Annotated in this window: 44 protein-coding genes and 8 tRNA genes (2 of these 52 only partly in view); 32 read left to right on the plus strand and 20 right to left on the minus strand. The window is 40.8% G+C overall.

Annotation, left to right across the window (positions count from 1 at the left end; all coding sequences use genetic code 11):
• The 20 genes from PISS_RS05895 to PISS_RS05990 form a co-directional block, all read left to right on the plus strand.
• Nucleotides 1-476 carry the 3' portion of an ABC transporter ATP-binding protein gene (locus PISS_RS05895; RefSeq protein WP_008114127.1) on the plus strand. The gene continues 238 nt to the left of window position 1, outside the view, so 476 of the gene's 714 nt are visible here — the last part of the coding sequence; its start codon lies off the left edge, out of view; its stop codon occupies nucleotides 474-476.
• On the plus strand, nucleotides 466-2,967 hold the full coding sequence (locus PISS_RS05900) for an ABC transporter permease (RefSeq protein ID WP_058154427.1): 2,502 nt from the start codon (nucleotides 466-468) through the stop codon (nucleotides 2,965-2,967). Before PISS_RS05895 ends, PISS_RS05900 begins: the two co-directional genes overlap by 11 nt.
• A gap of 132 nt (nucleotides 2,968-3,099) precedes the next feature.
• A complete protein-coding gene (gene ruvC, locus PISS_RS05905; RefSeq protein WP_008114131.1) occupies nucleotides 3,100-3,624 on the plus strand; it encodes a crossover junction endodeoxyribonuclease RuvC in 525 nt (174 codons plus the stop codon).
• 2 nt (nucleotides 3,625-3,626) lie between these two features.
• On the plus strand, nucleotides 3,627-4,244 hold the full coding sequence (ruvA, locus tag PISS_RS05910; protein ID WP_008114133.1) for a Holliday junction branch migration protein RuvA: 618 nt from the start codon (nucleotides 3,627-3,629) through the stop codon (nucleotides 4,242-4,244).
• A 7-nt stretch (nucleotides 4,245-4,251) separates the two neighbouring features.
• Nucleotides 4,252-5,259, plus strand: a complete 1,008-nt coding sequence (gene ruvB / locus PISS_RS05915; protein WP_058154428.1) for a Holliday junction branch migration DNA helicase RuvB — start codon at nucleotides 4,252-4,254, stop codon at nucleotides 5,257-5,259.
• 874 nt (nucleotides 5,260-6,133) lie between these two features.
• Entirely contained in the window at nucleotides 6,134-6,838 is a 705-nt protein-coding gene (gene tolQ, locus PISS_RS05920) for a protein TolQ (RefSeq protein WP_016899821.1), read from the plus strand.
• Complete coding sequence (tolR, locus tag PISS_RS05925) at nucleotides 6,825-7,256, plus strand: protein TolR (RefSeq protein WP_016899822.1); 432 nt, start codon at nucleotides 6,825-6,827, stop codon at nucleotides 7,254-7,256. Before tolQ ends, tolR begins: the two co-directional genes overlap by 14 nt.
• Nucleotides 7,257-7,260: 4 nt before the next feature.
• The gene (gene tolA, locus PISS_RS05930; protein ID WP_024601153.1) at nucleotides 7,261-8,166 is read left to right on the plus strand and encodes a cell envelope integrity protein TolA; all 906 of its coding nucleotides are present in this window, start codon (nucleotides 7,261-7,263) and stop codon (nucleotides 8,164-8,166) included.
• Between the two features lie 8 nt (nucleotides 8,167-8,174).
• Nucleotides 8,175-9,533: a Tol-Pal system beta propeller repeat protein TolB gene (gene tolB, locus PISS_RS05935; RefSeq protein ID WP_013464640.1), complete on the plus strand. Its 1,359-nt coding sequence runs from the start codon at nucleotides 8,175-8,177 to the stop codon at nucleotides 9,531-9,533.
• A gap of 35 nt (nucleotides 9,534-9,568) precedes the next feature.
• The gene (gene pal / locus PISS_RS05940) at nucleotides 9,569-10,108 is read left to right on the plus strand and encodes a peptidoglycan-associated lipoprotein Pal (protein ID WP_013464641.1); all 540 of its coding nucleotides are present in this window, start codon (nucleotides 9,569-9,571) and stop codon (nucleotides 10,106-10,108) included.
• A 13-nt stretch (nucleotides 10,109-10,121) separates the two neighbouring features.
• A complete protein-coding gene (gene ybgF, locus PISS_RS05945) occupies nucleotides 10,122-10,874 on the plus strand; it encodes a tol-pal system protein YbgF (RefSeq protein WP_016899823.1) in 753 nt (250 codons plus the stop codon).
• A 171-nt stretch (nucleotides 10,875-11,045) separates the two neighbouring features.
• Nucleotides 11,046-11,121 (plus strand) — tRNA-Lys (locus PISS_RS05950).
• 74 nt (nucleotides 11,122-11,195) lie between these two features.
• Nucleotides 11,196-11,271: transfer RNA gene (locus PISS_RS05955), tRNA-Lys, on the plus strand.
• A 65-nt stretch (nucleotides 11,272-11,336) separates the two neighbouring features.
• Nucleotides 11,337-11,412: transfer RNA gene (locus PISS_RS05960), tRNA-Lys, on the plus strand.
• 69 nt (nucleotides 11,413-11,481) lie between these two features.
• A tRNA-Lys gene (locus tag PISS_RS05965) sits at nucleotides 11,482-11,557 on the plus strand.
• A 71-nt stretch (nucleotides 11,558-11,628) separates the two neighbouring features.
• Nucleotides 11,629-11,704: transfer RNA gene (locus tag PISS_RS05970), tRNA-Lys, on the plus strand.
• Nucleotides 11,705-11,775: 71 nt separating this feature from the next.
• A tRNA-Lys gene (locus PISS_RS05975) sits at nucleotides 11,776-11,851 on the plus strand.
• 65 nt (nucleotides 11,852-11,916) lie between these two features.
• A tRNA-Lys gene (locus PISS_RS05980) sits at nucleotides 11,917-11,992 on the plus strand.
• A 150-nt stretch (nucleotides 11,993-12,142) separates the two neighbouring features.
• Nucleotides 12,143-13,183 (plus strand): quinolinate synthase NadA, encoded by a 1,041-nt coding sequence (nadA, locus tag PISS_RS05985; protein WP_013464643.1) that lies wholly within the window; start codon nucleotides 12,143-12,145, stop codon nucleotides 13,181-13,183.
• A gap of 170 nt (nucleotides 13,184-13,353) precedes the next feature.
• A tRNA-Ser gene (locus tag PISS_RS05990) sits at nucleotides 13,354-13,443 on the plus strand.
• Between the two features lie 277 nt (nucleotides 13,444-13,720).
• Here the strand turns inward: PISS_RS05990 and PISS_RS05995 are convergent.
• From PISS_RS05995 to PISS_RS06015, 5 genes are all read right to left on the minus strand, one after another.
• Nucleotides 13,721-15,862 carry a M3 family metallopeptidase gene (locus PISS_RS05995; RefSeq protein ID WP_058154429.1) on the minus strand — a complete coding sequence of 714 codons (2,142 nt, stop codon included), beginning with the start codon at nucleotides 15,860-15,862 and terminating at the stop codon, nucleotides 13,721-13,723.
• Between the two features lie 244 nt (nucleotides 15,863-16,106).
• Entirely contained in the window at nucleotides 16,107-16,988 is an 882-nt protein-coding gene (locus tag PISS_RS06000) for a c-type cytochrome (RefSeq protein WP_058154430.1), read from the minus strand.
• A 299-nt stretch (nucleotides 16,989-17,287) separates the two neighbouring features.
• Nucleotides 17,288-18,400 (minus strand): methyl-accepting chemotaxis protein, encoded by a 1,113-nt coding sequence (locus PISS_RS06005; RefSeq protein WP_013464646.1) that lies wholly within the window; start codon nucleotides 18,398-18,400, stop codon nucleotides 17,288-17,290.
• Between the two features lie 229 nt (nucleotides 18,401-18,629).
• Nucleotides 18,630-19,019 (minus strand): DUF2750 domain-containing protein, encoded by a 390-nt coding sequence (locus PISS_RS06010; RefSeq protein ID WP_058154431.1) that lies wholly within the window; start codon nucleotides 19,017-19,019, stop codon nucleotides 18,630-18,632.
• A gap of 64 nt (nucleotides 19,020-19,083) precedes the next feature.
• Entirely contained in the window at nucleotides 19,084-19,662 is a 579-nt protein-coding gene (locus PISS_RS06015; RefSeq protein WP_013464648.1) for a TetR/AcrR family transcriptional regulator, read from the minus strand.
• Nucleotides 19,663-19,835: 173 nt separating this feature from the next.
• Here PISS_RS06015 and PISS_RS06020 point away from each other — a divergent pair, with 173 nt between their 5' ends.
• Complete coding sequence (locus tag PISS_RS06020; protein WP_058154432.1) at nucleotides 19,836-20,879, plus strand: alkene reductase; 1,044 nt, start codon at nucleotides 19,836-19,838, stop codon at nucleotides 20,877-20,879.
• A 59-nt stretch (nucleotides 20,880-20,938) separates the two neighbouring features.
• Here the strand turns inward: PISS_RS06020 and PISS_RS06025 are convergent, their stop codons facing one another.
• Nucleotides 20,939-22,678, minus strand: coding sequence for a PAS domain S-box protein (locus tag PISS_RS06025; protein WP_058154433.1), 1,740 nt, complete (start codon nucleotides 22,676-22,678; stop codon nucleotides 20,939-20,941).
• A gap of 401 nt (nucleotides 22,679-23,079) precedes the next feature.
• Between PISS_RS06025 and PISS_RS06030 the strand changes: the two genes are divergently transcribed.
• The 6 genes from PISS_RS06030 to recD all read left to right on the plus strand — a co-directional run bounded on the left by PISS_RS06030 (nucleotide 23,080) and on the right by recD (nucleotide 36,648).
• Entirely contained in the window at nucleotides 23,080-25,353 is a 2,274-nt protein-coding gene (locus PISS_RS06030) for a TonB-dependent receptor domain-containing protein (RefSeq protein ID WP_058154434.1), read from the plus strand.
• 77 nt (nucleotides 25,354-25,430) lie between these two features.
• Nucleotides 25,431-26,552 carry an alkaline phosphatase family protein gene (locus tag PISS_RS06035; protein WP_418054964.1) on the plus strand — a complete coding sequence of 374 codons (1,122 nt, stop codon included), beginning with the start codon at nucleotides 25,431-25,433 and terminating at the stop codon, nucleotides 26,550-26,552.
• Entirely contained in the window at nucleotides 26,549-27,610 is a 1,062-nt protein-coding gene (locus tag PISS_RS06040) for an alkaline phosphatase D family protein (RefSeq protein WP_058154436.1), read from the plus strand. The genes PISS_RS06035 and PISS_RS06040 overlap by 4 nt, the downstream gene beginning before the upstream one ends.
• A gap of 170 nt (nucleotides 27,611-27,780) precedes the next feature.
• Nucleotides 27,781-31,080: an exodeoxyribonuclease V subunit gamma gene (gene recC, locus PISS_RS06045; RefSeq protein ID WP_058154437.1), complete on the plus strand. Its 3,300-nt coding sequence runs from the start codon at nucleotides 27,781-27,783 to the stop codon at nucleotides 31,078-31,080.
• Nucleotides 31,067-34,633: an exodeoxyribonuclease V subunit beta gene (recB, locus tag PISS_RS06050; RefSeq protein ID WP_058154438.1), complete on the plus strand. Its 3,567-nt coding sequence runs from the start codon at nucleotides 31,067-31,069 to the stop codon at nucleotides 34,631-34,633. Before recC ends, recB begins: the two co-directional genes overlap by 14 nt.
• Nucleotides 34,630-36,648: an exodeoxyribonuclease V subunit alpha gene (gene recD / locus PISS_RS06055; protein ID WP_058154439.1), complete on the plus strand. Its 2,019-nt coding sequence runs from the start codon at nucleotides 34,630-34,632 to the stop codon at nucleotides 36,646-36,648. The genes recB and recD overlap by 4 nt, the downstream gene beginning before the upstream one ends.
• Nucleotides 36,649-36,661: 13 nt before the next feature.
• Here the strand turns inward: recD and PISS_RS06060 are convergent, their stop codons facing one another.
• The gene (locus PISS_RS06060) at nucleotides 36,662-37,294 is read right to left on the minus strand and encodes a trimeric intracellular cation channel family protein (protein ID WP_013464657.1); all 633 of its coding nucleotides are present in this window, start codon (nucleotides 37,292-37,294) and stop codon (nucleotides 36,662-36,664) included.
• 130 nt (nucleotides 37,295-37,424) lie between these two features.
• Entirely contained in the window at nucleotides 37,425-38,714 is a 1,290-nt protein-coding gene (locus PISS_RS06065) for an amidohydrolase (protein WP_058154440.1), read from the minus strand.
• A gap of 324 nt (nucleotides 38,715-39,038) precedes the next feature.
• Between PISS_RS06065 and PISS_RS06070 the strand changes: the two genes are divergently transcribed.
• Both PISS_RS06070 and PISS_RS06075 read left to right on the plus strand, forming a co-directional pair.
• Complete coding sequence (locus PISS_RS06070; RefSeq protein ID WP_058154441.1) at nucleotides 39,039-40,097, plus strand: hypothetical protein; 1,059 nt, start codon at nucleotides 39,039-39,041, stop codon at nucleotides 40,095-40,097.
• A gap of 64 nt (nucleotides 40,098-40,161) precedes the next feature.
• Nucleotides 40,162-41,226: a hypothetical protein gene (locus PISS_RS06075; RefSeq protein ID WP_058154442.1), complete on the plus strand. Its 1,065-nt coding sequence runs from the start codon at nucleotides 40,162-40,164 to the stop codon at nucleotides 41,224-41,226.
• A gap of 48 nt (nucleotides 41,227-41,274) precedes the next feature.
• Here the strand turns inward: PISS_RS06075 and ttcA are convergent, their stop codons facing one another.
• The 12 genes from ttcA to ccoN form a co-directional block, all read right to left on the minus strand.
• A complete protein-coding gene (gene ttcA / locus PISS_RS06080) occupies nucleotides 41,275-42,189 on the minus strand; it encodes a tRNA 2-thiocytidine(32) synthetase TtcA (RefSeq protein WP_058154443.1) in 915 nt (304 codons plus the stop codon).
• Nucleotides 42,190-42,281: 92 nt separating this feature from the next.
• Nucleotides 42,282-43,208: a universal stress protein UspE gene (gene uspE / locus PISS_RS06085; RefSeq protein WP_036983022.1), complete on the minus strand. Its 927-nt coding sequence runs from the start codon at nucleotides 43,206-43,208 to the stop codon at nucleotides 42,282-42,284.
• A 159-nt stretch (nucleotides 43,209-43,367) separates the two neighbouring features.
• Nucleotides 43,368-44,522, minus strand: coding sequence for a right-handed parallel beta-helix repeat-containing protein (locus PISS_RS06090; protein ID WP_058154444.1), 1,155 nt, complete (start codon nucleotides 44,520-44,522; stop codon nucleotides 43,368-43,370).
• 196 nt (nucleotides 44,523-44,718) lie between these two features.
• A complete protein-coding gene (locus PISS_RS06095; protein ID WP_013464664.1) occupies nucleotides 44,719-45,456 on the minus strand; it encodes an FNR family transcription factor in 738 nt (245 codons plus the stop codon).
• A gap of 42 nt (nucleotides 45,457-45,498) precedes the next feature.
• Nucleotides 45,499-46,170 (minus strand): sulfite exporter TauE/SafE family protein, encoded by a 672-nt coding sequence (locus PISS_RS06100; protein WP_024601376.1) that lies wholly within the window; start codon nucleotides 46,168-46,170, stop codon nucleotides 45,499-45,501.
• On the minus strand, nucleotides 46,163-46,330 hold the full coding sequence (gene ccoS, locus PISS_RS06105) for a cbb3-type cytochrome oxidase assembly protein CcoS (protein ID WP_008109812.1): 168 nt from the start codon (nucleotides 46,328-46,330) through the stop codon (nucleotides 46,163-46,165). Before ccoS ends, PISS_RS06100 begins: the two co-directional genes overlap by 8 nt.
• Entirely contained in the window at nucleotides 46,327-48,699 is a 2,373-nt protein-coding gene (locus PISS_RS06110) for a heavy metal translocating P-type ATPase (RefSeq protein WP_058154445.1), read from the minus strand. Before PISS_RS06110 ends, ccoS begins: the two co-directional genes overlap by 4 nt.
• An 8-nt stretch (nucleotides 48,700-48,707) precedes the next feature.
• The gene (locus tag PISS_RS06115; RefSeq protein ID WP_013464667.1) at nucleotides 48,708-49,199 is read right to left on the minus strand and encodes a FixH family protein; all 492 of its coding nucleotides are present in this window, start codon (nucleotides 49,197-49,199) and stop codon (nucleotides 48,708-48,710) included.
• 149 nt (nucleotides 49,200-49,348) lie between these two features.
• Nucleotides 49,349-50,383, minus strand: a complete 1,035-nt coding sequence (ccoP, locus tag PISS_RS06120) for a cytochrome-c oxidase, cbb3-type subunit III (protein ID WP_013464668.1) — start codon at nucleotides 50,381-50,383, stop codon at nucleotides 49,349-49,351.
• Nucleotides 50,380-50,565 (minus strand): cbb3-type cytochrome oxidase subunit 3, encoded by a 186-nt coding sequence (locus PISS_RS06125; RefSeq protein ID WP_010389598.1) that lies wholly within the window; start codon nucleotides 50,563-50,565, stop codon nucleotides 50,380-50,382. The genes ccoP and PISS_RS06125 overlap by 4 nt, the downstream gene beginning before the upstream one ends.
• Before the next feature lie 6 nt (nucleotides 50,566-50,571).
• Nucleotides 50,572-51,246, minus strand: a complete 675-nt coding sequence (gene ccoO / locus PISS_RS06130; RefSeq protein WP_013464669.1) for a cytochrome-c oxidase, cbb3-type subunit II — start codon at nucleotides 51,244-51,246, stop codon at nucleotides 50,572-50,574.
• Nucleotides 51,247-51,258: 12 nt separating this feature from the next.
• Nucleotides 51,259-52,692 carry a cytochrome-c oxidase, cbb3-type subunit I gene (gene ccoN, locus PISS_RS06135; RefSeq protein ID WP_013464670.1) on the minus strand — a complete coding sequence of 478 codons (1,434 nt, stop codon included), beginning with the start codon at nucleotides 52,690-52,692 and terminating at the stop codon, nucleotides 51,259-51,261.
• A 337-nt stretch (nucleotides 52,693-53,029) separates the two neighbouring features.
• On the opposite strand from ccoN, the gene PISS_RS06140 reads away from it, so the two are divergent.
• The 3 genes from PISS_RS06140 to PISS_RS06150 all read left to right on the plus strand — a co-directional run.
• Complete coding sequence (locus PISS_RS06140; protein WP_058154446.1) at nucleotides 53,030-53,455, plus strand: hypothetical protein; 426 nt, start codon at nucleotides 53,030-53,032, stop codon at nucleotides 53,453-53,455.
• Nucleotides 53,456-54,213: 758 nt separating this feature from the next.
• Nucleotides 54,214-56,901 carry a TonB-dependent receptor gene (locus PISS_RS06145; protein WP_013464672.1) on the plus strand — a complete coding sequence of 896 codons (2,688 nt, stop codon included), beginning with the start codon at nucleotides 54,214-54,216 and terminating at the stop codon, nucleotides 56,899-56,901.
• A 107-nt stretch (nucleotides 56,902-57,008) separates the two neighbouring features.
• Nucleotides 57,009-57,671, plus strand: the 5' portion of a protein-coding gene (locus tag PISS_RS06150; RefSeq protein WP_058154447.1) for a hypothetical protein. It continues 705 nt past the right edge of the window; the window shows 663 of its 1,368 coding nt (coding positions 1-663); its start codon is at nucleotides 57,009-57,011; the stop codon falls past the right edge of the window.

Genomic DNA, 57,671 nt, shown 5'->3' on the forward strand with positions numbered 1-57,671 from the left:
TAGACGAAGAAGCGCGGGCCGCACTCAGAGCTGCAAAAGTTGGCTTTGTATTTCAGTCTTTTATGTTGGTACAAAGTTTAACTGCACTTGAAAACGTGATGCTACCAGCAGAGCTTGCAGGTAAAGAAGACGCCAAAGAACAAGCGCTCGCTTTGCTTGAAAAAGTAGGCTTAAGCCATCGGGTTGATCATTACCCGTCGCAGTTATCTGGTGGTGAGCAACAACGTGTTGCGATTGCCCGTGCATTTGTGGGTTCACCAAAAATATTGTTTGCCGATGAGCCATCAGCTAACTTAGATAGCAAAAATGGCCATATGATTGAGTCGTTATTATTTGATTTAAATAAGCAAAACGGTACAACCCTCATTTTAGTCACTCACGATGAAGCCTTAGCACAAAAATGTGAACGCATTATTCAAATAGAGGCGGGGGAGCTGGTACAAAATTCAACAGAGGAAATGGCAAATGTGGGCTAAATTAGCGCTTAAATTATTTTCTCGTGAGTTTCGCCGTGGTGAACTAACCGTAATAAGTGCTGCCATTGCTTTAGCGGTATTAACCGTGCTTACTTTATCTATGGTAACTGAGCGAATTGCACAAAGTATTGCACAAAAAAGCAGTGCATTTATAGCAGCAGATCGTGTTCTTGCCAGCAATCACGCTATAGATACCGCCTTTATAACCAAAGCAGAACAACAAAACTTACAAACTGCACAAATGGTGTACTTTGACACTATGCTGTTTGCAAACGATCAAATGCAGTTTAGCTCGGTGAAGGCTGCATCAAACAGTTACCCGCTTAAAGGCCAATTGAAAGTTAAGTCGGGTTTGAATGCCCAAACTGAGGTTGCACCCGGTGCGCCAAGCCTTGGTAACGTATGGTTAAGTGAGTCAGTTTTTTATAGCTTAAACATAAACGTAGGCGACCAAGTTGAATTAGGTGCCGCGTTATTTAATGTTGAAAAGGTGATTGTAGAAGAACCCGATGCGCCATTTAATGTGTTCTCTAGTAGCCGTAGGGTGCTCATAAACATAGATGATGTGGCAAAAACCGAAGTAATACAGCCAGGCAGTCGTGTATTTTACCGCCAGTTATATGCAGGTGATGAAAACGACATCAATAGTTTTTACGACTGGTTAAAGCCGCAACTCAAAGAAAACCAAAACTGGTATGGTGTAAAAGACCGCCAGTCTCCTATTTCAAATAGCTTAAACAGAGCCGAAAGCTTTTTATTGTTAGCAGGTTTGCTGGGCATTATATTAGCCGCGGTTGCTATTGCAGTATCGGCTAAGCGCTATTGTGAGCGCCAATATGACCCAGTCGCAATGATGAAAACCTTAGGTGGCAGCCGCGATATGATCCGCAAAATTTACCTTATGCACTTATTAATGGTGTGTACCATGGCGGTAGTCGTTGGCCTTGCTATTGGTTACGGCTTACAAGAAGTTGCAACTGGTTACCTTGCAAAAAGCATGGGAACCGAACTGCCCATGGCAGGGTTAAAACCTTGGCTGGTGGCTATTAGCACCGGGGTTATTTGTGCGGTTATGTTTTCTATTAAGCCATTGTTAGATTTATTTGATATTCCACCACTTAGAGTGCTTCGCCGTAATTTAGGCGACCGCCTTGCGGTAAGTAAAATCCATTTAGGGCTTAGCGCCTTAACGGTATTTTTATTAATGTGGTTATTTAGTAACAATATTAAAATTACCCTTATTTTATTTGCCTCAACGCTTGCGCTTATTTTAGTGTTGTTTTTAATTTCTAAATTAATATTTGGCGGGGGCCGAAAGCTTGGCTTAAAGCCAGGTAACAGCTGGTCGTTGGCTATTGCGTCTATTCAAAAGCGCGCCAACGTTAATGCGGTGCAGCTAATTAGTTTTTCGCTAGCGATTAAATTACTGTTGTTTTTAATTGTGCTAAAAAACGACATTATTTCGGATTGGCAGTCTCAGTTACCAAGCGATGCACCTAATGCCTTTTTGGTTAATATTACGCAAAATGAGCTGGATCCGGTAAATGAATACTTAGCGCAAAAAGGCATTCAAGTGTCGGAGTTTTACCCAACGATTCGTGGCCGCGTGAATGCAGTAAATGGCGAAGCAGTAGCACGTGAAGTGTCATTGCAAGACAACGAGAAAAAAGACGAAGAAGCCCGCTCAGGTATTGGCCGCGAGCTTAACTTAACTTGGCTTGAGGAAGTCCCTTCACAAAATGACATTATCGATGGCCAGTGGTTTGGCGATGACGCAGTAGCTGAGGCCTCACTTGAAGAGTCGATGATGAAGCGCCTTGATGTGAAAATGGGCGATACCCTCACGTTTTTAATTGGTGCGCAGTCGTTCGACGCTAAAATTACCAGTGTACGTAAAGTTAATTGGGCCACGCTTAAACCTAACTTTTTCATTATTTTAAGCCCTGATGTGTTGAGCAGCTTTCCGGCCACGTATATTTCATCAGTACGTATTGAGCCTGAGCAAAAGCGCGACTTTAGCCAGCTATTGCGGGCATATCCCACTATTACAGCGATTGATGTAGACAACTTTGTTAAACAAATTCAATCGACTATTGAGCAAGTGTCGTTAGCTATTGGCTTTGTACTGGCTATTGTGGTGTTGTGTGGCGCGTTGGTACTTATATCGCAGGTGCAAGCAAGCTTAGGTGAGCGGATGCAAGAAATTGTGATACTGCGTACTTTGGGCGCTAAAAGCCGATTAATCAAAAATGCCACCTTGTATGAGTTTTTATTACTGGGCGGTTTAGCCGGACTGGTGGCTGCATTTTTCAGCGATATTGCGTTATTGATTGTTCAGCAGCAAATGTTTGATTTAGCGGGTAAGCTGCATCCTAATATTTGGATTATAGGCCCCGTTGCTGGCGGCGTGTTTGTAGCAGGGTTAGGCTATTTTATGATTGCCCGTACGCTTAAACAAAATACCCAAGGCTTAGTACGCGCATTGGCGTAAACTTTGCGGCCAAATAGCGTTTAAATGCCTACTTTTTAAGTAGGCATTTTTGTTTTTGCTTTGTACTGGTAATTTATACAGTGCTCTGGCATTATTAGCACTATTAATAAATAACAATAATGAGAGTGCTGTTTGGCCATAATTTTAGGGATCGATCCGGGCTCGCGTTTAACGGGTTACGGTGTGGTTGCGCATCAAGGTGCCAAGTTTACATACTTAGGCAGTGGCTGTATTAAATTAGCCGATCATGACTTTCCCACCCGACTTAAAATGATTTACCAGGGCATTACGCAACTTATAGAGCAATTTTCGCCTGAAACATTTGCTATAGAAAAAGTATTTATGGCGCATAACCCTGATTCTGCTTTAAAGCTAGGTCAAGCCCGTGGTGCTGCGATTGTCGGTGCCTCTATGGCCGACTTACCGGTTTTTGAATACTCAGCACGGCAAATAAAGCAAGCCGTTGTGGGTAACGGTGGGGCAGATAAATCGCAAGTTCAACATATGGTTAAAAACATACTTAAACTGCCAGGTACGCCGCAAGCCGATGCGGCGGATGCGCTTGCAATTGCAATTTGCCATGCCCACTCTGAACAAAATTTAATAAAACTAGCGGGTAGCGCAAGCAAAACCGTTAGAGGACGTCTAAGGAAATAACAATGATAGGTCGCTTAAACGGCGTGTTAGTTGAAAAACAGCCCCCAGAAATACTATTAGAAGTGAGCGGCGTTGGCTACGAAGTACAAATGCCAATGACCTGTTTTTACGATTTGCCTAAAGTAGGCGACAACGCCATTGTGTACACTCATTTTGTAGTACGCGAAGACGCACAGTTATTGTTTGGCTTTAATAATAAAACCGAACGTGCGTTATTTAGAGAGCTGTTAAAAGCCAATGGAGTAGGGCCTAAATTAGGCTTAGCCATTTTGTCGGGCATGTCGGCGCAGCAGTTTGTAAGTTGTGTAAATAATGAAGATGCCACTGCCTTGGTTAAACTGCCAGGGGTGGGCAAAAAGACCGCAGAGCGCTTAGTGCTCGAAATGAAAGACAGATTAAAAAATTGGGGTAATGACTTATTTACCCCATTTAGCGATAGCGCCGTAATAGAGCCTGCGAGCGATGCAACTATAGCCAATAATGCGGCTGATGATGCGGTTTCGGCGTTAGTGGCGCTCGGTTATAAATTGCCACAAGCGCAAAAAGCAGTAAAATCAGTAAGCAAACCCGATATGTCGACTGAGGTTCTAATTAAAGAATCTTTGAAATCAATGCTGTGAGTAAATTATGATCGAAGCTGATCGCTTAATAGATGCTGCTGAAAAAACCAACGAAGACACCATAGACCGTGCTATTAGGCCTAAGTTACTGGCCGACTATCGTGGTCAGCCGCATGTTAAGCAACAAATGGAAATATTTATTGAAGCTGCGCGTAGCCGCAGCGAAGCGTTGGATCACTTATTGATATTTGGCCCACCAGGCTTAGGTAAAACCACGCTTGCTAATATTGTGGCGAACGAATTAAACGTAAATATTAAAACCACGTCTGGGCCTGTGCTTGAAAAAGCGGGCGATTTAGCCGCATTGCTCACTAACCTTGAAGAAGGTGATGTACTGTTTATTGATGAAATTCACCGTTTGAGCCCGCAAGTTGAAGAAATACTCTACCCCGCAATGGAAGATTACCAGCTCGATATTATGATAGGTGAAGGCCCTGCAGCGCGTTCTATTAAGCTTGATTTACCCGCGTTTACACTCATTGGTGCAACTACCCGTGCGGGATCATTAACTTCTCCACTGCGTGACCGTTTTGGTATTGTTCAACGCTTAGAGTTTTACTCTGTGGAAGACTTATCACATATTGTGGGGCGCTCAGCGCATTATCTTAGTTTAGAAATGTGTGACGATGGCGCGGCCGAAATAGCCAAACGTTCGCGCGGTACGCCACGTATTGCAAATCGTTTGTTGCGCCGAGTGCGCGATTACACCCAAGTAAAGTCAGACGGTACGGTTAATACTGAGGTAGCTCAACAAGCCCTCGACATGATTGACGTTGATAAAAGCGGTTTTGATTACATGGACCGTAAATATTTACTCGCCATCATCGAAAAGTTTATGGGTGGCCCTGTTGGCCTTGACAACTTAGCCGCGGCAATAGGCGAAGAGAAAGAAACCATAGAAGATGTGATTGAACCCTTTTTAATTCAACAAGGATTTATTCAGCGTACGCCGCGAGGGCGAATTGTCTCTGATAATGCGTACCACCATTTTGGCTTGTTACCTAAAAAAGATTAAATAACCAGAATAACTAGACTCTTTCTAAAGCCACTGTCATTTTAACGACAGTGGCTTTTTAGTATGAGCAAAAGCTAAATTTAGACGTATTTTACTTTGCCAATAATTCACTGAGCGTTAAGACATATCAGGCTATTGTGCGCCTGCTGTAACGTTACTGAGGCCGAGTGTAGCTGATTTGACAAATTGCGGGCAAAAAAAAGCCCGCAAATAATGCGGGCAAACAACAAGTTTAAGGAAGTAATCTAGGGAACTACGTTTTACTTATTGAGGTCATACCCCAAGAAGTAAAAAAGTAATACGAAATAAATCATATTACGAAGAACTGGATTCAATGAAATAGCTTTCATTTAATGCGCTAGCTCGGTATGGAAGAATAATACCGAAGCGGCAGAATTTGTTCAAACTAGAAAATTTATATTTTCAGATTAAAAAAACTAATAGCAGGGGTTTTCTGTTTTTACTTAATGTTGCATGTTAATTAACCATTAATTCTATAAGTTAATGAAATGCTTTGTTTATGTATATTAACATATAAACGTTCGGTATTAGTTTTACTATTACGTTAAGGTAAGCGTGTAGTGTTTATGAGTGCTTATGCATTAATTTTGAATAAACAGCGTATTTCTGTGACTCTTTAGTGAAATTAAGCGGGCTCATAGATAGCCTTATTGTTATTTATTTATACAGTAAAACAAGAGTTAAGTAGTAAAACTATTTTTTTAACGTTTTTTGTTGGCTATTCACAGCAATATCGTTGTCAGCAGGAAATACACTAGATACACTAGCTGAACTTTAATGGTGGCTAATGTGTTACAAAGTTACCTTACTCAAATAAATCAATTTGATGTTTTTAATTATTTAGGAGTTTAACGTGGGATCAGGGCTTAATTTTTTAGATCTAATTCTAGAAGCCAGTTTGCTTGTGCAATTAGTAATGCTAGCGTTGGTTGCTATGTCGGTTATGTCGTGGGCTATTATTTTTCAACGTAAAAAAGCCATCTCTGACGCCTTAGCAAATGCCAAAAAATTTGAGCAACGTTTTTGGTCTGGTGTTGACCTAAGTAAGCTATATAACGAAATTTCATCACGCGGTGGTCAATCAACGGGTATTGAAGCGTTATTCACCTCAGGTTTTAAAGAGTTTGCACGCCACAAAAAAAATACCTTTCAAAGTGCAGGCATTGTTATGGAAGGCACGCACCGTTCAATGCGGGTTGCGCTTTCTCGTGAAATAGAAAAACTAGAATCAAGCTTATCGTTTTTAGCAACCGTTGGGTCAATTAGCCCCTACATAGGTTTGTTTGGTACAGTATGGGGTATTATGAATGCCTTTATTGCCTTAGGTGAAGTAAAACAAGCAACCTTACAAATGGTTGCACCAGGTATAGCAGAAGCTTTGATTGCAACAGCAATGGGTTTATTTGCGGCTATTCCTGCCGTTATTGCCTATAACCGATTTGCTAATAAAGTTGAAAAGTTAGAATCTCATTACATTAACTTTATGGAAGAATTTGCCAATATTTTACACCGTCAAGCAGCTACCCAAATAGAGGCTCAAGCGAATGTACCAGCGTAAAAAGCGTCGCCCAGTCGCAGAAATTAATGTAGTACCATACATTGATGTAATGTTGGTGTTGCTTATTATATTTATGGCCACTGCGCCATTAATAACCCATGGCGTAAAAGTAGACCTACCAAAAATGGAAGAGTCAGACTTAGTTGATACCAAAGATACGCCGCCCATTATTGCCTCTATTGATTCGCAAGGTAAATACTATGTAAGCATAGGTACTGATCCGGAAGAGCCAATGGAAGCATTAGATGTAGCCGCTGTAATTAAACTACAACTAATGAAAAACCCTGATACCCCAGTAATGATTAAAGGCTCAGGTAAAGTGTCGTATCAAGAAGTGTTACTGCTCATGGATTTTTTGAAGAATGCAGGTGTACCATCGGTAGGCTTAATGACCGAATCCTTTGAGGGGACCAAGTAGTCATATGAATACGTCGTTAATCAAATCAGTAATACTGCATTTAGCATTAGGGGGATTTTTGTATGCATCAGCAAACATTCATCCACCTAAACCTAAAGTAATGGAAGTGACGCTTAATGCCGCCATTCCTGAGCCAGAAAATGCGGTGTCTGCTGTGACCGTGGATCAACAGCAGGTTGAGCAAAAAATTGCTGAGTTACGCAAAAAAGAAGAAGATAAAAAGCGCGCTGAAGATAAACGCATTCGTGATTTAGAGCGCCGTGCAGCCGATGCACGTAAGCAAAGTGAATCTGAAGCAAGACGCATTAAAAAGCTAGAGCAGCAGCGTAAAGCTAAAGAGAAAGAAAGAGCCGAAGCCGAAGCTCAAGCTAAAAAAGCCCGCGAAATAGAACAACGTGAGCGAGCAAAAGCCAAACAAGCGCAAAAGCAAAAGCAAGAAGCTGAAGATGCTGCTAAAGCGGCTGCCGACAAACGCAAAGCCGAAGAAGCCGCGCTTAAAAAAGCGGAAGAAGAGCGTAAAAAACGTGCTGAAGAAGCCGAGCGTAAACGTCAGCAAGCATTGCAAGAACAAATACTGCAAGAGCAACTTGCCAAAGAGCAGGCTGCTCGTAATAAAATACGTCAACAGCAAGTAGTGAGTGAAGTTGATAAATACCGTGCATTAATTATGGCGCGTATTCAGCAAAACTTATTAATTGATGAAAAAATGAAAAACCAGCAATGCCGCATTAATCTCCGTCTTGGGTTTAATGGCTTGGTTACGCAGGTTAAGTCGTTAGGCGGTGATAAGTTAGTGTGTGAAGCTGCTTTAAGAGCGGTTCGCATGGCTGACACATTACCGGTATCGAAAGATAAAGACGTATTCGAACAATTAAAGAATATTAATATAACCATCGCGCCAGAGTTTTAAGGGATGACATGTTTAACAAAATTAAAATAGCCTGTTTAGTTTTAATATTAGGGTTTCAGGGCGTTGCACACGCGGCACTTGAAATTGTTATTACTGAAGGTATAGACGGTGCAAGACCGATTGCGATTGTGCCTTTTAAATACCAAGGTATTGGCCCTATTCCAGAGCAGCTTAGCGATGTTATTGCTGCTGATCTAATGCGCAGTGGTAAATTTAAGCCAGTTAGTGTTTCACAAATGCCTCAACAACCACATAAAGACGGCGATATTGATTACGGCGCTTGGGTTAATAAAGGCGTTGAAGCGGTTTTAGTGGGTGAAGTAGAACAGCAAACCAACGGACGTTACTTAGTACGTTATGAGCTTGTTGATGTTATTCGCGGCCAAATTACTGGTGGTGAAACACAAATGATGAGCAACGGTAAGCTTGTTCAAAGCCAAGACCATATTTTAGAAGCACGTCAAAGCGTAATTGGTGAAACTGGATTTCGTCGATACTCGCACCGCATCAGTGATGTTATTTATGAAAAGCTAACTGGCGAAAAAGGCGCGTTTTTAACAAAAATAGCCTATGTTATTGTACGAGATACCGAAGAAAAGCCTTATCAGTTAGTGGTTGCTGATTACGATGGTTTTAATGAACAAGTATTATTGCGTTCAAAAGAGCCATTAATGTCACCGGTTTGGTCACCTGACGGTACTAAGTTAGCGTATGTAACCTTTGAAAATCGCCAGAGCCAAATTTACATTCAAGACATTTATACGGGTAAACGCGAATTGATCACCAGCTACAAGGGAATTAACGGCGCGCCGCAGTTCTCGCCAGATGGTAAAAAGTTACTGCTAGTGCTGTCAAAAGATAAAACTGGTGCAACTGAGGTTTACTTATTAGACTTACTAACACGTAAAGAGACGCGATTAACACGCCATCGTAGTATAGATACCGAACCTTCGTGGTACCCAAATGGTGAAGATATAGTATTTACGTCGGAAAGGGGTGGTAATGCTCAGATTTATAAGTTAAATTTAAAAACTGGCAGAACGCAAAGATTAACCTTTGACGGTGACATGAACCTAGCGGGTTCTATTTCGCCAGACGGAAAAGAATTAGTGATGGTAAACCGTACTAACGGACAGTATCATCTTGCTAAGAAAGAGTTGGCTACAGGTGCGTTTCAAGTTTTAACACGAACTCGCCTTGACGAATCACCGAGCATAGCGCCGAATGGCTCGATGATTATATACAGCACGCTCCACAATAATAAACAGGTACTTGCGCTAGTATCGATGGACGGCCGTTTTAAAGCACGTTTACCTGTGCTTGATGGACAAGTAAAGGCACCGGCTTGGTCGCCATATTTACAGTAATAATTGCTGGTTTACTCAAAATAGGAATCTACTCAATGCAACTTAACAAAATACTTAAAGGCCTGCTAATTGCTGTGCCAGTAATGACACTAGCAGCTTGTAGCTCATCTTCAGATATCGACGAAAATGCAGCTAACCAGTCAAACCAAGCAACTGTTGAGCAAACAACAACGGATACAGTTGAAGTAGCCACAATGACGCCAGAGCAACAAGCAGAAGAGCAACTTCGTCAAAAGTACGAAGCGCTTCGTCAAGAGCAAATTATCTACTTTGACTTTGATAAAGCGACAGTTGAAAGCAAATATGCAGACTTACTTCGTGCACACGCTGAGTTTTTAGTTAAAAATCCTTCTGTTAAAGTATTAATTGAAGGCCACGCAGATGAGCGCGGTACGCCAGAGTACAACATTGCACTTGGTGAGCACCGTGGACAAGCAGTTGAAAAATACCTACAAAGCTTAGGTGTTTCTGCAAGCCAAATGTCAGTAGTTAGCTACGGCGAAGAAAAGCCAATGGTTAAGACTCGCACAGAAGCAGCTTTCGCTAAAAACCGCCGTGCGGTACTAGTTTACTAAGATAAGAGATATTATGAAGCCGAAAATTATTTTGGCAGCCATGATATTGAGCGGGAGCACCCAGTTAATGGCTGCTCCCGCTCCTGTTTCAGAAGCTGCAAGTTCACAGTCAAGCATTGAAAAGCGTTTAGCAACACTTGAAAGTATGATGCAACAGCGTAATTTTTTACAAGTAGAGTTACAGCAACAGCTCAATTTACTGCAAGATGAAGTTAGTCAAATACGCGGAGTAACTGAAGAGCAAAGCTATAAGCTTGAAAAAGTACTCCAGCGTCAACGCGAGCTTTATCAAGAAATTGAGAACCGTGTTAGCCAAGCGTATGCAAAGCCTACGGCTCCAGCGCCTACAACAGACTATACACAGCCTAGTAATGAGCAGAGCTACAGCAGCGATTTATCTGAAAACGAAGCGTACGAACGTGCTGTTGCGCTTATAATGAAAGATAAACGCTACGACCAAGCTATTCCAGAATTTCAAGCGTTCTTAACAACGTATCCAAATTCAGTGTACACCTCAAACGCACATTATTGGCTGGGACAACTATTAACGATTAAAAATGACGGTGTAAAAGCAGCCGAGCACTTTAAAGTAGTTGTTAACGAATTTCCAAATTCAAATAAACGCCCAGATGCGATGTTAAAGCTTGGTACACTTTTACAAGAGCAAGGTTTGAAGGCAGAAGCACAAAAAATACTGAATGAGCTTATCAATCAGTACCCAAGTACAACTGCTGCTAAATTAGCCACAGATCGCTTATCAAAATAAATGTTGATGCTTGATTAGACTGCTTTTTGTCATAAGCGGTCTAAAATTGCTCAACTAGACATAAAAACTTAAAAAAAGAGACAATTTCGGTTGCACTCATTTTATAAATAAGTATTATAAGCGCCCGCAGCAAACGAATGGTAACCCCACTCGAAATGCGACAAAAAGAGCGGGTCATTAGCTCAGTTGGTAGAGCAGTGGACTTTTAATCCATTGGTCGATGGTTCAAGTCCATCATGACCCACCATTCTTTATTGTTAATAAAGTTTGGTCTTAATCGGCGGATTTACGCAGCCTTACTTTTTACAAGTAAACCAGAGCGGGTCATTAGCTCAGTTGGTAGAGCAGTGGACTTTTAATCCATTGGTCGATGGTTCAAGTCCATCATGACCCACCATTCTCTATTGAATGGTTATAATCGGCGGATTTACGCAGCCTTACTTTTTATAAGTAAACCAGAGCGGGTCATTAGCTCAGTTGGTAGAGCAGTGGACTTTTAATCCATTGGTCGATGGTTCAAGTCCATCATGACCCACCATTCTTTTTATATTAGAATGGTCTAATCGGCGGATTTACGCGTACTTACTTTTTATAAGTAAACCAGAGCGGGTCATTAGCTCAGTTGGTAGAGCAGTGGACTTTTAATCCATTGGTCGATGGTTCAAGTCCATCATGACCCACCATTCTTTTTTATATTTAGAATGGTCTAATCGGCGGATTTACGCGCACTTACTTTTTATAAGTAAACCAGAGCGGGTCATTAGCTCAGTTGGTAGAGCAGTGGACTTTTAATCCATTGGTCGATGGTTCAAGTCCATCATGACCCACCATTCTCTATTGAATAAGAATGGTTATAATCGGCGGATTTACGTGCACTTACTTTTTATAAGTAAACCAGAGCGGGTCATTAGCTCAGTTGGTAGAGCAGTGGACTTTTAATCCATTGGTCGATGGTTCAAGTCCATCATGACCCACCATTCTCTATTGAATGGTTATAATCGGCGGATTTACGCAGCCTTACTTTTTATAAGTAAACCAGAGCGGGTCATTAGCTCAGTTGGTAGAGCAGTGGACTTTTAATCCATTGGTCGATGGTTCAAGTCCATCATGACCCACCACTTCTGGTACACTTTCTTCGACATGAAATATTTCCTACTATCTCCCTAATTTTTATTTATAAACTGCCTTGTTAGATTGCTATTATTTAGTGTTAGTTTCTCGTATAATTTGCACTATTAATTACACTGTAAATAAAGTGGTCGAGAACAATGAGTTTAGCTCAAACTATTATGCCAGAAGGCTATATCTTTCCTCCTAAGCCAGCTCCGTTAACACAAGACGAAAAAGGCGAATATAAAGCGCGAATAAAGCAGTTACTGCAAGAAAAAAACGCGGTGCTTGTTGCTCATTATTATACTGATCCTGAAATTCAAGCACTCGCTGAAGAAACAGGCGGTTGTGTAGCCGATTCACTGGAAATGGCACGCTTTGGCGCTAGACACGAAGCCGACATGATCATCGTCGCGGGCGTACGTTTTATGGGTGAAACCGCTAAAATTTTAACCCCCAATAAAACTGTCGTTATGCCCACCCTTGAAGCAACCTGTTCATTAGACATTGGTTGCCCTGTTGATGAATTTTCAGCATTTTGTGATCAACACCCAGACCGTAAAGTGGTGGTATACGCTAACACCTCTACCGCGGTTAAAGCGCGTGCTGATTGGATAGTTACCTCATCGTGTGCACTTGAAATAGTAGAGCACTTAGATGAGCAAGGTGAAAAAATTATTTGGGGCCCAGATAAGCATTTAGGCAGCTATATTCAAAAGAATACCGGTGCCGATATGATCATGTGGAACGGCGCATGTATCGTACATGACGAATTTAAAACCAAAGCCTTAAAAGACATGAAGGCATTGCACCCAGATGCGGGCGTACTTGTGCATCCAGAATCACCGGCTGAAATTGTTGAATTAGCCGATGCAGTTGGCTCTACTAGCCAGCTAATTAAAGCAGCGCAAACTATGCCTAATAAAAAGTTTATTGTAGCCACCGATCGCGGTATTTTTTATAAAATGCAGCAACTATGCCCAGAGAAAGAGTTTTTCGAAGCTCCAACGGCCGGTAGCGGCGCTACGTGTAAAACTTGCGCTCACTGCCCATGGATGGCAATGAATGGCTTACAAGCGATTGAGGAAGCACTGATTGATGCCAGCGGTAAAGAAGTGTTTGTTGACATGGATTTGCGCGAAGGCGCACTTAAATCATTAAATCGCATGCTTGATTTTACAGCCAATATGGCAAAATAATAGATGGCAATATAATGCATTAGATAAAGGCGATACTCAGGTATCGCCTTTTTTATTTGCTTATAGGTGGTTAGTTTGATTATTGAGCAGTTAAAAGCGTGATGTTAAAAAGGCCTTGCACCAAGCAAGTGTATTTCATACTATAGCGCGCTGTTGCACTGCAACATTGTGGAGAGATGGCTGAGTGGCTGAAGGCGCACGCCTGGAAAGTGTGTTTAGGTTAATCCCTAACGAGGGTTCGAATCCCTCTCTCTCCACCATTATTCTATATTAGGACGCCTTATGGCGTCTTTTTTTGTGCCTGTAATAAAGTTTAGCCAGTTAGCCTATCGCTTGCGCGACTCGATTATTTTTATGCCGATGTTTTAGCGTATACATGCTCGGCTAAGGTTAAACAGGTTGGGTAAGTGGGGGGCGTTTTGCTGCTGGGCAATTATTAATACCCATAAAAATGGCTGAGGGGCGTTTGAAGTTTAATGTAATAGCATAAAGCAGAGCTTAATGGCTATGTAGCCATCAAGCTCTACTAACAGCTTGTTATTCAACCGTGGCTGTTAAACCACGACGTTTAAGTAAGGCTGATGTGTCTGGCTCTTGGCCACGAAATGCTTTAAACGATTCCATAAGGTCACGCGAGTTACCGACTTCTAAAATTTCTTTACGGTATTTGTCACCTAGTTCACGTTTTAAGCCTCCTTGCTCTTGTACATAAGCAAAAGCGTCAGCTACTAAAATTTCACTCCACATGTAGGCATAGTAGCCTGCAGAGTAACCGCCCCCCATTGAATGAGAAAAGAATGCAGACTTATAACGCGGCGGCACAAATGGCACGTTAACGCCGTGTTTTGTTAAAATATCTTGCTCAAATTTTTCAATATCTTGCAGTGGGGCATCTGCTGGTAATGAATGCCATTCCATATCTAATAAAGCGGCAGATACATATTCTAATGTATCAAAACCTTGGTTAAAGCTTCTTGATTTAATTACTTTTTCAAGTAATTCATCCGGAATAGGCTCGCTTGTTTGATAATGTTTAGCATAGTTAGCAATTACTTCGGGGTGCATTGCCCAATCTTCTTCAAACGTAGACGGGAATTCAACAAAGTCTCTTGATACTGACGTACCAGATAAGGTTGGGTATTTTACTTTTGAAAGCATACCGTGCAAGCCATGGCCAAGCTCATGGAACATAGTGGTTGTTTCATCGTAGCTAATAAGTGTCGGCTCACCTTTGGCGCCTTTTTGAATGTTCATAACATTCACGACAACAGGTTTTTGCCCATGCAAACCAGACTGTTTAACAAACGAGCTCATCCATGCGCCGCCACGTTTACCTTCACGCGCAAAATAATCAGCAAAAAAGATAGCTAGGCTTTCACCACTTGCGTCAAATACTTCATATGCTTTTACATCTGGGTGATACACAGGTAGATCGTTACGTGGCTTAAATGTAATGCCATACAAACGATTCATGGTAAAGAATACACCGTCTTCTAATACACGGTTAAACTCAAAATATTCTTTTACTGCTTTTTCATCAAGGTTGTACTTATCTTGACGAACTTGCTCGGCATAATATAACCAATCCCATGGTTTAAGTTCGAACTGCTCTGCAGATGCATTTATTTTTTCTTGAATATCGGCAGCTTCTAACGCTACATTTTGAGTTAGCCTTGGCACCATGCTAGCAAACATATCAAATACAGCTTGTGGTTTTTTAGCCATTTGCGACTCTAAACCAAATTCAGCCCAGCTGTTGTAGCCAAGTAGCTTTGCTTTTTGTGCTCTTAATTTAACTAGTTGCGCAACAATGTCGCGATTACTAAATTCACCATCTAGCGCGCGCTCTGAAGATGCACGCCACACTTTCTCGCGTAAATCACGGTTTTGTAATGAAGCTAAAACAGGCTGGCGAGTGGTATTGGTGATTTTAATTAAATACTGCCCTTCGTGGCCGGCTTCTGTGGCTGCATTAGCAAATTGTTCAATTTGACCTGCCGATAAGCCAGCTAACTCTTTTTGGTCTTTTACGATGACAACATTACTTTTACTTAGCGCAAGTAAGTTTTGTGAAAACTGCGTCGTTAAGGTTGATAGCGATGAGTTAATATCACGTATTTGCTGCTTTTGTTCATCATTAAGCTGAGCGCCTGAGCGCACAAAACGTTTATAGTAAACGTCTAATAGTCGTGTTTCTTCAAAAAGTGTGGCTACTTTTTTAAATAACGCATCATTTAAAAAGATGTTGTCTCTGTGCGCTGCAAGCTTTGGTGCAAGTTCTTTTTGAAGCTCACGACGCGCTGGGTTTGAGCTAGAGCCTGCAAGGTTGTAAAAAATGCTGCTTGCACGCGTTAATAACTCGCCACTTTGCTCAAGTGCCACGATGGTGTTTTCAAAAGTCGTAGGGGCTGTATTATTAATAATGTCTTGTACTTGCGCCATTTGCTGCGCCATACCTTGATTAAAGGCAGGTAAAAAATGCTCATCTTTGATGACTGCAAAGTCAGGGTTTTCGTACTGTAGTGTGCTTTTTTCTAATAATGGGTTGGTAGCTTGTTTTGCTTGCGCTGAAACACTTTGCGCAGTAGTTTGCTGTTTGTTGTCAGCGTTTACATTTGGCTCAGAGCAGCCCGAAAGTAATAACGCCGAGCTGATTGCCGTGGCGAGTAAAGTTTTCATATTTACATTATCTTATTATTGTAACCAGTCGTTACCTTGTCATTAATCAAGCAAGAGTACGTTGACTTAAATGTAACCACACTTAGGTTGCGATAAAGTCTGAATTAACTGCGACGAGCTGGTAAGTTATATGCCTCATAGTGCATTTTTTGACGAGCGAGTAAAATATAAAGCAGTAAATAGGAGGGGCGTTGAGTGACTTAAATACGCCAGCGATGCTTAATTTATTTACCTATCTAGTTATTTATCGACGCACGTCTTTTGGTGCGCCACCTTTTGGCCAGTCATCCGCTTTATTGGCAAAAATAGGACGTTCTAAATGTGAAAAGTAATAAGCAATATCAACAGCTTGTTGCTCGGTTAACATGCCTTCTTGGCCCAATGGCATATTTCCTTTAATAAATGCCGCTGCGGTGTAAGTGCGTGCCATACCTGCACCATCATTAAACGACTGACTGCCGGCAATGGCTGGGAACATGTAAGTATTATTAGGATATAAGCCTTGACCGTCTAGTTGGTGACAACTTGCACAGTGCTGAACGTAAAGAGTTTTTCCGTTATCGGCGTTTGGTACTAGCTCTTTATTAATAGTGACAAAACCTGTGTTGTCTTGCAGATCGTTTTTGTTTTTTATATTTTGTGATAAAAAGTTCATGTAGCTGACAATAGCCTGCATTGGCACTGAATTAGTAGGCAGTGGCTGACCGTTCATTGAGCGTTGAAAACAGCCATTAATTCTGTCTTCAATGGTGTTTATTTTTGCATTACGTGAACGATACTTTGGATATACCACATTCATGCCCACATAAGGCGCGGCTTTAGCTACACGCCCTTCATTAAGATGGCAAGTGCTACAATTGAGCTTATTATTTACGTTATTGGGAAGTTGTTTATAGGTATCAATAATTAATAAGCGCCCATAACGAATTAAATCCGACTCAGGGCTGGCATCGAGCTCATTAATAGCGGGCGTTACTAGGGTTTTAGGGTGATTTGCTGATAAGTTTATAATTGTGGGCGCATTACTTAACGCTTTTTGCACAAGTGATTGTGTTTGCGCTTCTTGTGAGTATACGGGCAAAGTAAATAACGTCGCGAATAAAACACTTAAATGAACTTTAAACATAATTAAAACCTAAATAAAAAAGAGTATTTAAACGACAGTGCTCACTATTGCTGTAATGTGGCTAAGTGTTTTTAATACCGGTGAAATTGGTAAGATGAATCGGTAAACCGTGACCCACTATCATTAAAATATAGTTAACGATTACTTAAAGGGTTAATAATTTAGTTAGTTTGATTATTGAACAGCAGTGCTTAGGTGGAGGTGTCATTAGTTTGTGATTAATTTATATAAGTTTGGTATGCATAGCCAAATGATTATGAACCATAACGCTATGCAAAGTGAGGTGTTTTTTGACTATTTTACTTACAGTTATAGTCCATAATTTTGTGTGATAAAGCGCTAAGTATGTCCACTACTTTAAAACTTGCTTGCTCCATAAGAGATACTTTTTCTACAGCAGTATTGATATCGCCTAATTGGAATGCTTCTAAAGCAGCAAAGCCATTCTTATGGACATCTTCATGTGGTTGCTCTAATGCTTTAAAGTCGTTAATGCTTGAATATTTTAATGCACCTTCACCTTGGTAATACCATTTACCTAAACGACACATGGTATGATCAGAAAAGTCTTCTGCAGTCTTATTTGATTGGCCTAAAATGACTTTATAAATATCGTATTTCCATACAATGTGATCCATTTTTACTGTTTGAATAAATGCATCGGCACTTGAATTAACAATAACGCTATACATATTTTGTGATAGTTCAACCACCTTTTTAGCGGTAGCATCAATTTCTGATGAGCTATTTGCAATGCCATCACTTTCTTCGCTAACGTTAGTAATGTTAGTTACAACGCTTTGCATTTGCTCATTGACCTTAGCTATTAAATTAGAGATCTCGTTAGATGCATCAGAAGAGCGCTGAGCGAGCGTCCTTACTTCATCTGCCACAACAGCAAAGCCTCGTCCTTGCTCTCCGGCTCTAGCGGCCTCGATGGCCGCATTGAGTGCAAGTAAATTTGTTTGATCAGAAATCCCTTTAATTATGTTTACAAAATCATTAATTCCGATTGTTACTGACTGCAATTCTTTAACGGATTTAGTGGCTGATTTTGTATCTCTTGAGATATTATGTGTTGACGATGAAGTCGTTGCTAACATATCTAAAATTGTATCAAGTAATTCTTGGGATGACTTAAATGACGTAATATCATTAATTAGTTTATGTGAAGTTGAGGCTAAGCTTTCTCTGATGTCACTAATTAAATCAGATGACTGTAATGATAATGTGTTTAATTCACGCTGTTTTACAAAGGCTGTATCATTTGCTATTTCATTGTCGTTTTGTTGTGATTGCTCGCTGTTTGCTGCTAACAATTGCGCTTCAAGCTTTTCATTGGTTTTTTTTAATTGAATTAACTCGTTATTTAACTCATTAATTTTGTTTTTATATTTTGAATTGAACAGCATGTAGACCCCAATTTAAACACAGAAAATAAATGTATATTTTTTATTAAATTTACCTAAACATTGATTACTTTATTCGATTTTTTACGGGGGTGGAATTGACGTCCACCCAGGTCGATTTTTATAAAAGTAAGTTACAACACTATAATAGATGCTTTATAACCTTTTGGTAAATAAACTTTTCTTTTAATGCTTATAATAAGCTTGTTTAAGGTGAACACTGCTTTAGAAGTTAGTACTTCTTAATTGATTTACTCAACTGGGCTTGAAACTCATCAGGGAATAAAATCGTGCCGTCGTCTTCTTCGGTAGGGAACACGGCCACCAGTAAGTCGTCTTCTTCAAGGCCAGGTGTCCAGCGGCTAAACCAATCGTTTGTTGGAATTGCTTTAGGTGTACAGCCTTGCCATTCGCCGGTTGCCCAGGCTTGTGCGAACTCTCGTGTTGGCCATACCGGCACGCAATCGTCGTCCTCGTTAGTGAGCATTACGCAGCCGTCGTCATCGTTTAAAATCCACACTTGCTTAAATTGCTGCACGGTTTCGTACATGTATGCGAGTCGTTTTTTTGCGCCAAGGCCTAAAATTACGTCGTCTTGCTTTGATAAATTATCGGTGGTCATTTTTGGCTCTCTCTCACTGTGTAGTATACAAAGAGCAGCGAGCTGCTGCGCTTTAAAATTTAGTTTAGCTGATGGCTGCTAGTAGCTCATTGGCTAGTTGGTTTAGTGCGTCGGGGTCTTGGTTTGTTAATGCGTAGGTGCGTAATCCATATATACCCATAACACAAAATCGTGCCAGCTCTATGGCACTTCGGCCATTGGTAATTTCTTTATTATCAATTGCTTTTTGTAACTGCTGCGCAAAAGCATGCTCGTATGCAGTTAAATTAGTACGCAGTACGTGGCAAATTTGTGGATCGTTACCCTCTACCTCGCTAATGCTTTTTGTGAGCAGGCACACTTTGGTTGCTTCACCGTCAACGCATTCTTGCACAATGATATTAAGGTATTGTTTCAGCGTATCTAAAATACAACTGCTGTGCTCAAACAGCGCCGTAAACTGTGTATTGCGATCGGTTTGGTATTGCTCAGTAGCGGCTAAAAAAATGCCTTTTTTACTTCCAAATGCCGCGTATAACGAGCCCGGATGTAAATGGGTTGCTTGAGTAAGTTTTTGCATACTGGTTTTTGCATAGCCATGAAGCATAAACATCGCCATTGCTTGGCGCAGTACAAACTCTGTATCAAATTCTGCAGTTCTCATAATGACTCTTCATGTTGGCAGAGTAGGTAAAACGAACTCTCAACAATAATCCTACCTTAAGCAGCGTTTAGGTAAAGCAGTTTACGCAATCTTGAACAAAGTTTCAAAATTATACTTGAATATTCATTCAAGTGACCTTATCTTGAATGTACATTCAACAAAGGATAAACATTATGTCGACAGACTTACTTTCACCTTTTAAATTAAATAACAGCATTGAACTGCAAAACCGCGTACTAATGGCACCACTAACTCGTTGTATGGCAGATGACAATTTAGTGCCTACACAAGCTATGGTTGATTACTACGCTCGCCGTGCTGATGTAGGATTAATTATTAGTGAAGCAATTATTATTCGTGCCGATGCACAAGGTTACCCAAATACACCGGGTATCTTCACTAATGAACAAGTTCAAGGTTGGAAAAAAGTCACTGACGCCGTGCATGCCAATGGCGGTAAAATGTTCGCGCAATTATGGCATGTTGGCCGTGTTGCTCACCCTCACTTTTTTGGTGGTGATGTACTCGCGCCATCGGCGATAGGGGTTGAAGGTTCAGTACCGCGTATGCGTGAGCTAACTTATATTACGCCAAAAGCTGCCACTAAAGATGATATTAAAGGCTTAGTGGCTGACTACGCTAAAGCGGCAGAAAACGCGATGGAAGCAGGTTTTGACGGCGTGGAAATTCATGGTGCTAATGGCTATTTAATTGACCAATTTTTACATTATGCTGCCAATGAGCGTGATGACGAGTATGGGCAAGCACCAGAAAATATGTCGCGTTTTGCACTGGAAGTAACCGATGCCATTATTGATGTGGTCGGCAATGAGCGTACCGCTATGCGTTTAACACCAGGTGCCTACTTTAATATGAGCGAAGATAATCGTGATAAAGCAGTATTTGACTACTTATTACCAGAGCTTGAAAAGCGCAAGTTAGCTTATTTACACGGCGGTATTTTTGACGACAGCATGCGTTTTGATTCACTAGAAGGTAAATCAACCTCTGAATTTTTACGAGCTGGTTATGCAAGTACCTTAGTGGGTGTAGGTAGTTATAGTTTTGAAACTGCCAAACAAGCGATCAACGATAATAAATTTGATTTAATTGCCATTGGTCGCCCACTTATTGCTAACCCAGATTACATTAGCAAAATTAAAAATGGTGAAGAAGTGACACCTTATAGTGATGAGATGCTTGCTGAGTTAGTTTAAGTTTTAAAGAGTTCTCATTAATAAGCCCACAAATGTGGGCTTATTACTTAAAAGCGGATTTATGAATCTATCTTTTTAGATAATTCTGCAAGCTCTTGAATTTTAGTAACCGTTTCTTTTATGTAGCCGTTTATTTCTTCAGAAGATGCCTTTGAATTGCCTGCAAGAGTTCTTACCTCGTCAGCAACAACGGCAAAACCGCGTCCCATTTCACCTGCTCTTGCGGCTTCAATAGCAGCATTGAGTGCAAGTAAATTTGTTTGCTCTGATATTCCATTAATTGTTTCTACTATTTTGCTGATGGTTTGGCTTATATCTAATAATTCTTTCATTGATATTTGAGTTTGATTAACTGCTTTTTTTCTTTCCGTTATGTTTAAACCTATAAACATATAACTAGTGGTTTGACCATTAACATCACGAAGAGCACATATTCTCGCATCAAAGGCACTGTATTGATTATTTTTTTCAAGTTCAAAAGTTTTTGAGATATGTTTGTTTTTGTCTAAAAATGCTTTTTCTTCAACGCTGAGATCAGAAATCAGATTTTTAGCAAACTCTTCTACAGAAAAATTGGGTTTTAATGCCGTTTTTAGTAATTCGTTACAATCAAGTACTTCACCATGAAGAGACACTTGCAACATAGCTATAGACTCGCCGATAGTTTCTAGTTTGTTTGTGAAATCAAGCGCCATTTGCTTTACTTCAGATATATCAGCTTGAATTGCAATGTAATTTTCTAATTTTCCTTCTCTTATTACTGGGTTGATAGATAGCGAGGTCCAGTAAGCACTCCCCGATTTTTTATAGTTTAATATTTCTCCATAAAAAGGAGTTCGATTTTTAAGATGTGTGCGTATCGTTTCTATCATGTTTTTGTCAGAATCTTTGCCTTGTAAAAAACTGCCTGGTTTCTTACCTTTTACTTCACTTAAAGCGTATCCTGTTAAACGTTCAAATCCATTGTTTACATATTGAATATAGCCGTTAGGATTGGTGATTATTACCGCGTTGTCTGTTTCGTTTGCAACAAGTGACAACATCCGTTGTTCTTCTCTAGTTATTACCTCTTGCGTTACATCTTTGATAAAAGCTGTGTAAATAACGCGATTAGCTAATTTAATTTTCGATAGCGATAATCGCCCCCACACGGTTGTTCCATCTTTGCGTTCAATTTCAACTTCTCTACTGGTACCAACTATTTTATCGACACCTGTGTCTCGGTTTGCATTTACAAGCTCATCATGGTTATGTTGTATTGCATGGGGTACTAGCATTTTTACATTGTTTCCCATTACTTCTTGTTTACTGTAACCCCACAGTGTTTCTGCGGCTTTGTTATACAAAGTGATACAATTATTTTCATCAATACATACAACTGCATCAAGGGCTTGCTCTAACGATTGCTCATTGATTTCTTTTGCTTCACGCTCTGCTGATATATCTCTTATAAAAGCGGTGTAATGTTTGTTGTTATTTACTTTCACCTGAGAAAGCGCTAATTCGACCCAAATGCGACTTCCCGATTTAGTTTGTAACTCAACTTCTCGGTAGCTGCCAACAATTTTGTCTTGCCCGGTTTCTCTATGATGATTTACATAGTCGTCGTGGTTTGTTTTATGTTCGTCAGGGACTAGTTTTCGTATGTTGTGACCGAGTACTTCATCTTCTGTGTAGCCCCATAATTTTTGCGCGGCTTTGTTATAAAAGACAATATTGTTTTTTTCATCTATGGAAACAATTGCCGTAATAGACTGTTTTAATGCTTGCTCAGCGCTATTAGCGAAAAAATTAAACATAGTGCAGCTACCTGTAATTAAAGCGTTAATAAAAAGATAGCCCAGAAAAAGCTGATTGCAAAATTGGTTTTTAACTTTGTATAAAACCGTGTTTTTGGGCTAAAAGTTATCACTTTATGGGCTCTTAACTCTTATGTCTAAGTTAAATAAGATTTTGATCAATTGCAGTTAGAAAGAGTGAGAAAATTTTATGACTTTAGAGAGTCCCTTGGCTTTTGGGTGCTGTTTTAATCTGATTGCTCTTAATTACGATGTGCTTGATTTGATTACTTTACGTCATAATTAACTCATATTTGTTTAACCTGTTTGTCAATAAAATTGCCCCTCGTTGTCATACTTAAAAAATAGACTGTGCCCGCTTTCATAATTACCTTTTATAATTAGAATCAAATGGGACAACAATGTACGCTTTAAAAAATAAATCGATTTTGAGCATGGCTGTGGCCATGGCGGTATCAACTTCAGCTTATGCTAACGATAACGTGATAGAAGAAGTAACTGTTACTGCAAAACCAACCAGTTATGCAAACAACGTTATTGAACCTGCGATGCTAGAACAACAAAGCTCGGTATCGAGTGTGTTATCGGTAATTGATAACCTGCCAGGTATTAGCATAAACGAAGGCGACGCATTTGGTGGCGATGATTGGTCAACAACCATTACCATGCGTGGTTTTAGTATTGACTCTAACCAACAGCAATTAGGTATGACGATAGACGGCATTCCTAATGGTGGCTCTAATTATGGTGGCGGGGCTAAAGCGAATCGTTATCTCGATAGCGAAAACTTGGTGACAGTGGAAGTTGGCCAAGGTACCTCAGACATTAAATCGGCCTCATTAGAGGCATTAGGCGGTACTTTTAATTTTGTAAGTAAAGCACCGAGTTTAGATAAAAGCACCACCTTTGCTTATACCTCAGGCAGTCACGATGCTTCGCGTTATTATGTTAAGCACGAAACTGGCACCATTTTCGATAATACCCAAGCGTACGTGAGTTACTCACAAACCGATACTAGCCGTTGGATTGGCTCAGGCAGCAATGGCGGAAAAGATAACCAACACGCTGAAGCGAAATTTGTTACCACCCTTGATGAGTTAACTATTACAGGGCGCTTATCGTACGACGATGTAAGCGAGACCAACTACAATAGCGTGAGCCTAGAGCAATTTGAGCAAACCCCTGATTGGGATCAACTAACATGGAACTGGACAGGCGTTCCGCACTTTGACCAAATGTTTGCAGAAGGTTGGGGCACCCTGCGTGAAAATACTCTAGGATATTTAAAGTTTGAATACGCGATTTCACCTACCTCATTGTTAACCATTAGCCCTTATTACCATAAAAACTCAGGCCGAGGCGATTGGATCCCACCTTATTTAACATCCCCTGTAGATGAAAATGGCAACCCAACCACCGAGGGGGGCACCAACGCAGGCTCTTATGGCTTTACAGATAGCAACGGTAATCCACTTGCGCCGAACGCAGGTTGTACCGCAAGTTTAAATTGGCCGTGGGAGTCGGGTCCTGAGCTTAACCCTGCATGTTACGACGCTGATGCCACGCCAGTTATGTCTTATCGTCATACTCATTACAATAAAGATCGTTTAGGGGTAACTGCTAATTATCAAGCTAGCTTTGGCATGCACGATATAGAAGCGGGTTTTTGGTATGAGCAAAGCGACCGTGATGAGTCGCGTGATTGGCATAAAGTAATCGATGCCCGTATTTATCATCATTTTGATAACACCCCATACTGGACGCAATACAAAAACACCTTTGAGACTGATACGCTTAAATGGTATGCACAAGACTCAATGACACTAGGTGACCTTACCTTAAACCTAGGGGTAAAAAAATACTTAGTGGATATAGAAAAGTATGACCACTATAAAAACGCCACAACAGCTAAAGTAAACAGTGATTCAGACCTTTTATTTAGTGGCGGTATTTTGTATCAGCTAAATAGTAATACTGAGTTATTTACCAGCTATAGCGAAAACTTTGCCGCCATTAAAGATGGTGTGCTTGAGCGCGACAGCTCTGACTTATCAGCTATTAAGCCAGAAACCGCTGAAAATATTGACCTGGGTGTACGCTATCAAAATAATGCACTTAAACTAACGGCAACGGCCTATTCAATTGAGTTTGATAACCGCATCACCTTTATAGCGCCAGGCAGCGACACCGGCGGTATAGACTACACCATAGGCACAAACGGCTCGTACCTCAATGTGGGCGGTATTGAGTCCAAAGGTCTAGAGCTGTCAGCAAGTTATATGCTTAATAATGAGTGGAATGTATATAGCTCATACACCAATAATAGCTCTGAATACAAAGGCGATGCGCCAGGCTTTGAAGCTGGAGGCAAAGTAATTGACTCAGTGGATGATTTATTTGTGCTATCAACCGATTACTACAGTGGCGATTTCCGCTTTGGTTTATCGGCTAAATACACCGGTGAGCGTGGCGATGTAGATAGCTACACCGTGCTTGATTTAAACGCAGGTTATGCAGCCGAAGTTAACGCAGGCCCGTTTAAAGCCGTTGATATTGCCTTTGTGGTTTATAACATTACCGATAAAAGTTACTTGGCAGGTGGTACGGGCAATGGGAGTACTTACTTTATCGGCTCGCCACGCACAGCAGCGGTTACATTAACGGCTACTTTTTAAACCTAATGTAACCTTATATAAGCCCATCACCGATGGGCTTTTTACTATATAAAGTTGATGAGAACACCATGAAAAGCATGATAACAATTATCGGGTTAAGTTTAATTTTATTGTTTAATAATGCAGCATTGGCTGCTCAACAAAATGTAGTGTTAGTCACCCTTGACGGCGTACGCTGGCAGGAAGTATTTGATGGTGCCGATAAAAACCTGCTCAATAATAAAGAATTTGTTAAGCAACCAGCACAGTTAAGCAATGAATTTTGGGATGAAAGGGTGCAACAGCGCCAGCAATTATTAATGCCATTTTTAACACAAACGATTGCCACTCAAGGCGTAATTATTGGCGACAGAGCAAATGGCTCAGCGATGTCGGTGAGTAATCCATGGTATTTTTCATACCCTGGTTATAACGAAATTCTTACCGGCGAAGTGGATGAAAACATTAACAGTAACGATAAAGTATTTAACCCAAATAAAACCATTTTAGAGCGATTAGATGCGCAGCCTGAATTTAAAAACAGCACTGCTTTATTTGGTAGCTGGGATGTGTTTCCTTACATTGTAAATACTAAGCGTACTAATGTGTATGTAAACGCGGGGTTTATGCCTATCGCCGATGATTTATTTGCCGATGCGCCCCTGTTAAACGCATTACAAACAGAAATACCCAGCCCATGGCACAATGTGCGGCTTGATAGTTTTACCTATCGATTTGCTAAAGCCTATATGCTGGCGAAAAAGCCTAAATTACTGGTTATTAGCTTAGGAGAAACTGACGACTTTGCTCACGATGGCCATTACGATGCTTACTTAAAGTCGGCCAAACAAAGCGATGCATTTTTAAAAGATTTATGGCAAACCATTCAAAGCACCGCGGGTTACAAAAATAATACCACGTTAATTGTTACTACCGATCATGGCCGTGGCAGCTACGCAAACGATTGGCAACATCACAGCTCTAAACGGGCTTTAGCAAAGTCGGAGCAGGGCAAAAAGGCATTTCCTGAGGGAATTATTGGCTCAGAGCATATTTGGCTTGCTGCCATTGGTCCTACAATTAAAGGTAATGGCTTAATAAAAACCGATAATGAGCTTAAACAAGCGCAAATTGCCGCCACCGTTTTAAAAGCACTTGGGCAAAACCCAGACACGATTAACCCTAATATGGCACCGGCTATTAACGAGATTTTAAAATGAAACAGTTACTAAAAACCTTTAATCATTCAGCGCTGTTACTTGCTTTTGTTGTTAGTGGTGGCGCAATGGCTGCGCCGTCTAAAATATTATTTGGTTCTTGCGGGCACCAAGATAAAGACATTCCTATATTTAACGCCATCAACAAAGAGCAGGGTGATTTATTTATTTTTTTAGGCGATAACATTTATGGCGATACTAACGACATGGCCGTGCTTAAAAATAAATACCAACGATTAGGGGAAAAGCCTGGCTTTAAAACCTTAAAAGCAAATACACCCCTAATAGCCATGTGGGACGATCACGACTATGGTCAAAACGATGCGGGTAAAGAGTACCCTCATAAAGAAGCATCACGGCAAATTATGCTCGATTTTTGGGATGAACCGGCAAACTCAGCGCGCCGCACTCGTGCTGATGGTATTTATACCTCGTACATGTATGGCGAAGGCGAGCAAACCTTGCAGGTGATCATGCCTGACTTACGCTTTAATCGCGATAAGCTTAATTCAGTGAGCGAACTTGAGTATTTTACAAAGCGTAAAGCAAATAACCAAGGCCCGTACAGTCCAACTGAAGTAAAAGGCGCGTCTATGCTAGGGGAGGCGCAGTGGCAATGGCTTGAAGCCGAACTTAAAAAGCCAGCAGCGATTAAACTAATTGCATCAAGCTTACAGTTACTGCCTGATTTTACTGGCTGGGAATCGTGGGCAAATTTTCCAGAGGATAGAAACCGTTTATTTTCGTTAATTAAAAAACACCACGTAAATGGCGTGGTGATCATAAGCGGCGATACCCATTGGGGGGAAATTTCAAGGTATCAACACAATCTTGATTACCCACTCATTGAAATGACCAGCTCAGGCCTGACTGAAAAATGGAAAGACGTTAGCCCAAATAAACATCGTGTCGGTGATTACACTCACAATGTTAACTATGGCGATTTAACCATTGATTGGCAGCAAGCAGATCCAGGCTTGTCACTTAAGCTCAAAGGCATTGATGGTAACGTAATAATGCAAAGTGATTTTAGCTTATCTAGCATAAGCCCATACCAATAACGGGTTTGTTATTAAAAACGCACAGTGACTAAAGTGAGTCCTGTGCGTTTAAAAAATCAGCTAGCTACTGGCTAACATGCTGATTTATTAACGCCAATACCTCCTTTGCGCTACCGCTTAAATTGAAAATATCTTACACTGGCCTTTATCTCAAGTAAGGCTGGTATCGTATGCTCAATATTATTCAATCAAACCGTATGGAAGCCCTGCAAGCGCAGTTTCATCAACTGTTAAAGGTAAACCCGTTGCAAAGCCCATTTGATAAAGAAGTGGTGTTAGTGCAATCGCCGGGTATGTCGCAGTGGCTAAAAATTGGTTTAAGTGAAAATTTAGGCGTGGCTGCGCAGGTAGACTTTCCGCTGCCGTCGAGCTTTATTTGGCAGTTGTACCAGCAACTATTGCCAAACGTGCCTAAAGAGTCGGCGTTTAATAAACCGAACCTTGCTTGGAAACTGTTTGCAATTTTACCTACTTGTATTGACGAGCCACTGTATTTACCCCTAAAAACCTATTTAGAGGGGGATATTGACGGCCAAAAAACCTTTGCCCTATGTGAAAAAATAGCCGATGTGTACGACCAATATTTAATGTATCGCCCCCATTGGATAGCTACTTGGGATATCGGTGTTGATACGCTTGACGATGTAGATATCAGCATTGCTCCTTGGCAACCCGATTTGTGGCGCCGCCTTGTCAAATTAAGTAAAACACTTGGGCAAAGCCAATTTCACCGCGCCAACATGCAAGGACAATTACTCAGCGCCCTTGAGAGTATGGATAGCAGCTTATTGCCAAAGCGTATTAGCCTATTTGGTATATCTGCTATTGCCAGCTCACAGCTTGACGTGTTTGAAGCCTTGAGTAAAAAAACTGAGGTGTTTTTATTCTTTTTTAACCCCAGCGAGCATTATTGGGGCGATATAATCGATGAAAAAACAGCGGCTAAAATAAACGCTAAATACGCCAAAATGCCGCTGGTGGAAGCGCAGCAAAAAAAGCAAACGAATCCCGATGAAGAATACTATTTTATTGGTAATCCGTTGTTGTCCTCGTGGGGTAAACTCGGCCGCGATTATTTTGAGCAACTGGTGCAGCTTGATGCCCGTTGGATTGATGGTTTTATTGATGCGTTTGACGATACCTTACTTGGGCAAGTGCAAAGCGAAATATACCAACTTGCCTTTAAAGGTGAATCGCTTACCGATAACAAAGAATGGTTTATAAACGATGAGGGTAAACTGCCCATAAGTGCAAACGATACCAGCATTACGTTAAGTGACTGCCACACACCATTAAGGGAAGTCGAGCGCCTGCACGACTACTTACTCAATTTGTTTAATCAAAACCCAACGCTTACCCCCAAAGACATCATCGTCATGATGCCTGATGTAGGTACTTATAGCCCTTACATTGAGGCCGTTTTTGGTGGTGCGCAGGGCAGCCGATTTATACCATACGCCCTTGCCGATTTAGCCATAGAGCAAGAAAAACCAGTACTGAGCTCGTTTGCCAGTTTAGCTAATTTACCGTTTTCGCGCTTTGGTGTATCGGATATTCTCGATTTATTACAGGTTACGCAAATTGCCGAAAAATTTGGCCTAGAAGCCCATGAATACGAGCAAATACATTATTGGCTTGAGCGAGTAGGGGTAAAGTGGGGTATAAACGCTGAGCATAAACAAAGCTTTGATTTACCCGCCATTGATTTAAATACCTGGCAACATGGCTTGAACCGCTTATTACTGGGGATTGCCATGCGCGACGAACAGTGCCCATTTAATGGCATTTACAGCGCCGATGAAGTAGAAGGTATGGCGCTTGATACTCTCAATAAGCTGGTGCATTTTATTGATGTGCTTCAAGACTTTAAAGCGAAACTCACCCCTGATGATACGCTTTCTAATAAAGCCCATATATTAAGTGAGCTACTCAATGCTGTGTATGAGAGCGAAAGCGATGAAAGCTGGGATTTATTAGTGCTGCAAAAGGTGCTCGAAGACATTGCGAAGCACCACGACAACGGCGACTACAGTAAAGCCGTTTCGCAGCGCATAGTGAGCTATCTAATCAAGCAAGGTATACAAGAAAAAGGCGTAGGTCAGCGCTTTTTAGTAGGACAAGTGAACTTTTGTACTCTCATGCCCATGCGCGCCGTCCCTTTTAAAGTGGTGTGTATGCTAGGCTTAAACGATGCCGATTACCCGCGCACGGTGCAGCCAATCGGATTTGATTTAGTGCCGTATTCTAAAAAGCAAAAAGGTGACCGTTCACGTAAACTCGATGACCGTTACCTCTTTTTAGAAGCGCTCTTAAGTGCTCGAGATAATTTATACATGAGCTACATTGGCCGCTCGTGTTTTGATAACCAGCCGCGTATGCCATCAACCCTAGTAAGTGAGCTTTTAGAATACATAGGTCGCAGTTTTAAACTTAGCGAACCCAGTGATAAACCCTTGCCTGAATGCCTTATTACGCGGCAGCATTTGCAGCCTTTTAATAGCCTGTATTACTCAGCTCCTAGCGATGAACAGGCGGGAGTAAATAATCACAGCTATAACCCAATTTGGCTGCCTAGCGAGGCTATTGAGCCAAAAGCAATCACTGCGCTCGATGTAACACCCCCAGAGCTACTTGATCTTGATGTGTTTATTCGCAGTGTGTGCCATGCCCAAGAGAGCTTTTATCAACAAAGCTTAGGGTTACGCTTGCCGCAATTTAATGATATAGCGAAAGACGAAGAACCGTTTAGCCTAGATGCGCTGCGCCGTTATTTTTACCTTGACGAAATACTTGAAGCAAACATTAGCAATACTCCGCTCAGTACCGAGCAAATCCTGCAGCGCGGTGAGTTGCCCCAAGCCAATGTTGGCAGCTTAATTTATGAGGGTATGCAGCACCGAGTTGATGCGCTTGCAGGGCAAGTAAAAGAGCAAATTAAAGCCGGTAAAAGCGAACCGATAGAAGTGTTACTGTCGCTTGAAAATACTACCATTGAAGGCTGGCTTAACCATGTGTATATGCATAAACAAGTGTTTTACCGCAGTGCCAGTATTAAAGCCAAAGATTTAATAAAAGGCTTTCTTTATCACCTGGCAGCTCAAAGCATGCAACAAGAGGTTGAAACCTTATTACTGGGTTTAGATAAACAAATTAGCTTTGCCCCTATGAGTAAAGCCAATGCCGACTTGCTGCTTGCAGATTGGTTTGAACTATACAAAGCATTGCGAAACGCGCCGGTGGCGTTTTTTCCGGTGAGTGGTTACGAATATGTGAAAAGCGGTGGCGATATGGCAAAAGCTAACAGTAAATTTAGCCCACAGTATATTGGCCGAGGTGAAGGGGAAAACCCTTATATTCGTCTCACGGTGCAATCGCTCAATGATTGCCAAGAGGAGTTTATACAATGGAGCGAAAAATTACTCGCCCCGTTATTTGAGCTCGCCAAGGAGAGTGACTATGCAAGCGCTTAACCCACTCACTATGCCATTAAAGGGCCAAAGCTTAATTGAAGCCAGTGCTGGCACAGGTAAAACCTACACGATCACGGGTTTGTATTTACGCTATTTATTAGGCATGCAAATACCCGGTGAGCTGAGTACGCCATTGAGTGTTGAGCAAATTTTGGTGGTAACCTTTACCGATGCCGCTACCCAAGAGATTAAAGACCGCGTACGTAGCCGTATTATTGCCGCGCGCGATGCCTTATTGGGGCAACAGCCAAACGATGAACTCATTGAAGGTGTGATAGCGGGCGTTGATGATAAACATCGTGCGTTTGACTTACTCGATGCAGCAGCTAAATCAATGGATGAAGCGGCTATCTTTACCATTCATGGTTTTTGTCAGCGGATGTTAAAACAACATGCGTTTGAGTCGGGGGTAGCGTTTAACTTAGAGTTTATTTTAGATGAGCGCGAGATACTGCTTGAGACCATAAAAGATTTTTGGCGCGCGTTTGTCTACCCGCTTAATAAGCAAAAAACAGATGCGATTTTAGAGGTGTTTGCCGCACCTGAATCATTATTTAGCCAAGTAAGCAGTATTTTAAATAAAGCCAACGCCGAAATAACACCGCAAGTAAATTTAGAGGATGTGTGGCAAGCCCGAGATGAATACTTGGGCCTTATTCCTACATTCAAAGAAGCCTGCTTGGGGCAAGAATTTATTGGCGCTGTGAAGGCGTCAGACTTAAGCGGCTCAAAAACACCGGCACGAAAAGGCAGCTTAGCGGCGCTTGAAGCGTTTTGTTTAGGCAATGATGATTTTTTTGAATTTGGTACCAACAAATATTCGTTTGAGGTATGGAGCAGCGAGAACTTAAGTAATACCGCTAATTATAAAAAAAATGGCGCGTTATTTAGCCATTCGTTAATTAGCCAGTTTGACAAATTAGCCACCCTTAATAACACCATCAACCAAGGGCTTAAAATAGCCGTTGTGCAGCATGCCGCGCGCTGGGTAAAAGCCGCGATTGTTAAGCGCAAACAAGAGCAAAGCGTGATCACCCCTGATGACCTACTCACTAATTTACACACTGCCCTTAATAGTGAGCAAGGTGACGTATTGTCGCAAAAAATTGCGCAGTTATTTCCGGTGGCAATGATTGATGAGTTTCAAGATACCGACCCTATTCAATACGGTATTTTTAGTAAAATTTATGCTCAAAGCAATACCACTTTAGCCATGATAGGCGATCCCAAACAAGCTATTTATGGCTTTAGGGGCGCAGATATATTTACCTACATTGGTGCCAAAGAGGCCGTAGATCAGTCGCAACAATTTACCCTAGGCACTAATTTTCGCTCCAGCAGCGATATCGTCAACAGCGTAAATAGCTTGTTTAGTAAATACGACAACAGCTTTATTTATAACGATGCCATTCCTTTTAATAAAGTGAAAGCCAAGGGTAAAAAAGCCGAAGATACATTTTTAATTGCTGGCAAGCCGGCCACCGCCTTTGAGTTTAATGTGTTTGTAGATGAAGCCGGCGATGAAAAAGGCAAACCGACCAGTAAAGGCTTAGGGCAAGCTCATTTAGCCACCCATTTTGCCAATAAAATTGTTACTTTACTTGAGCAGGCAAACCAAGGAATAGCCTGTATTGGCAGTACGCCGGTAAGCGCTGCTGATATTTGTATTTTGGTGCGCGACCGCGTTGAAGCGCAAATAATGAAGCAGGCCTTGAGCAAAGCCAATATTGCCAGCGTGTATTTGTCTCGTGATAGTGTATTTAGCCAAGAGCTAAGTCACCATTTACTCAACTTTTTAACCGCATTGCACGGCCAGTACGACGAGTCGCTTCTACGAGGTGTACTCGCAGGGCCATTATTCTGTTTAAGTTATAACGATATTTTTGCTTTGGCCGATGATGAAAATGCATGGCAAGAACACTTAAACTTTTTTGCTCAACTTAGTCATATTTGGCACAAGCAAGGGGCTATGGCCATGCTTGAACGCTTACTGAGTCATAATCAACTCAGTGCCAAATGGCAAGGCTTGGGCTATAACGTAGAACGTTGGCTTACCGACTTTAGACACCTTGGCGAAATACTGCAGCAAAAACAAATAGAGCTTGAAGGGACACTTCGTTTATTGCGTTGGTTTGCGCAAAAGGTGAGCCAACAAGATGGCGAAACTGTGCAAGTACGTTTAGAGAGCGACGCAAACTTGGTTAAAATTGTCACTATGCATGCCTCAAAGGGGCTTGAATATCCATTGGTATTTATGCCCTTTGCTAGTGGCTATCGTGAAACTAAAGACGCGCTTTATCACCATAACGGCAAGTTAATTTTTGATTTAAGTAAAGACGAAGACGCCTTGCAACAAGCAGAACAAGAGCGTCTAGCCGAAGATTTACGCCTATTGTATGTCGCATTGACCCGTGCAGTGCATTTTTGTGCCTTGGGTGTATATAACATCGGGCAAGGGCAAAGTAGCCGCTTAGCGATTCAAAGTAGTGCGCTTGGGCATGTGTTGTTCTCAGGGTTAGCGTTAACCAGTAGCCAAACATGGCGCACTCATTTAAGTGAGTTTTGTGATGCCAATGATTCGATGGAATATCTGCAATTTACCTCGGGTGAATTACTCGAGCAGGGCATACTTCGCTTTAATAATGAACACGTTGAAAAGCAGGCGCTGAGTATTAATACTGTAACCACGCAGATTGAACGCGATTGGCGGGCAACCAGTTTTAGTGCCTTGAGCTTTAAAAAGCATACTGACCAACTGGCACCTGGGCGCAGCGATGAAGATCATCAAAGAGATGAATTTGCAGTGCAACAAGATGAACTTCTCTCACCGTATAGTTTTCCAAAAGGTGCAAAACCAGGAAGTTGCTTACACGAAATATTCGAGCAACTTGATTTTATCAGCCCGATTGTTCACCCCTCAAATCCAGAGCAAAACTTATCGGCAGTAATTAAATGTGCCTTTGAAAAATACCATATTGATGAGCAATGGCAGCAAATTACCGAGCAATGGATACTCGATGCGCTTAATTGCCCGTTAAATAGTGAAAATAATTTAAGCTTGAGTCAATTATCACCGAGTGATTGTCTTGTTGAAATGGAGTTTAACTTACCGCTTGCTAGCCTAAGTGCGCCTAAACTCAACGAAATGCTGATTAAACACTTTGGTTTTAGCCAAAGCAAACTTGAATTTGCCCATGTAAAAGGCTTACTAAAAGGCTTTATAGATTTAATTTTTTGCTACCAAGGCAAGTATTATATTTTAGATTATAAATCGAATTATTTGGGCAGTACCCCCGCAGATTATGAGCCAGAGCAGCTTGAGCAAGCCATGACCAGCCACCAATATCATTTACAGTATTTAATTTATACCGTAGCGCTGCATCGATTACTTAAACAACGTATTCCTGACTATGCCATAGAGACGCATTTAGGCGGCGTGTATTATACCTTTTTACGCGGTATGCCAGCGGGTGAAGGGGTGTACTCTAAACAGTTAAGTGTAGAGCAAGTTATTATTTTAGATGGTTTGTTTAGCCAAGGAGCGATGCTATGAGTGATTTAAACCAACAACCTGGTTTGTTTGATGACTTTGACGACGCGCCTGTTGATGAGTCGGCGCTACTCAATCAACAACTAGCGGACTCTGTTACTCAAACACCTAAAGTTGTGCCGCTGCTTAGCTATTTAACTGAGCAGCATCGCGTACGTGTTGTGGATGTAAAGCTGGCCGAATTACTCAGTGGTAACAATACTGAGCATGATTATGACGAATTATTTTATATTATTTTAATGCTGTGTTTATCACAGCAAAGCCAGCATAGTTGTTTAACTCTAACAGAGGTTGATTGGGCTAATCCGTTTAATTTACGCCAAAGCGACTTTACTAAATTAGAAGGCACCGTACCTGACACTCTCACCCCATTTAGTGACGATTTTACGACTGAGGCAGCAATAAGTTACTTACACGCGCATCACAGTGTGGGGGATCACAAGCCGCTGCAATTGTTTAATCAGCGGTTGTATTTTTCGCGTTTAGCAGGGTATGAGCAAACTTTAGCGCAGCGATTACTGGCAATGAGTGAGCGACAACTCAATATTGATGATGCAGTCCTTACTGAGTTATTAACACGCTACTTTCCTGATAATCCAACACTTGATATTGATTGGCAAAAGGTCGCTTGTGCTATTGCTGCAACAAAGGGCTTTAGTGTGATCACAGGCGGGCCTGGCACAGGTAAAACCACCACGGTGACAAAGCTGTTAGCCATTTTACAGTCGTTATATCAGGCTGCACCATTGAGCATAAAATTGGTGGCACCCACAGGTAAAGCAGCGGCGCGATTAACAGAGTCAATTTTAGGGGCTAAAAATAAGCTCACAGAAATACCGGCTGATATTAATGCGTTGATCCCGCAAAGTGCGCAAACCATTCATCGTTTGTTGGGAGTTAAGCCATTTACTAATAAATTCAGGCACGATAAAAGCAATCCGTTGCATGTTGATGTATTGATTATTGATGAGGCCAGTATGGTCGATTTATCGCTCATGGCTAAATTAATTGAGGCCTTGCCAGCGCATGCCCGATTGATTTTACTTGGCGATAAAGACCAACTCGCCTCGGTTGATACTGGCAGTGTAATGAGTGATTTATGCCAAGGTTTAGTGCTTGGGCAAACACCGCAATATTCCAAAGCACGCTGTGAGCAATTAAATAAGGTGTGTTTTAATGGCGCAGCTAAACTTGGCGCGCAAAATCAGAGTGAGTTTAAACTGGCTGATTGCATTGCCTTTTTACAACATAGTTATCGCTTTGATGCCAAAAGTGGCATAGGCCAATTGGCTTTGGCTGTTAATACCAATGATCGGGGTATTTTAAATTACGTTGAACAACACAGTACGCAAGGGCATTTTAGCGATGTTATTTTAGACTACGATTTTGTCTCTACACCGATTGAAAAACTTATAAACAGCGCGGCAAGTCACTACGGTGATTATTTAACACTGATTGCCCAAGGGGCTAGTGTTGCCAAAGTGCATGAGGCTTTTGCCCGCTATCAATTACTTGCAGCAGTGCGTGAAGGCGATTACGGCGTTAATAGTTTAAATCAACGTATTGAGCGTGTATTGCAACAGCAAGGGTTAATTAGCGTTAACCCTAATCAGCGGCATTACACGGGTATGCCTATTATGATTAGCCAAAACGATTATCAACTTAAACTTTTTAACGGCGATATAGGTATTTTAATGCCTGATGACAGTGGCCAACTCAAAGCACTGTTTATTGATGAGCAGGGTAATGAACGTGCATTTTCACCTGCACGACTCCCAGCGCACGATAAAGTGTATGTTATGACCATTCATAAATCGCAAGGCTCAGAGTTTAGTTACACTGCTATGGTATTGCCACCACTTAAACAAGCGAGCGTCGGTATTAACCGGCAATTAGTGTATACCGGTATTACCCGTGCAAAGCAGACCTTTGAGCTGGTAGCAGATAAAAAAGTGCTGCAACTGGCGATGGGTAAAAGTGTGTCACGGGCATCAGGACTCTATGAGCGATTAGTGTAACGCAATGCTTATACTAATCGTTTATTTTTGGTGTTCTTTTTCTAAATAGATTGGGCTGCCAGCCAAAATGGAGCGCGCCCAATCTTAAAAAAACACTGACCAACAGCGAACCAAGAATGCACCATAAATAAGGGGCTTCTAATAAAAATAGCGCGGCATAGGTCAAGCCTCCTGCAAAACAGGCGGTGGAGTAGAGCTCTTCTCGCATCACCAACGGCACTTCTCGACAGATCACGTCGCGTATTAAGCCACCAAATATCCCCGTAGTCATGCCCATTGTAAGTGCAACCATCATGGTGGTGCCTTCAATTAATGCTTTTTCGATACCGACCACATTAAAGATAGCCATACCAATTGCATCAACCAACAACATGTAATAGTTAGACACATCGGGTAAGTGGCGAATAAACATAACAGTGACAAAAATAGCGCCATAGGTGACATATAAAAAATCGGGGTTGGCTATCCAAAAAACGGGTTGGTTAAGAAGTATGTCTCTGAGCGTGCCACCGCCAAGCGCAGTGACTGAGCCAACAACCACCACTCCAAATCCGCCAATATCTTTATCATGGCCTAATAACGCACCTGAAATTGCAAAAAAAGCCACACCAATTAGGCTTAAAAAATTAAAATATTCTGCTGTCATTAAGGTGTCCTTACCTGATTGAGAATTTATATAATTAAAGGTAAGCGAAAGGGGATTTATATTAGCTGAATAACACTCTCTAATAAAACAAGCACAAGGTTATTACCCCTGTGCTTGTTACGTTGAGTTGTTATTGTAAGTAGTCAACAACCAGTTGAGATAATGACTCTACGCCGAGTTGTAAGGCGCTTTCGTCAACATAAAACTGAGGTGAATGATTACTTGCTGCCGTTTTAGCGTTTTGATCTTTTGGAGTGACGCCTAAAAAGTAAAACAGCCCAGGGGTTTCAAGCGCATAGTAACTAAAGTCTTCTGCGCCGGTAATTAAATCGGTGGTAATAATATTGTCAGCACCAGCAATACGGGCAAGCGTTGGGGTCATTTTTTGGGTGAGTGCTACATTGTTTACTGTGACAGGGTAGCCGTGATCTATATGCACATCGGCTTTAGCACCAGCGGATTCGGCAACCAGCTCAGCGGTTTTAGCTAAACGTTTTTTAATATCGGCGCGCATAGTTTGATCAAAGGTTCTAATGGTACCAATCAGCTCTACATTATCAGGGATTATATTTGAGCGTATGCCGCCATTAATTGCGCCAAACGAAATGACTGAAGGTGCTTTAGTTACATCAACTTGGCGAGAGGCGATTGTTTGAGTTGCCATAATAATTTGTGATGAAGCAACAATTGGGTCTACGCCATTCCATGGACGTGAACCATGTGTTTGACGCCCCGTTACGTTAATTGTGAAAGAATCTTCACTGGCCATTAGTGGCCCTTCACGAAAGCCAATTTGCCCTGTATTGAGTGAGCTCGTGACATGTAAACCAAACACGGCCTCAGGCTTTTGCTTAAATAAGCCTTCTTTTAACATCAGCTCAGCGCCACCTTCTTCGCCCTCGGGGGCACCTTCTTCAGCCGGTTGAAATACAAACAGTACTTCGCCCGCTAACTGATCTTTTATTTTTACCAGTGACTCTGCCACGGCCATTAAAATAGCAACATGAGTGTCGTGCCCGCAGGCATGCATAACGCCTACTTCATTGCCACGATAGGTTGATGTTTGTTTAGAGGCAAAGGGTAAATCAACTTGTTCGGTAACCGGTAAAGCATCCATATCAGCACGCAATGCGATTAGAGGGCCTTTTTTACCGCCACTTAATTTAGCCACAACACCGGTATGCGCAACACCAGTTTGCACTTCAAGACCTAGTGATTTTAAATGTTGAGTAATGTACTTGGCGGTTTCAAATTCGCGATTACTCAGCTCTGGATATTGATGTAAGTGACGACGCCATGTAATGACTTTTTCACTCACACTTTGTGTTGCTTGTTCAAGTTGGGTGTTAACACTCGCGGCAAAACTAGGGGCGGAAATGGCGGTTAATAAAAAGCCACCACATATTATTTTTTTTATCATTATGATTCCTCGGTTGTTCGTATGTAACTAACTTACGCTATTACGCTGATAAAAAGTAGTGCAGTGCGATAGTTAACAAAAAAGCTCACGGTGTTTTCAATGGCGGTTTATAAAGCCCATAAACTGTTCCAAATAGCACAATAGTTTAGCGCTTTTGTCGTATTTTAACGCAGATATTTAGCCTTAACAGTGAAAATGATAACAAAATGTTGCATTTTTTAACTTTGTTCCCAATACTGGTCAATGCGTTGCTTTTACCATGCACCGACAACAGCGTGTAACAAGCTAAGCATAATAAAAATATTGAATCAGTTAAGGATTAATATGAACAACACACACATATTTAAACGCGTCTCTTTATTTGCAGCAGCATTAAGCCTGCTAATGAGTTTTTCTGCGCTCAGTAAAGAGTATAAGGTAATTTTAATTCATGGTTTGCAGGTATCACAACTTACCAATAGAGCAGCCAGTGATGTGGTAAACGATGGACAAAGCTATTGGCAGTCTTATTGGGTGAACCGCGCAGACGAGCGCATCGATTGGCCTGCATATGAACGAATAGAAGGAAAAATCACCACCGATTGGATATGGCCTAAACTACAGCAAATTTCTCGCTCAAATCTATGCGAGCCAGGCTGTGTATTTGTGACTCATTCAACCGGTGACTTAGTTGCCCGATATATTATAGATAACCAAGAAAACTGGCTTGCAAATGCCGGATTACAGCCGCTTAATATTATTGCCACCTTTGATTTAGCCGGTGCTGGTGGCGGCAGTGAATTGGCCGACTTAGCGGTGAGTACATTAACAGGCGCATCGTGGAATTTTGCTGTAGATGCCGCGCTAACGTGGTGGTTAGGCAGTGAAGTTAATGAGGCGGTAGGCGTATTGCACGATTTAAAAGTAAATAATGCACGCAGAATTGCGCCATTACCTGATGCACGCACACCTCGTTTACGTTTTGTAGCCGATGGTAATGCTTACTTAGGTTTAACGGCTGGATTTTTACGCGGTAATGACGACTCGGTGGTGGCTACTCACTCATCATGTGGTGCAAGCTCGGTAAACTCATTTGGTAGCTGTAGCACCAATATTGACACTAATGGGCGTTTAAAATCGCAAAGTGATGCTGTTAATAGTTTTATGCCATATCATTATCCATTAATGATGACTAACAGTTACAGTCATAATGAGATTCAACAAGCGCAGCGCCAAGGAAATGTAACGATTGCGATGAATAACATTACGGTAGCTGACGACACGCTAGGGTTTGAAACCGTAGATGAAACCACAGGTAGTTGGTTTTGGAAGAAACAATATCGTTATGTAAAAGACTCAGATAATTTGAGTGCATCGGCACTTATATATAATGTGATCCCGTGATATAAGCATACTTAAAACATCGTGTAGTATACGTACTACACGTTTTATATAGGATAACTAACCGATGAAAAAGTCCTACGTGATTGGCTTTGTTATCAGCATGGGCCTACTTATGTGGTTTTTAATTGATGAGGGTCATGCAAGTTACCCCCTAAAACAAGCCCCTCTCAATGATAAAAAGCCGATATCGACACCTCCAGCTCAGCAGCGCACGCTAAGCCAACCTGTGACAAAGGCAACAACAAAAACCAGCTCAGTAACTCAGTCAGCATTTGATGAAGACTTAGCCAAAGCGGCATCGGCGGTGGCACAACAGTATCAACAAAGTTTGGCGTTTCCGCCTTATTCACAACCATTAACGGTATATGATGAGGACAGACTTAAGCCAAATCAGTTCTTTCCTGTTAGCAGCCCAGTGGGTGAGCAAGGAGGGGAGTTAACAGTGAGCTTGTCTCAATATCGGTATGTGTATCCACAAGCTATAGAGCTAACCGTAAGCGCCCCAAATTTAGGTAAGGCGGTAGTAACACTCAGTAATACAGACACCAAAAAGTCGCTAAAAACGCAAAGTGGTGTGGCTCGTCAAAATGAGCTGGCAATGACATTTAAAGGTGAAGAAGACTATCCACGTAATTTACAATTATTAGTTGAAGCCGATATCGCGGGTAAAATAGTCCCGGTGGTGGCACAAATACATTATATGCCGCCTAGTGCAACCTTAACTGGTTTTGAAAACGCCTATCCACGTAATGAAAACATGATAGTACCGGCCAATTTAACAGTTATAAAAAGTGGCTTATACCGTTTAAGAGCTAACTTATACAGTGGAACTTCGCCATTAGCACATTTAGTTGCTAAAGCACGTTTAAATGAGGGCAGTCAGCAAATTGACTTTAAAGCGCATTGGTCTGTTTTGCCCAAGCAAACGAATGACTTACGGTTAAGCGATTTTGTTGTTGAGCGTATGTCGCCAAGCCCAGGTGAGCTTAACAGTTTTGGTGAAAGTGAAATTAGCGAGTTTACTATTGATGATTTTGCTTACGACAGCTTACAACAGTTGCCTTATCAGGCAAACAAACAAGAAATGCAGAGTTTAGAGTTTTTACAAGGATTAGCTGCTGGTCAGTAGCAGCATAGAACAAAGTGAAGGGTTTGCATTACTGCAAACCCTTAAAAATTAACTTAAATTAATGGTAACCACGTCGGCTTGGTTTGTTTCATCTTGTTCATGATTAACTGGCACTTTTGGAATATCTGGTTTATCGAGCGCGATATCGCCCCCATCAATAACGTCACCCGTTTGCAAGTTGGTAAAATCAAATAATTGATTATCAGCTAAGTGTGAAGGCACAACGTTTTGCATGGCGGTGAAAATACTCTCTATACGGCCCGGGTGCTCTTTATTCCATTGCTCCAGCATATTTTTAGTGTGTTTACGCTGTAAGTTTTCTTGTGAGCCACATAAATTACACGGAATAATAGGGTAGCCTTGGCTGAACGCATATTTGCTTATATCGGCTTCTTTACAATATGCCAGTGGGCGAATAACCATATGCTCACCGTTATCGCTCATTAGTTTAGCCGGCATACTTTTTAGTTTTCCGCCATAAAACATATTTAAAAACAAGGTTTCTATCATATCATCGCGGTGATGACCCAGTGCAATTTTAGTCGCACCTAACTCTTTAGCCGTGCGATATAAAATACCACGGCGCAAGCGAGAGCAAAGCGAGCAGGTTGTTTTACCCTCAGGAATAATATCAGTAACAATACTGTAGGTATCTTCTTCTACAATTTTGTATTCAATATTTAAATTATCAAGATACTCAGGAAGCACATGCTCAGGAAAACCAGGTTGTTTTTGGTCGAGATTTACTGCAAATAAATCAAACTTGATAGGTGCAACACGTTGTAAATGTTGCAACATGTCGAGCATAGTGTAACTGTCTTTGCCACCCGATAAGCACACCATAATACGGTCACCTTCTTCAATCATGTTAAAGTCCATGACAGCTTGACCTGTGAGGCGGCGTAAACGCTTTTGAAGCTTATTTAAGTTGTATTGAGCTTTGGCTTGAGCAGAATGAGACACTACGCCCCCTTGTAAATAGTACGACAAAATTAATTGCTAAAAATAAAGGGGCGTATTATATGCCATATGTAATATGGGAGCTACTGCAAACGCTAACTTTCTGCAAGCGGGCTTACGTACCCATCAGGTTTAAGTGCAAGTACATCACAATCAAGGCTGTCAATAACATGCTCAGCAGTGTTGCCTACTAAGGCAGCGCTTAAGCCAGTCCGTCCCACAGTGCCAATAACCACTAATTCGCTGTTTAAGCGTTTTGCAACATCCGGTATCACATCTTCTGGCAATCCCTCTTCAATAAAGCATTGATCAGAGGTTAGGTTAAACTCATTAGCGAGTTCATTGGTTGATTCAATATGATGTTTTTTAACTGATTCGTTATATAACCCTGGGTTAAACTCAGGGATCTCTATGGCTATATTAACCGGTGTAGCAGGGTATGCATTGACTAAGTTAAGTTTAGCATTAGCCAGTTCACATAAAAATTGTGCATCTTTAATTATGCGTTTATTAAGTGACAGGTGCTGATCGTTTTCACTGACTGCATTAACAGCCGCTAAAATATTCCCATGTGCTGGCCACGCCATATCTTTTACAAATAATACAGGGGTTGGGCATTTTCTGACTAAGTGCCAGTCTGTTGGCGTGAAAATAACCGCTTTAAGCGCACCATGCTGATGAGTACCTTTGATCACTAGGTCATATTTATCATTAATAACGGTATTAATAATGGCTTCGTAAGGGCGGTTATGCCAAATGACTTGGGTATTAATATTAATGTTTTGATAAGGAGAGACAAGATCTTTTAACCATAGTTCGCGATCTTTTAACACCGCTTTACGCATTGCTTCACGTTCATCACCAGAGAGCATAGTAGTCATTTCGTAAGAGAAATCGTACACCGTCATAAAGGCGGTAATGCTAGCCCCTGATTTTTTGGCTAAATCTATTGAACGCGCGAGGGCATTTTGATCGTCTTTAGTTGGGTCAATAACCGCGATAATACGTTTAATCGTTTCCATTGTGCTACTCCATTCACTTAACAGTTATACCTTGAGTGTAACGCAAATACACAACAGTTAAAGGGGTAGCACTAATATTCTTGTTCTATATCAAGAAATAAAGCTTCTCTAATTTTGAAACCCTTATCCTGCATGAACGTGTGTAGAGCTTTACAAAATTTAATTATTTTCAGGCTTTATTAAAGTGTTGTCTTCCACAGTGAATCCACTCGTTTTTTTCACAAAGTCTACTTCAGGTAGTAAGTTATAAACATTATCTTTGATTGTAGAAAATAGATAACTTTTTCCGTCTCGAGTAAATAAATTAATAAGATCCCAGTATTTCTTTTCAGGATAAACAGTCATATCAATATCAATAAAATGGTTGTTATTGATATGAATGCCTCTTATAAAAATATCGTCGATGAGCTCATCAGGCACATCAGAAAGTATTCTAATTCCCCCTTTAGCACGTAAAACGGTGTTGTGAGTAAAATAAATATTTCCCCAATTAAAAGGCTCGGTCACACTCCTTGGTTTATTTGGGTAAGCATTGAGGATAAACTTATCACTGTCTATAAAAGTGTTAGCAATTATTTTAACATCCGAGTAATAGGTCAGCTCAATTGCAGTGCCTTTAGTTTTTTTAAAGGTATTATATTTTATTAAAGCTTTAGAAACAGGTTTTCTAGTGGCTAGTTTTAAGGAACCTTTCAGACCTTCAAATACATTGCTTTCAACAGTAATATCATGTGTACCACCATAGTTTCCACTCCATGGGTGAGTTGTGGTCACTTGGGTAACATTATTAAAATAATTATTACTAATTTTTACTCTGAAAGAGTTGATAGGGGCATTATATGATGAACGCTTTGAGGACGTTGCTCTTATAGCCGCATCGCCAAAATCAAAAAATTGATTATGTTTAATTGAAATATCTTCGGAGCCGGCAAAAAGGATACCTTGCTCACCCCAAACATAATTAATTTTGTCTGTGGTTAACCCTCTAAAAATAAAACCATTAATTTCTATGAAGCGTGAATTATAAAAGGATAAAATATACTCTCCTTCAAATTGGTCACACTTTTTTAGTATAACGCCAGTATTAGCTGTAATAACAATATTGTTAAGATTTCTAACAATAATAGCTGAGCAGATGTCATAAACTCCTGGCTTGTCTATTTTAAGCTCAGAATTTTCTGCAGTGTTTAAAATCAAGTCTTTTAGTGCTTCTGAGTCATCAATGCCGTCATCGGGGATCATTGAGCTCGATGCTTGGCAACTAAATAAAATACTTAAAGAAAGAGCGATAAATAGAAATAAAGATTTAGGCATAAGATTGTCCTTCTATGTAAGAGTTTAATAGGACGTAGTTGCTTTTATATTAAAAAATGAGCCAGACAATTCATTCATCGACTCTTAAAAGTGAATGGTTAATACCTCTACTCAAAGTGTTAGTAGAGATAGAGCATAATTGCAATAATTACGCTCCAATTCAGGGTAGGATTAATTTTAAAATGAGAAATGATTATTAACGAGGCTTAACAATCGCAGCCGTTTTGGCTAAAGCGTCATTATCTAAAATAGTAATAAATTTACCTTCTACTTTAATTAAGTCGGCTTTTTGAAAACGGCTTAATAAACGGCTGATAGTTTCTACGGTTAAACCTAAGTAGTTACCAATTTCGCCGCGAGTCATAGTAAATCTAAATTCTTTTCGTGAAAAACCACGCTCACCAAAACGCTCTGATAAGTTATAAATAAAGCTAGCAAGACGTTCTTCAGCTGACTTTTTATTAAGTAATAATAGCATTTCCTGATCGTAGGTTATTTCACTACTCATTAAACGCATTATTTGTTGGCGCAATTTAGGCAGTTTACCGGCTAGTTCGTCAAGAGTTTCAAAGGGAATTTCACATACCATTGAGGTTTCTAGTGCTTGAGAAAAACTTTGATGTTGCATTTTATTGATGGCGTCAAAGCCAACAAGGTCACCCGCTAAATGAAAGCCTGTAATTTGTTCATCGCCTTGCTCTGACAAGGTATACGATTTAAACGACCCCGAACGAACTGCATAAATTGCATTTAAAGGTGCGCCCGACTCAAATAAGTAGTCACCCTTGTGTAATGGTTTTTTTCGCTCAATGATCTCATCAAGTTTATCCATTTCTTGGCCATTTAAAGAAAATGGTAAACATAACTGGCTAATACTGCAGTTATTACAGCTAATGGCACAATTACCTTTAGCACGACTTTGAGAAAAATCCATAAGTTCAATCCGTTAAATTTCTATGCACAACATTTACCAATGTTAATGCACTAGCTTGTCTGTTGCAATGATCAGAAGGTAGATACCATACCAAATGATAACACTGCCTAATATTATTCGCGTCCAAGGGTGATTAAAAAGCGTATTGAGCTTTTGTGCAGCCACACCTAAGGTGATCATGGCAGGGAACGTCCCTAGGGCAAATGCCAGCATAACCAGAGCACCATTTATGGCAGTGCCACTGGTCATCGCCCATGTGAGCGCAGAATATACTAAGCCGCACGGTAACCAGCCCCATAGTGCGCCATAACCAAGCGCTTTTAATGGGGAATCAATGGGCATTAAATATTTATTAAGTTTAATTAAGTGCTGCCAAATGAGGGTTTTGCCGAGTTTTTCGAGCCATTGTAATGTCGCGGCTAAGCGCATGATATAAACGCCGACCAGTAACATAAACACGCCCGCTAAAAATGATAAAAACAGCGCAAAGGCCGAGTTTTGTGTGGCAAATTGACTACTAATACCGGCGACTAGGGCACCAGCAAGCATATAACTTAGCGCTCTGCCGCTATTATAGGCTAGAGAATACAACCAAGTTTGGCGCTTGTTACTGGCTAACTGTAATGAGCTGGCAATGCCGCCGCACATAGCAATGCAATGGCCACTGCCAATCAACCCCATTAAAAAAGCACTAACAAAAATTGGATCAATCATTACTTTTATTATGTTGCTCTTTATCGTCTTCAAACAAAATACTGTGGCCTTGCTTGTTTAAATCAGAGAATTGCTCGCCTTTTACTGCCCAAAAAAACACGCCAATGGCAATTAGTACAAACAAGATAGCGATAGGAACTAAAATATAAATTATGCTCATAACTTTAATAGCCTTAGTGAATTACATATCACAATAATAGAGCTGGCAGACATACCAATTACCGCCATCCAAGGCGCAACTAAACCCATAGCAGCAAGCGGTAATATAGAGCCATTATATAATAAAGAAAGCGCTAGGTTTTGCTTAATTATACGCCGTGTTTGCTTAGCAATCGTCAACAAATGATCAATAGAGGCTAAATCACTGTTAAGCAGCACAACATCGGCACTGTTTTTAGAGATATCAGCCCCTGTTTCCATGGCGATTGATAAGTGGGCGCTGGCAAATACTGGGCTGTCGTTTACGCCATCGCCAACCATAGCAACAACTTCACCTTGAGTTGACCAATGATCAACGGCGTCTTGTTTATCTTTTGGACTACAACTGGCTTGTATTGAATCAAGCTTTAATTTTTTTGCCACCTTGGCACCGGCATCTGAGGCGTCACCTGTTAGCATATGACAACTTAGATTGGCAGCCTTTAACGAGTTAATGAGTTTATCGGCATCTGTTTTTACTTTATCAACAAAGTAAAAGCGTGCAACGGGTTGCTTGTTTATGTAAAGGGTAGCTTGCGCATTGGTTTTTTTGGTATCAAACCAGCCACTTTTACCAATGGCGTAGTGCGTATTATCGTATTGAGCGCTGATCCCAACCCCTGGATGGAGCTGTACATCGTCAAATTTACGCTGACCTTTAAACTCTTTAAAGGCACTAGCAATAGGGTGCTCAGAATAGCTCTCAAGCTGTGCTGCAATATCAAGAATTTGCTCTTTGCTGTAGTTATCATCAAGTATGTCAACAACATCGAGGCTAAATTTACCTTGCGTAAGCGTACCGGTTTTATCAAAAGCAACTAAAGTAAGCTTTGAGAGTGTTTCGAGCACATGTGCTTGCTTAATTAATATTCCTTTACGAGTTAAGGTAGCCACAGCACACGTTAACGCGGTTGGAATAGCTAAACTCAATGCGCACGGGCAAGTGGCCACTAACACCGATATAGTGATCCAAAAAGCGACATCAGGGTCAATTTGATACCAGCCAATGGCGGTTAGAGAGGCAAATACCAGTAATACGGCAACAAACCACTGCGCGACTTTGTCGGTAATTTCTACTAACCGTGGGCGTTTTGTTAGGGCATTATGTTGCAGGCGAATAATTTGATTAAGCAGGGTATTTTGGCCCAGCTTATTGATTTTTATTTCAATAATACCATCATGATTAACCGTGCCCGCATACACGTTATGATCAATATACTTTCGTACTGGCTGATGTTCACCAGTCATCATAGACTCATCAACACTGGTGCTGCCTTTGACTAAGATGCCATCGGCAGGGATAGTTTCGCCTGCTTTTATTAAAACGATATCGTTAAGCTTGAGCTTTTTAGCGGCAATTATGTGCTCTTTGCCGTTTTCATCGAGTGTACGGGCTGTCAGTGGCAGTAGCTTTTGTAAGTTGGCTGTAAATTCACTGGCCTTTAAGCGCGCTCTAAATTCTAAGTATTTACCTAATAAGAGTAAAAAGGTAAACATACAAATAGATTCAAAGTAAACTTCACCGACTTCCATTACGGTGGCGTAACAGCTTGCACCATAGGCACCAAAAATCGCCAATGATACCGGTAAATCCATATTCAGTTGTTTTGCTTTTAAGCCGTTAATTGCATTACTTAAAAAGGGCAGGGCGCTGTATAAAATAACGGGCGTTGCAAGGATCAAGCTGATCCATCTAAAGTACTGTTCAAAGTTGCTGTCCATCCCAGAGAACATGCCAAAGTACATAGCAAAGGCAAACATCATCACTTGCATGGTCATTAAGCCTGCCACGCCGAGGCGGCGAATATAGGCTTTAGCTGTTTGTTGTTTTTGCTGGGCTTCTACATCTGATTGGAATGGATAGGCTTTGTAGCCTATTTCAGCCAGTGAGGTGATTAGCTCACTTAAAGGGGTTGCGCTTTTATCCCATTGGATCATAGCGCGATTAGTTGAGGTGTTTACATCAACGCGCTTTACCGATTTAAGGTTAAGTAATTGCTTTTCAATAAGCCAGGCACAGGCGGCGCAGGTAATGCCCTCAACACTGAGAAGCACCTCAGAGTTGTCGTTATGCGTACTGATAAACTCATCTTGAATATCTTCATTGTCATAGCTTTTAATAAAAGCGAGTTGTTCAGGGACGAGTTGCTCTACTTTACCGGCACTAACAGTGCGATATTTGTAGTAGTCGGTCATCCCTTGGTCAATGATATTTTGTGCAACAGCTTGGCAGCCAATGCAACACATTGGCTCAGCGGTATTGTCTATAACAACATGTGCGCTAAATCCAGCAGGCACACTTTCAAGACAATGAAAGCAATTTTTAGACATACTAAATACTACTTATAGTTAGGAGTCACTAAAACGGTGGCGGTGGTTGGTAAACTAACGTTTTCTTTCATTTTCCAACTGTTATCAACGGGTTCAATAAACACCGAATATGCGCCTGGTGTATAGCTTTCTAATAATGCAGTGAACTCTTGATTAGCATTTGGGGTGAGAGTGGCCTCAAAATCGTGCGCTTTTATAGTACGGTGAAAAAACGACAATCTTAATGCGTGTATATTACTGGTATCGCCTTTGGTAAATTTAAAGCTTACACGCTCATCTGATACATTTAGGTCGCCATGTAAATACAACGCTTTTGCTTTATCAAACTTAACGAGTTCTAAGTTGATTGCTTTGCCTTTTTTATAGTAATCATCTACAACCATATCTGGGCCGTTACCAATGGCTGTAATAAATAAACTAATGCAGCCAATAATTGCAGCTAAAGGAAAGAAGATTAAAAACCAAGGCCAAAAATTTTTATACCACGGAGTCGGTTGCATAGTCGCTCTAAAATTAATTAATGTGCGACTATATTATAATAAATAGAATGAAAAGACTAAAAAAAAGCCTCCGAGTGGAGGCTTTTTTGATCTGAATTAATCTACTGAAATAAAAAGATTAAAACTGAAACGTTTTGTTAACTTTATCGTTATTTATCTTGCGATAAGCTGTAAACGTAAGCAGTTAATAGGTGAATTTTATCTTCGCCTAAAATCTCTTTCCATGCAGGCATTACACCAGCACGGCCATGGTTAAGTGTTTCTTCAACAGCGCGTTGAGAACCACCGTATAACCAAATGTTATCAGTTAAGTTTGGTGCACCAAACGGTAGGTTATGGGCAACTGAACCTTTACCATCTGGACCATGACACGCAGCACACATAGCAAATTTTGCTTTACCTGCATCGGCATCTTTTTGGTTAACAGTACGACCAGATAGGCTAAGTACGTAAGCCGTCATTTCTTTCACGCCTTGCTCACCTAATGCATCACCCCAAGGTGGCATTGCTGCAACACGACCTAAAAGTAATGTTTCTCTGATCTTGTCAGGAGAACCACCGTACAACCAATCGTTGTCAGTAAGGTTAGGGAAGCCAGTACCACCACGAGCATCAGAGCCATGACATTGTGCACAGTTTTGTGAGAACAAACGTTGACCAATTTCAACTGCGAGTTGACCTTGAGTTTGCTCATGTTTAGTGCCGTTTTCTAGCGCAACTTGCTGTGCTGCATCACCAGCAAATTTAGACTCTACTAAATCTAGAACAGGTATTTGAGCCAATTCATTAAAAATAGGACCAAAACGTTCTTCAGCAGCGCGGTATTCAGCATCTAGCTTTACAAAACGGCCATCTTCTTTCGCTTCAATGACTGCTTCTTTCGATTCAGTTAAAGAGGTAATACCTTGGTTTGAGCTTGTCCATTTTGCTAAACCTTCCCAATTACCTAAACCTGGGTAGGCTGCTAAGTAATAAACAGACCACACAAACGTTGCGAAGAACATGTAAGTCCACCATTTCGGTAGTGGATTGTTTAATTCTTGAATGCCGTCAAACTCATGTCCACAGCTTTCACCTTCTTTTACACCTACATAGTTTTTTAAGTTCCAAACTAGTAGACCAAAGATAATGATTAAGCATGCAAGGGTTAATACAATAACCCATATACTCCAAAAGCTAGTCATTTCTCAGACCCCTTTTCCTCGTTAGAGAGTGTATTGTTGTGTTTTTTTTCATCTTCAAATATGACATTAGCAGCGTCTTTAAAACGACTTTTACTACGCTTGCTATATGCCCATCCAACAATCACAATAAATAATACTAAAATTACCAGAGTCAAAATGCCTCTGTATGTCCCGTAGTCCATAATAATCTACTTCAAATGTGTGCCAAGTTGTTGCAAATAAGCGATAAGGGCTTGCATTTCTGTTGCACCTTTACCGTCATTCATTGCATCAACCTTAGCAATGTCAGCGATTAATTCCTCGTCACTGCCATAACCTAGACCCGGGTGTTTTGGGTTTTCTGGATTAATAGCAAACGTGTCACGGAAAATTTGTAGTTTTTTCAGAGTCAGACTTGTATCAAGCGTGTTCTCTGCTAACCAAGGGAAACCTGGCATATTAGACTCAGGAACCACGGCACGTGGATCCATTAAGTGCGCATAATGCCAATCATCTGAGTAACGTTTACCTACTCGTGCTAAGTCAGGGCCAGTACGTTTAGAACCCCAAAGGAAAGGGTGATCCCATACTGACTCGCCTGCTACAGAGTAGTGACCGTAACGCTCAACTTCATCACGAAATGGACGGATCATTTGAGAGTGACAGTTAGCACAACCTTCACGTACATAAATGTCGCGACCTTCAAACTCTAGTGCGTTTAACGGGCGTAACCCATCAACTGGCTTGGTTGTATCGTCTTGGAACATTAGCGGCGTAATTTCTACTAATGCACCGAAGCTGATTGCGAAAACAGTCAAGATGGCCATGAGGCCAATGTTTTTCTCGATAATTTCGTGTTTGTTTTGTGAATTTTTATTGCTCATTATCTAACTCCGTTATGCTAACTGCGCTTGTTCATCAAGTTCTAACGAGTTATTTTTCGCTGAAACTGTACGATAAACGTTATAAGCCATAACCAGCATACCTGTAACGATGAATACACCGCCTAAGAAACGCATAACATAGAAAGGATGAGAGGCTTCTAACGACTGTACAAAGCTGTACATTAATGTACCGTCAGAGTTAACTGCACGCCACATTAGACCTTGCATTACACCTGAAATCCACATTGCAACAATGTATAAAACAACACCCACTGTGTGTAACCAGAAGTGTGTATTGATTAATTTAATGCTGTACATACGACCTTGCGAGAATAACGCAGGGATAAGGTGGTAAATAGCACCGATAGAAATCATCGCAACCCAACCTAATGCACCTGAGTGAACGTGACCTACAGTCCAATCTGTGTAGTGCGATAACGCATTAACAGATTTAATTGCCATCATCGGGCCTTCAAACGTCGACATACCGTAGAAAGACAATGAAACCACTAAGAAACGTAAAACAGGGTCAGTACGTAGCTTATGCCATGCACCTGAGAGCGTCATAATACCGTTGATCATACCACCCCAAGACGGTACGAATAAGATAATAGACATCACCATACCTAAGCTTTGCGTCCAATCAGGAAGCGCAGTGTAGTGAAGGTGGTGAGGACCTGCCCAAATGTAAAGAGAGATAAGTGCCCAAAAGTGAACAACCGACAAACGGTATGAATAAACAGGGCGACCCGCTTGCTTTGGTACAAAGTAATACATCATACCCAAGAAACCCGCAGTTAGAAGGAAGCCTACTGCGTTGTGGCCATACCACCACTGAACCATTGCATCTACGGCACCTGCATAGATTGAATATGATTTAGTCAATGAGACTGGGACTGCCATGCTGTTAACAATATGTAGAACAGCAACGGTAATAATGAAACCAGCATAGAACCAGTTAGCTACATAAATATGCGCTACTTTGCGTTTTGCAATAGTGCCCATAAATACAATAGCGTAAGTTACCCAAACAACAGCAATTAAGATATCGATTGGCCACTCAAGTTCTGCATACTCTTTAGAACTTGAAATACCCATAGGTAGAGTAATTGCTGCTAGAACAATAACTAACTGCCAACCCCAAAAGGTAAAGGCGGCTAATTTGTCTGAAAGAAGGCGCGTTTGACATGTACGTTGTACGACGTAATAAGACGTCGCAAAAAGTGCACTTGTACCAAATGCGAAAATTACTGCGTTCGTGTGTAACGGACGAAGTCGAGAGTAAGTTAACCATGGTGTGTCAAAGTTAAGAGCTGGCCAAGCTAATTGGGCAGCTATCAGAACCCCAATACCCATGCCAACGATGCCCCAAATCACTGTCATAATAGCGAATTGGCGTACAACTTTATAATTGTACTCAGTTTGTGATGCTACTGTTTGGCTCATTTTCTGGCTTCCGCTGCAATAAATGCGTTTAGAAATGAATTACCTACTTGTAAAAGTAGGACCTACTATTATTCCAAAGTATACTATCTAAAACCCACAATATGTGGTTGTTAAAGATAATAATCTCAAGAAATACTTGTTTTTTTTGCGGTTGAAATGATAAATTTTTTGGCCTTAAAAAGATAGGTCAATTGCGTAATAATATGACATCAATCAAACTTTATTAACTTGCTGTCTATTTTTTGAGGTGATTTGTACCTTACTTGCCCATTAAAGCCGATAATCAACCAACGTGCCCAAATGTTGGGCTAATACATTAGATACTTTGAGAACCTGCATGTATATATATAGAGTATGTTTACTTTCTTTTCTACTATTCTTACTAGGTTGTGACTTTTCTGGATCAACATCAACACCAAAAGTAAATCAATCACAAACAGAGTGTAAAAATAACAACCCGTGTATTTTTCCAAATCAAGTTAAAGTTTGGCTAAGCGAAGAAACCCTATCACCAGAGACACCGTTTTCAATTTACACTCAGTTACCGACTGGTGTAACAATAACTGCAGCTAAATTAGAAGGCGTTAGCATGTATATGGGTTACATTCCCGTACAATTTAAAAATCAGGGCAGCGTTTGGGTAGCTAATACTATGGTAGGGATTTGCTCAGAAAAAAACATGGTGTGGAAGCTTATTCTTACTACTGTCGATACAAACACTGGCATAAGTGAAAATGTTGAATATTTTTTTAACGTTACCTAATAAAGGCTTTCTACTCAGGCGTGGTTTTTAACTGCGCCATTCCCGTAAAATTATAGCGGCAAAGCCAAATGCCTCACATTTAATAGTTATCTGCAATTAAAGTCTATCTGATAAAATAACCATTCTTAATATAGCTTTTACATATCCATTTACCTTCCAAGTTTATAACTTAAGCTCTGCTTGGCTTACTTATTCAATTGTGCTCATACGTGCAATAAAGCACCCATGTCATTAATATGTAGATTTATCTAATGGATCCACTTTGATAGCCGTTTTTAGTTTAATTGGCAGCCCGTCTTAAACCTTCAATACACATAAAATTTGCATGATTAAAACTTATAACAAAAAAAATCAGACTAAATAAACAATCTACTTGCATAAATATGGTTAGTAATTAACACCTAGTTTTACCGTTTTAATAACGAGCTGTGATTAACATGTTAATCTTCCTGTTTAGGGCACATTATTGTAATAATTACATTTGATTACAAACTCTACTCATTTGATTTCAGCTGTGTTTTTTATGTGATTGCTTGGTCTTTAGTTTATGATTTCTAAATGTTTTTATTAATTAACAATGAAACATACTGTAACCTTTGTTCCTTTCGTGGGACGTCTTAATTTTCATTGATTGCATAGTGATCGTTCGTTAAGTTTTCGTTCAGTTAAAGGCGCCTAAGTTGCTCCCGCTCACTCAAAATTCTCATAAAAGTGAGCATTACCAATTTAGGTAAATTTTCAACAAGTAGGGTTCATCCATGAAAAAATCAACTCTTGGTTTAGCTGTAATTGCAGCGATCCCAATGTTCTCAAGTGTTCAGGTTTTAGCTGCAGACGAAGCAGCAAAGTCAATTGAAAAAATTCAAGTAACGGGTTCTCGTATTAAGCGTTCAGATATGGAAACTGCTAGCCCAGTTACACTTATCGGTGCCGATGAAATTAAAGCATCAGGTGCAACATCTGTAGATAGCGTATTACAACAAATGACGGCTACGGGTGGTGCAATGACAAACCCTGGCGTTAATAATGGCTCTGGCGGTGGTGCATCTATAGATTTACGTGGTTTAGGTTCACAGCGTACTTTAGTACTTGTTAATGGTCGTCGTATGATCAATTCAGGTACTGGTGCGGCTTCAACGGTTGATTTAAATACTATTCCAGTATCAATGATCAAACAAATTGAAGTACTTAAAGACGGTGCTTCTGCTGTATACGGCACAGATGCTGTAGCGGGTGTTGTAAATATTATCCTTAAAAATGACTTTGAAGGTTTAGATTTAAACGTCAACACAGCCATGACTTCAAAACATGATGCGTCAGAAACATCAATCGACTTTACCTTAGGTACAACATTTGACAAAGGTAATATGGTTTTTGGTATTCAATACACTGATCGTGGTGAAGCAAGTCAAGGTGATCGTGGTTTCTCATCATGTCCTTTATTTGAAGGCGAAAATGGACTTTTCTGTGGCGGTTCTTCATTCAGCGAAGGCGGCCATATTTACAATGTTAATACAGCTAATATCATCAACGATAAAGGTGAAATCGAGAAGCAGGGTGTTGCTGACGATGCTGGTTTAAGTGGCCTTGGCGGTAACTTACACCGCTATACCGATGAAAACGATGCATACAACTATGCGTCTAAAAGCTACCTATACACACCTATGGAACGCTTAAACATCACAGGTTTAGGTAATTATGAACTAAATGATGACACAATGCTTTTCAGCGAGTTTACCTATACTAAGCGCTGGTCAGAGCAAAAGTTAGCACCACAGCCTATCAACTTTGGCTTTAAATATACCGAAGATATGGGTGACAGCTTACTGTCACAAACTTATGATAAGCGACAAGTCGTTAACGGTGCATTTGTAAAAGATGCTAATGATAATTACGTTACAACACCGACTAATTACGCCTATGGTGATGAAATAAGCTACCGTCGTCGTATGGCTGAAAGTGGTACTCGTGACTTATCGCAAACAGTTGATACTGTTCGTGTTGTTGTGGGTGCTGAAGGTATTATTGGTGATTATTCATGGGATGCATCAGCAAACTTTGGTCGCAATGATTCTGTTGATAAAATGAGTAATCTGCACAACGTTTCTGCAATCACAGAAGACTTAGCTGCAGGTACATTTAAGCCTTTAAATGAGGCATCTTGGTCACAAGAAAACATTCAAGATTATATATACACAGAGCAAAACTCAGGTGGAAGCCAGTTATTTATTTTGGCAGCTTCATTATCTGGTGAAATGTTTGAGCTACCTGCAGGTTATGCTGCATTTGCAGCGGGTGTAGAGCGTCGCCAAGAAAAGGCATGGTATAATCCTGATTCAATTGCTGCTCAAGGTCTAGGTAACGATCCACGTGTAGATCCAACAAGTGGTGGGTTTGATGTGAATGAGGCTTATGTTGAGTTTGCATTACCCTTACTATCTGAGCTTCCATTTGCAGAATATGTTGAATTAAGTGCGGCAATCCGCGCGTTTGATTACAGCACTTTTGGTTCTGATGAAACATGGAAACTTGGTTTTACTTGGAAAGCAAATGATGAATTGATGTTCCGTGGCGTACGTTCAACCGCATTCCGTGCTCCAACGGTAGATGAGCTTTACTCAGGTAATGCGCCATCTTATGAGCAAGTAAAATACCCAGGTGCTGATAGCCAGGCAGAAGTAACTGTGGGCGGTAATCAAAATCTAACACCAGAAGAAGCTGATACTTTAACGTTTGGTGTGGTGTACGAACCACAATGGTTTGAAGGTTTCTCAATGACCGTAGATTACTACGACATTGAAATCGAAAATGCTATTTCAACATACAACAACCAATTCGTTGTTGATCAATGTATTGGTAATTCAAACAGCAGTTCAAACGAACTTTGTGCAAGCACAGGTGCAATTTTACAAGCTGATGGTCGCATTGTTTTCAATAATCAGCTTCGTAATATTGGTTCTGAAAAAACATCTGGCATTGACTTAAATCTGAAGTATTCATTTGATGCATTAGGCTTAAGCTGGAGAGCTGGCCTTGATACAACATATTTAGATGAATACGTTGTTGATACGGGTGCTGTTGTAGATTACGCTGGTTACATTACGGGTGGAGCTGGTAGTTACGCAGATATCAAATCAAACTTTAACTTAACAGTTAAAGGAGATAACTGGGATGCAACTTATGAAGCACGCTACATTGCTGGCCTAGATAGCTTCGCATGTATTGATGGTGAGACATGTTATGCACCTTCAACGCCTTCAGTTGTGTACCATGACATTAGTGGATCTTACTTAATTAATGATACAGTGACATTGTCTGCAGGTGTTAATAACTTATTTGATAAAGAGCCACCGTATTACTCAGGTAATAACGATTCAAACACTGACCCGTACACGTTTGATACGTTAGGTCGTCGTTTATTCGCTGGCGTAAACGTTAAGTTCTAATTTTAATTCATTAGAACTATTAAAAGGCCTAGTTTTTACTAGGCCTTTTTTGTTGAACAAAATTAAAGAGGCACGTAAACTCAGGTAGATAACCGAAGGAGGCATCATTGTTAAAGCAAGACGAAAATTTATCGTTTGTTATTGAACCGCAACTATCACCGCGTGCAGAGCAGCGTCTCGATCTTTATTTTTCTATCCCAAACGAAATGGGTATTAACGCGCAAACACTCAGCGAAGAGTCTTACTTTAATAACCAATTTAAATCTTTTGTAGCCTATAACGCGAATAACATTCATCTTCCATTGGTACGAAGCCGTTTTGTTAGTAAAAACAAAGGTGAGCAGCAAGATTACCGACAAAATTTAAATTTATATTGCTATCAAGTGCGTCTGGCAATTGATGCCGATATTAAAGATGCGTTAAAAATTCAAGAAAGCGATGAGTTTTATCAACGAGCCATGGAACTCTGTGAACAAAGCCAAAGCCTACTTAGAAAACTCAGACGTTACACCCCAGATAACGAAAAGCTGATCCCGTTTTATACCAATGCTGATAACTACCTAAGCTGGCAAGTTGAACAAACTTTTTTAAAGCTACTTGATGAAGGCCCGCGTAGTAGCGATCACGCTAAAGAGCGAAATGACTTATTAAACTTTTGTAAGTCAGAGAGTGAGTATCGAGCAGAGCAGCAATATAATTCTGATTCAACGCTTAAAGACGCCAACAGAATTACTAATAAGATGCGTTTACTCCAGCGTTTAATAGAGCAT

Origin of the sequence: Pseudoalteromonas issachenkonii (assembly GCF_002310795.1) — a bacterium.
In the GTDB taxonomy this organism is placed as follows: domain Bacteria; phylum Pseudomonadota; class Gammaproteobacteria; order Enterobacterales; family Alteromonadaceae; genus Pseudoalteromonas; species Pseudoalteromonas tetraodonis.

Bases quoted from the DNA above. Each gene is read 5' to 3' on its own strand.
- tolB (WP_013464640.1), top strand. From the start codon at position 8,175: ATGTTTAACAAAATTAAAATAGCCTGTTTAGTTTTAATATTAGGGTTT.
- uspE (WP_036983022.1), bottom strand. From the start codon at position 43,208: ATGGAAACGATTAAACGTATTATCGCGGTTATTGACCCAACTAAAGAC.
- PISS_RS06125 (WP_010389598.1), bottom strand. From the start codon at position 50,565: ATGGACTACGGGACATACAGAGGCATTTTGACTCTGGTAATTTTAGTA.
- PISS_RS06000 (WP_058154430.1), bottom strand. From the start codon at position 16,988: ATGTTTAAAGTTCATTTAAGTGTTTTATTCGCGACGTTATTTACTTTG.
- PISS_RS06065 (WP_058154440.1), bottom strand. From the start codon at position 38,714: ATGATAAAAAAAATAATATGTGGTGGCTTTTTATTAACCGCCATTTCC.
- PISS_RS06145 (WP_013464672.1), top strand. From the start codon at position 54,214: ATGAAAAAATCAACTCTTGGTTTAGCTGTAATTGCAGCGATCCCAATG.
- PISS_RS06100 (WP_024601376.1), bottom strand. From the start codon at position 46,170: ATGATTGATCCAATTTTTGTTAGTGCTTTTTTAATGGGGTTGATTGGC.
- PISS_RS06110 (WP_058154445.1), bottom strand. From the start codon at position 48,699: ATGTCTAAAAATTGCTTTCATTGTCTTGAAAGTGTGCCTGCTGGATTT.
- PISS_RS06025 (WP_058154433.1), bottom strand. From the start codon at position 22,678: ATGTTTAATTTTTTCGCTAATAGCGCTGAGCAAGCATTAAAACAGTCT.
- PISS_RS06070 (WP_058154441.1), top strand. From the start codon at position 39,039: ATGAACAACACACACATATTTAAACGCGTCTCTTTATTTGCAGCAGCA.
- PISS_RS06075 (WP_058154442.1), top strand. From the start codon at position 40,162: ATGAAAAAGTCCTACGTGATTGGCTTTGTTATCAGCATGGGCCTACTT.
- recD (WP_058154439.1), top strand. From the start codon at position 34,630: ATGAGTGATTTAAACCAACAACCTGGTTTGTTTGATGACTTTGACGAC.
- tolR (WP_016899822.1), top strand. From the start codon at position 6,825: ATGTACCAGCGTAAAAAGCGTCGCCCAGTCGCAGAAATTAATGTAGTA.
- nadA (WP_013464643.1), top strand. From the start codon at position 12,143: ATGAGTTTAGCTCAAACTATTATGCCAGAAGGCTATATCTTTCCTCCT.
- PISS_RS06020 (WP_058154432.1), top strand. From the start codon at position 19,836: ATGTCGACAGACTTACTTTCACCTTTTAAATTAAATAACAGCATTGAA.
- PISS_RS06015 (WP_013464648.1), bottom strand. From the start codon at position 19,662: ATGAGAACTGCAGAATTTGATACAGAGTTTGTACTGCGCCAAGCAATG.
- PISS_RS06030 (WP_058154434.1), top strand. From the start codon at position 23,080: ATGTACGCTTTAAAAAATAAATCGATTTTGAGCATGGCTGTGGCCATG.
- ruvA (WP_008114133.1), top strand. From the start codon at position 3,627: ATGATAGGTCGCTTAAACGGCGTGTTAGTTGAAAAACAGCCCCCAGAA.
- ccoN (WP_013464670.1), bottom strand. From the start codon at position 52,692: ATGAGCCAAACAGTAGCATCACAAACTGAGTACAATTATAAAGTTGTA.
- ruvB (WP_058154428.1), top strand. From the start codon at position 4,252: ATGATCGAAGCTGATCGCTTAATAGATGCTGCTGAAAAAACCAACGAA.
- PISS_RS06090 (WP_058154444.1), bottom strand. From the start codon at position 44,522: ATGCCTAAATCTTTATTTCTATTTATCGCTCTTTCTTTAAGTATTTTA.
- recB (WP_058154438.1), top strand. From the start codon at position 31,067: ATGCAAGCGCTTAACCCACTCACTATGCCATTAAAGGGCCAAAGCTTA.
- ybgF (WP_016899823.1), top strand. From the start codon at position 10,122: ATGAAGCCGAAAATTATTTTGGCAGCCATGATATTGAGCGGGAGCACC.
- tolA (WP_024601153.1), top strand. From the start codon at position 7,261: ATGAATACGTCGTTAATCAAATCAGTAATACTGCATTTAGCATTAGGG.
- PISS_RS06140 (WP_058154446.1), top strand. From the start codon at position 53,030: ATGTATATATATAGAGTATGTTTACTTTCTTTTCTACTATTCTTACTA.
- PISS_RS06010 (WP_058154431.1), bottom strand. From the start codon at position 19,019: ATGACCACCGATAATTTATCAAAGCAAGACGACGTAATTTTAGGCCTT.
- PISS_RS06095 (WP_013464664.1), bottom strand. From the start codon at position 45,456: ATGGATTTTTCTCAAAGTCGTGCTAAAGGTAATTGTGCCATTAGCTGT.
- recC (WP_058154437.1), top strand. From the start codon at position 27,781: ATGCTCAATATTATTCAATCAAACCGTATGGAAGCCCTGCAAGCGCAG.
- PISS_RS06115 (WP_013464667.1), bottom strand. From the start codon at position 49,199: ATGCAACCGACTCCGTGGTATAAAAATTTTTGGCCTTGGTTTTTAATC.
- PISS_RS05900 (WP_058154427.1), top strand. From the start codon at position 466: ATGTGGGCTAAATTAGCGCTTAAATTATTTTCTCGTGAGTTTCGCCGT.
- pal (WP_013464641.1), top strand. From the start codon at position 9,569: ATGCAACTTAACAAAATACTTAAAGGCCTGCTAATTGCTGTGCCAGTA.
- ccoO (WP_013464669.1), bottom strand. From the start codon at position 51,246: ATGAGCAATAAAAATTCACAAAACAAACACGAAATTATCGAGAAAAAC.
- PISS_RS06060 (WP_013464657.1), bottom strand. From the start codon at position 37,294: ATGACAGCAGAATATTTTAATTTTTTAAGCCTAATTGGTGTGGCTTTT.
- PISS_RS06035 (WP_418054964.1), top strand. From the start codon at position 25,431: ATGATAACAATTATCGGGTTAAGTTTAATTTTATTGTTTAATAATGCA.
- PISS_RS05995 (WP_058154429.1), bottom strand. From the start codon at position 15,862: ATGAAAACTTTACTCGCCACGGCAATCAGCTCGGCGTTATTACTTTCG.
- ccoP (WP_013464668.1), bottom strand. From the start codon at position 50,383: ATGACTAGCTTTTGGAGTATATGGGTTATTGTATTAACCCTTGCATGC.
- PISS_RS06005 (WP_013464646.1), bottom strand. From the start codon at position 18,400: ATGCTGTTCAATTCAAAATATAAAAACAAAATTAATGAGTTAAATAAC.
- ccoS (WP_008109812.1), bottom strand. From the start codon at position 46,330: ATGAGCATAATTTATATTTTAGTTCCTATCGCTATCTTGTTTGTACTA.
- PISS_RS06040 (WP_058154436.1), top strand. From the start codon at position 26,549: ATGAAACAGTTACTAAAAACCTTTAATCATTCAGCGCTGTTACTTGCT.